The sequence below is a fragment of the Pseudomonas poae genome (assembly GCF_001439785.1).
Lineage (GTDB): Bacteria > Pseudomonadota > Gammaproteobacteria > Pseudomonadales > Pseudomonadaceae > Aquipseudomonas > Aquipseudomonas poae.
In genome coordinates this window covers 1-53,581 of the sequence record NZ_JYLI01000005.1, presented here as the reverse complement: position 1 = coordinate 53,581, position 53,581 = coordinate 1, and the positions used below count along the sequence as shown (strand labels likewise).

Sequence of the window (53,581 nt, the reverse complement as noted above, 5' to 3'; positions counted from 1 at the left end):
AGCAGGTGTTGCGCGGGATTTCGCGGCGGCTCACGCAACCCCAGGCACTAGGGTTTGCGATGCAGGAATTGCGTGAATTGTATGAGCCGTTGAGTGAAGACTTCCGGATCTTCTACCCCGAACTGCAAGCCTTCGCGCACAACCACCTGACAATACAAAGCTAAAGGTGAGAGGGGCAAGCCCTAACAGGCCGTTCAGTTAAACGCAGATTCCCTGTGGCGAGCAGGCTTGTCCTGCGTTGGGCTGCGCAGCAGCCCCAAAGCCAGGCGCTGAGCCGTATCAGGTACACCGCGTTTTGCTGGATTGGGGGCGCTTCGCACCCCAACGCGGGGCAAGCCCGCTCGCCACAATAAGCCCACAAACTTTCCTTAACTGAACGGCATTAGGGCAAGCCCCCTCCCACATTTGCACTGTGTTCACATCTCAGGCTGCAAAAGCCGGCCGAACCGACACATGCTCCGACTCCGGCAACGGCCCGAACAATGCCTTCTCCACCGCCTGCTGCGCCTGGAAGGCGAGTGCCGCGCGTTCCTGCCCGGCGCAGGCAATCGGTTTGAGTACATGAATCTCGACATCGCCCTGGTCATTGGCAAACAGGCGCATCAGGTGCGACAGCAAATCATCATCGCCAATAAACGGCGCCAGCGGGTCGACCTGACCGTCGCGCAGGTAACGAATGGCCACCGGTTGCAGCGACACGTCAGCATCAATCGCACTGGCCAGCAAACGCCCGTGGAACGTGCGCAGGCTGCGCCCGTCGGTGGTGGTGCCTTCGGGGAACATCAGCAGCGGGTGCTGTTGCTCAAGATGACGAGTCATCTGCTTGCGAATCAACTGACTGTCGCCCGAGCCCCGGCGAATGAACAGACTGCCGGCCTTGGCTGCCAGCCAGCCGGCCACCGGCCAGGTACGCACTTCGGCCTTGGACAAAAACGACAGGGGCGTGACCATGCCCAGCAGCGGAATATCGGTCCAGGACACATGATTGCTCACCCACAGCATCGGCGTACGCGGCAGCTCGCCGTGCACCGTCACGCGAAAGGGCAGGGCGTTGCTCAAACGCGCCATGAAGAACCGCGACCAACGCTGGCGCCGCACCATCGAGTTGGCCACGCCCAGGCGCTCGAACAGGCCGAACACACTGGCCATGCTCAAACCCAGCGCCACCACCAGCAGCACCCGGGCAATGCGCCCGTACACCCGCAGGCGGCCCATTACACAGCCGCCTTGAAGTGGCGCGCGTAACGCGGGCAGAGATTGTCGCGCTTGAGCAGGATGAACACATCGGCCACCTGGAAGTCTTCATCCCAGCACGGTTCGCCGCAGATCTTCGCGCCCAGGCGCATGTAGGCCTTGAGCAGCGGCGGCATTTCGGCGATGACGTTGGACGGCAGGTCCAGCGCTGGCAGCGGTTTTTTCGGTTCGGCGCGCAGGTGTTCGTTGCACAGGTAGCGTTCGCGCAGGCGCTGCATGATGGCGTGTGCCTGGATGCCGCCGTCGTGCATCGGAATGCTCGCGCAGCCCATCAGGTAGCTGTAGCCGCCCTGGTTGAGCACTTCGGCCAACTCGCCCCAGAGCACCGCGATGGTGCCGCCGTTGCGGTAGGCCGGGTCGACGCAGGTGCGACCGATTTCCAGGATCGGGCCCTGCAGGTGCAGCAGGCCATGCAGGCTGAACTCTTCTTCACTGTAGAACCGGCCCAGTGTGCTGGCGGCCTGGTGATCGAGCAGGCGGGTGGTGGCGACCAGTCGACCACTGTTCAAATCCCGCACGCCGATGTGGCTGCAGTGAACATCATAGTCATCCATGTCCAGGCCCAGTTCCGCGCCTTTCAGCTTGGCGTTGAATTCGCCGCTGAACACGTTGAACCGCAGGGCCTGTGCTTCCTGCAGAGCCTGTGCGCCAACGAGGCGTTCGGCTTGCAGACGGCGTTCATTGCCGGTGTCGCTGATGCGGGCGATCTGAGTCATGGCGAATCTCCGAGTGCCAGCCACGTTTCGGCCGGTCGACTTGTTTGTCCAAACTCAGGCTAGGTAGGCTCGGTGTCATCTCCATGAAGCTACGGTGACGGTTGGGTGACACGCCCTGTGTCGCCAAACTGTCATGGGCCTAGGCTAGGCTCGCGGGCTTGAATGCCCCCCTTGAGTCTGCGTCCATGGTCAGAGGCCTGTTGTGTATTGCCCTGTTGTTAGTCACCGCCGCCGCCCACGCTGAAACCTGGCCCGGCAAGGAATGGGCCGAGGGCGCGCCGTTGGCCGGCCCTGCCGTCGAGGCGCTGGATGCCTACGCGTTTCCCGCGCGCGACGACGCCACCCGCCAGGGCATTCGCACCGACGCGCTGCTGGTGATCCGCGACGGCCAGATCGTCTATGAACGCTACGCCGCGCCTACCAGCGCCAGCACGCCGCACCTGACCTGGTCCATCAGCAAAAGCCTGATGGCCACGGTGCTCGGCGTGGCCTACGGGCAAAATCGCTTCAAACTGAGCGACCCCGCCGCACGTTTTTACCCGCCGATGAAACAGCACCCCAAGGTGACCATGGCCGATTTGCTGCACTGGGCCTCGGGTCTGGATTGGCAGGAAGACTACGAATACGCCCCGCTGAAGTCCTCGGTGGTGGCGATGCTCTATACCCGTGGCCATGGCGACATGGCCGAGTTCGCCGCCGACACCGATGCCGCCGTGGCGCCCGGCAAGGCCTTTCGGTACTCCAGCGGCGACAGCAATATCCTGTCCGCCGCGCTCAGAGGCATGCTCGGCCACAAGGCGTACGTCAGTTACCCGTGGGATGCGTTGTTCGAGCCACTGGGCATCCGCTCGGCCACCTGGGAAACCGACGCCGATGAAACTTTCGTTGCCTCGTCCTATGCCTACCTCACCGCTCGGGATCTGGCGCGGGTTGGCCTGCTGATGGCGCGCGAGGGGCGTTGGGGCGATGAACAACTGCTGCCCAAGGACTGGGTGGCGTTCAACCGAAAACCGTTCGACGGCTATAAAGCCGGCCAGGATGAAGCCGTACCGGGCGGTCAGTGGTGGCTCAATCAGGGCGCGCCGCGCCCCTGGCCTGATGCCCCTGCCGATACCTTTGCCGCACTGGGCCATTGGGGCCAGGCACTGTTCGTGCTGCCCGACGAACACCTGGTGATCGTGCGCTACGGCGACGACCGCGACGGCACGTACAACCACAACGAACTGCTCAAGCGCGTGCTCGCGGCGGTGCAGCCATGATCCGTCGTCATCCGATTCTGAGCCTCTTTGCCGTGCTGCTGCTCGCCCTGCTTGGCTGGGTATGGCACGAACGCGTCAATCTGCAGGCCTTCCCCGACATCATCGCGGCGTACACGGCCAAGGAATATTGCTCGTGCCGCTATGTGGCGAATAACCCCGCAGAGTATTGCCGGGGCTACGTGAAACAATACGTGCCCACCAGCGCGTTCAGGGATAACCCGGAGCGCAGTGAGGTGACGGCGACTGGTTTGGGGCGCACGCACAGCGCACGCTGGATGGGCGAACGCCAGGGCTGTCGCTTGACTCCCTGAGACAATGGATTTGCGCAGGTTGTGAGATTGCGCTTAAGGTTCGCGCAGGTTTCCTGCCCCATGAGTCCCTATGTTCTCTGTCAAACCCCTGGCCCTCGCCCTGCTGGCCTGTGCCGCTTTGCCCGCGCACGCCGCCTGGTATCTGGATAACGAATCCTCACGCCTGTCTTTCGTCACCACCAAAAACACCGAGATCGCCGAAGTGCAGCGCTTTCTGGTGCTGCACGGCAAGGTCGACGGCAAGGGCGCGGCGCAGTTGCAGGTGGAGCTGGAGTCGGTCAACAGTGCCGTCCCGCTGCGTGATGAGCGTATGCGCAACGAGCTGTTCCAGATCAAGACATTCCCCGAGGCGCTGATCAGTGCGCAGATCAATCTGCAGCCGATCAACGACCTGGCGCCAGGCGCGCAAATCGAGCTGCGTCTGCCGATAAGCGTCACCCTGCATGGCAAGACCCAGACCTACAGCGCCGAGCTGCTGGCCACGCGCCTGGATGATCGGCGCTTCCAGGTGGTGACCCTGGAACCGGTGGTGTTGCATGCCGAGGATTTCGACCTGATGCCGGGCGTCGCGGCTTTGCGCAAGGCGGCCGGGCTTGCGTCGATCAGTTTGTCGGTGCCGGTGGGTGCCGTGCTGATTTTTACGGCGCGCTGACGTGAGTGGCGCGGTGTTCCCGTGGCGCAGCGCCAACCGTTTCGAGTTGTTGATCGACGGACCGCGTTTTTTTCCGCAGATGCTGGTGGGTATGGCCCGCGCCGAGCATCAGGTTGACCTGGAGCTGTATCTGGTGGAGGCGGGGGCGTGTGCCGAAGCGATGGTGCAGGCGCTGGTGCATGCCGCCGAACGTGGCGTGCGGGTGCGCTGCCTGTTCGATGATTACGGCAGCCTGGCGTTCACCCTCGCGCTGCGCAAGCGCCTGACCGACGCGGGTGTGCAGCTGCGGTTCTACAATCGCCTGAGCTGGCGCCGCTGGGTGCGCAACCTGTACCGCGACCACCGCAAGTTGCTGCTGATCGACCAGGCAACCGCTGTGGTCGGCGGCACGGGCGTCACCGATGAATTCTGGACGCCGGGGCAGGACACGGCGGACTGGCATGAAGTGATGGTGCAGATCAACGGCCCGTTGGTGCTGGATTGGCAGGCGCTGTTCGACCGCCAATGGCATGCCAATGCGGCGCGCCGCGCGTGGAAGCCGGCTACCCATTTCGGTTTGCCGCGCCTGCCTAAAGTGCCAGCGACCGGACCCGGGCTGGGCCGGGTCGCGTATGCCGACGCCCGTCAGCATCGCGACATTTTGCAGTCGCTGATTCGCGCTTTAAACAGCAGCCGGCAGCGCATCTGGCTGGCCACGCCGTACTTTCTGCCCACCTGGAGCGTGCGCCGCGCGTTGCGTCGGGCGGCGGGGCGAGGCGTGGATGTGCGTCTGTTGCTAACCGGCCCGCGCACCGATCACCCGTCGGTGCGATACGCCGGGCACCGTTATTACCCGCGTCTGTTGCGCGCGGGCGTGCAGATTTTTGAATACCAGCCGTGTTTCCTGCACTTGAAAATGGTGCTGGTGGACGATTGGGTAAGCATTGGTTCATGCAATTTCGATCACTGGAATTTGCGCTTCAATCTGGAGGCTAACCTCGAAGCGCTGGACCCGGACCTGGCACTGGCCGTGGCCGGCAGTTTCGAACGCGATTTTGCCCTGAGTCAGGCAGTGAGTCTGCAGGCGTGGAAAGCGCGGCCGCTATGGCGGCGTGTGAAGCAGCGGGTATGGGGGTGGGTTGATCGGCTGGTGGTCAATCTGCTGGACCGACGCAACTAGCCGGTTCACTGTAATCAAATGTGGGAGGGGGCAAGCCCCCTCCCACATTGTTTTGCATCGTACGCGCGGTATCAGAGCAGCTCGAAACTCTGCTGCTGCACATCCTGGGAATCCAGCCCGATCTGCACGTTGAACTCACCCGGTTCCGCCGCGAACTTGAGCTGGGTGTTGTAGAACTTCAAGTCTTCCTCGGTGATGGTGAAGTGCAAGGTGCGCTCTTCGCCGGCCTTGAGCATGATTTTCTGGAAGTTTTTCAGCTCCTTGACCGGGCGGATCATCGAGCCGGCCACGTCCTGGATATACAGCTGCACCACTGTTTCGCCATCCACCTTGCCGGTGTTTTTCACCGTGACGCTGGCGTCGAGCTTGCCGGTCTTGTTCAGGGTGGTGGAGGACAGCGCCATGTCCGACAGGCTGAATCGTGTGTAGCTCAAGCCATAGCCGAATGGAAACAAGGGGCCGGTGGTGTCATCGAAATACTGCGAGGTGTAGTTGCCCGGCTTGCCCGGGGTGAACGGCCGGCCAACACTCAGGTGGTTGTAGTAGGTGGGAATCTGCCCCACCGAACGCGGGAACGTGATCGGCAGCTTGCCCGACGGGTTGTAGTCACCGAACAGCACGTCGGCAATTGCATGACCGCCTTCGGTGCCGGCGAACCAGGTTTCCAGAATCGCGTCGGCTTGCTTGTTCTCGTCGACGATCGACAGCGGACGGCCGTTCATCAGCACCAGCACCAGCGGCTTGCCGGTGGCCTTGAGGGCCTTGATCAGGTCGCGCTGGCTTTGCGGGATGTTCAGGTCGGTGCGGCTGGACGACTCGTGGGACATGCCACGGGACTCGCCCACGGCGGCGACCACGACATCGGCGTCTTTGGCGGCCTTGACCGCTTCGTCGATCATTTCCTGGGCAGGGCGGGCGTCATCCACCACTTCCGGGGCATCGAAGTTGAGGAAGTTGAGGTAGTCGACCACGGCCTTGTCGTTGGTGATGTTGGCGCCACGGGCGTAGATGATCTTGCCTTTTTCGCCGATCACCGCATTCATGCCGTCGAGCAGGGTCACCGATTGCTCGGGTTTGCCGGCGGCGGCCCAACTGCCCATCATGTCGATCGGCGCTTTGGCCAGCGGGCCCACCAGGGCGATGGTGGCGGATTTTTTCAGCGGCAGGGTGTCGTTCTGGTTTTTCAGCAGCACCAGGCTGCGGCGCGCGATATCTCGCGCGTCGCTGCGGTGCAGGCGGCTTTCGGCGTAGGTGTCGACCGGGTCGTCCTCGGCCTTGCCGATGCGCAGGTACGGGTCCTTGAACAGGCCCATGTCGTATTTGGCAGCGAGCACTTCGCGCACGGCATTGTCGATGTCGCTCTGTTCGATCTCGCCGGACTTGAGCAGTCCCGGCAATTCCTTGGCGTAGAGCGAGTCGTTCATGCTCATGTCGATGCCGGCCTTGATCGCAAGTTTGGCGGCTTCACGCCCGTCCTTGGCCACGCCGTGCTTGATCAGTTCGAAGATCGCGCCGTGGTCGCTTACGGCCAGGCCCTTGAAGCCCCAGTCCTTGCGCAGCAGGTCGTTCATCAGCCAGGTATTGGCGGTGGCGGGCACGCCGTTGATCGAGTTGAGCGCCACCATCACGCTGCCGGCGCCGGCCTTGATCGCCGCGTGGTAAGGCGGCAGGTAGTCCTGGTACATCTTGACCGGGCTCATGTCGACCACGTTGTAGTCGCGCCCGCCTTCCACCGCACCGTACAGGGCGAAGTGCTTGACGCTGGCCATGAGGCTGTCGGCATTGGCCGGGCTTGTGCCCTGGAACGCCTTGACCATCACGCCGGCAATGCGCGAGGTCAGGTAGGTGTCTTCACCGAAGCCTTCGGAAGTGCGGCCCCAGCGCGGGTCGCGGGAGATATCGACCATCGGCGCAAAGGTGATGTCGAGGCTGTCGGCGGCGGCTTCCTGGGCGGCGATGCGCCCGGAGCGGCCGATGGCGTCCATGTCCCAGCTGGAGGCCAGTGCCAGGCTGATCGGGAAAATGGTGCGGTGGCCGTGGATCACGTCGTAGGCGAAGAACATCGGGATCTTCAGGCGGCTTTGCATGGCCGCGTCCTGCATCGGACGGTTTTCCGGGCGGGTGATGGAGTTGAACGTGCCGCCGATACGGCCGGCGGCGATTTCCTTGCGGATCAGCTCGCGGGGCATTTCCGGGCCGATGCTGATCAGGCGCAACTGGCCGATCTTTTCGTCCAGGGTCATCTGCCTGAGCAGGTCGCTGACGAAGGCGTCCTTGTCCTTGAGCGCAGCAGGCTTTGTTTCTGCCCATACGGGATGACTGGCCAGAGTGGCAACAAGGCCGAGCAAACACAGCTTCTTCATGAATATCCTTTTTCGGCTACTGCGCGGCATTGAAAGAGCATGCCGTCGGCCAAAATGTGGGGAATGTCTATTGTTGTTCGGGTGTTGTTCAGATAAATGCAGCACACTCTGAACTCTTTTTCGCGCTGGGCATCTTTGTAGCTGATTGGCTCGATGCATGCCAGTGGTGGCGGATTATGCCCCAAGCGTGTTGCTTGTGGGATGAGTCGTCACATTCCATCAAGGTTCGTCAGGAGAAACACCATGCAAGCAGCACATCCTTATCGCTGGGGCTTGAAGGCCGCAGCATTGCTATTGATCAGCACGCTGCTCAGCGGTTGCGGCATCAACACCATTCCCACGCTGGACGAGCAGGCCAAGGCCGCCTGGGGCCAGGTGCAGAACCAGTACCAGCGCCGCGCCGACCTGATCCCCAACCTGGTGGAGGTGGTCAAGGGCTACGCTGCCCATGAGCAGGACACCCTCACTGCCGTGATTGAAGCGCGGGCCAAGGCCACCTCGATCCAGGTGGATGCCAGCACCCTCGACAACCCGGAAAAACTCAAGCAGTTCCAGCAAGCCCAGGATGGCCTCAGCGGTGCACTCAGCCGTTTGATGGTGGTGTCCGAGCGCTACCCGGACTTGAAGGCCAACCAGAACTTTCTGGCCCTGCAATCGCAACTCGAAGGCACCGAAAACCGTATCGCCGTGGCGCGTCGCGATTTCATCCAGGCCGTGCAGGCCTACAACACCGAAATCCGTACCTTCCCCGGCCGTCTGTGGCACAGCGTGATGTACAGCGATCTGCCGGTACGCGCCTCGTTTGAAGCCACCAGTGCCGATGCCGATAAAGCGCCGCAAGTGAAGTTCAAGTAAGACTTTCCTGAGGTGGCGATGCGTTTATTACGGATAGGTCTGGCGCTGTGGCTGTTGGCCTGCGTGGGCGCAGCCCAAGCGGCGCTGAACTTCCCGGCACTGACCGGGCGGGTGGTGGATAACGCCCAGATGATCGACCCGGCGGTGCGCGAGCAGTTGACCCGGCAGTTGCAGGCGCTGGAGCAAACCTCGGGCGACCAGATCGTGGTGGTCACCGTGCCGGACCTGCAGGGCGTGCCCATTGAAGACTTCGGTTATCAATTGGGCCGCGCCTGGGGCATCGGGCAGAAGGGCAAGGACAACGGCGCGCTGTTGATCGTCGCCCGCGATGAGCGCAAATTGCGCATCGAAGTCGGCTATGGCCTGGAAGGTGTGCTGACCGATGCGCAGTCCTGGGTGATCATCAATCAGGTGATCGCGCCCAAGTTCAAGGCCGGCCATTTCAGCCAGGGCATCAGCGACGGCGTGGCGGCGATGATCCAGGTGGTGGGCGGTGAGCCGTTGGCCGTGCCGGCCCATGTGGCGGATGCGAATTTCGCTGTGGATAACCCCGGGTTTTCCATCGGCCTGTTTGTGCTGCTGATCGGCGTGCTGTGGCTGTGCAATCGCATGGGCCTGCCGGTGGGTGCAATCCTGCTGGCGATCCTCAGCAGCAGCGGTCGCGGCGGCGGGGGAGGCGGTGGCGGTGGTGGATTCCGGGGCGGCGGCGGTGGGTTTGGCGGCGGCGGTGCTTCAGGTGGCTGGTGATGACAACAACTAAAAATGGGCATGTACAACCATGGCATTACTGACTGAACACGAACAACGCCAGGTCGCCGAAGCGATTGCGCGGGTCGAGCAACAGACCGACGCGGAGCTGGTGACCGTGCTGGCGGCGCGTGCCGACGACTACGCCTACATCCCGCTGTTGTGGGCCAGCCTGATCGCGTTGGTGGTGCCGGGTATCGTGCATTACCTGTCGGGCTACATGACCATGTACACGTTGCTGCTGGCGCAATGGGCGACGTTCATCGTGCTGTGCCTGCTGTTTCGTCTGCCTTGGGTCACCACCCGCCTGATCCCGCGTTCGGTGCGTCATTGGCGCGCGTCCAATTTGGCGCGGCGCCAGTTCCTGGAGCAGAACCTGCACCACACGCTGGGCAGCACCGGGGTGCTGATTTTTGTCAGCGAGGCGGAGCGTTATGTGGAGATCCTTGTCGACGACGGCATTTCCACACGCCTGGATGACAGCAGTTGGGACGCCATCGTCAAGGCATTTACCCAGCAAGTGAAACAGGGGCAGACGCTCGCCGGGTTTATTGCGTGCATCGAGGCGTGCGGCGAGTTGCTCAAGGTGCATGTGCCGGTGACGCAGACGCGCAATGAGCTGCCTAACCGACTGGTCGTGCTCGAATAGTCCGGGCAACCGCATGCCAACTGTGGGAGGGGGCTTGCTCCCACAGTGGTATGTTGTGGTGACCGTTGATCAAATAACTCCGTGCCCCCAACCGCCATCCCCCCTAAAATGCCCGACATTCCCTGCCCGAGGCGTTTTTGTTCATGTCCGTCACCGCTAAACCCGCAAGCCCCGCGCCGGATCATCATGCCCAGTTCATTGAGCTGCTGAACGCAAGCCTTGCGCAGAACGCTTTTATCAAGCTGGTGCTGGCCAAGTACGTCGGTGAGGAAGCCGACCTGCAGCGCCTGATCATCAAGCCGGTCACCGTCAAGGACCAGCCGTGCCTGTCCTTCGTCTATCGCTACAAGACCCGCGATATCACCAGGAATTTCCCCTTGGCCGAGGGCGTGGCGGCGATTGCCGAGCTGTTGCCTGCGTCATTCAAGAACGCGCACTTGCTGTCGCTGACCGATGAAGTCCAGCTGGAGTACAGCAAGAAGAACAAAAGTTCGCTGTTCAAAAGCAAACCGCAACAACTGCGCGAAGCACCGTCTGCCGAGCATAACCGTGAGAAGAACCGCTACCTCGACCTGAGCCGACCGTTCCTCGCCGACCTGGGCGTGACCGACGCCAGGCAGGCGCTGATCCCGTCGATGTCGCGCAAGTGGAAGCAGATCAACAAGTTCATCGAAGTGTTCAGCCATGCACTGACCTCGTCGCCCCTCAAACTCGACCAACCAGTGCGTGTTGCCGATTTCGGCTCGGGCAAGGGTTACCTCACGTTTGCGATTCACGATTACCTGCGCAACACCCTCAAGGCCGAAGGCGAGGTCACTGGCGTAGAGCTGCGCGAAGACATGGTGAGCCTGTGCAACGCCGCCGCCGCTCGTCTGGAACACCCTGGGCTGGTGTTCAAATGCGGGGACGTGCGCAGCGTGGCGCCGAGCGAACTGGACGTGATGATCGCCCTGCATGCCTGCGATGTCGCCACCGACTACGCGATCCACACCGGCATCCGCTCCGGCGCATCGATCATCATGTGCTCGCCGTGCTGCCACAAACAGATTCGGCTGCAGATCCAGAGTCCGGCGTTGCTCAAGCCGATGCTGCAATACGGTCTGCACCTGGGCCAACAGGCGGAAATGGTCACGGACAGTCTGCGGGCGCTGTTCCTTGAGGCTTGTGGCTATGAGACCAAGGTGTTCGAGTTCATTTCGTTGGAACACACCAACAAGAACAAGATGATCCTCGCGGTGAAGCGCTCGCAGCCGTTGGACAATGCGCAGTTGCTGGCGAAAATCCAGGCGCTGAAGGCGTTCTATCACATCACTGAGCACTGCCTGGAAACCCTGCTGCGCGCGGATGGTTTCTTGAGCTGAACGCGGTCCAATTGTCGCCGCTCAGCGCCGGAAAATATTTTCATGCGTGGAGCTATTGGCTTGGTTCGATCCGCAGGACACCGTCCGCCGAGGCTACGGTTTTCACCGGCAGCAGCGCGGGCAGGGCATTGAGCAGGGCGTCGGGGTCATTCACATCCAGGTTGCCCGACACCTTGAGCGCTGCAACTGCCTTGTTGACCTGCAGCGGCGCCTGAGGGCGATACAGGCTCAGCTCGTCGATCAGGCTGGCCAGTTCCTGATTGCGAAACGACAAGTGGCCGCTGCGCCAGTCGGCCACCTCTTCGGCGGTGAGGGATTGCTGTTGCAACGCGCCTTGGGCGTAGCTGTAAATCGCGCGTTGCCGGGCGCCAAGCAGAGCGACGGGTGTGTTCGCGTCCGGCTCGAACGCCACCTGGCCATGGGCGACGCTGACCACCAGTTGCTGCTGGCTGCGGCGCACATCGAAACCCGTGCCCACCGCCCGCACAGTCGCGGTGCCGGCCTGCACGTACAGGGGGCGTTCCTTGTCGGCGGCGACGTCGATGTACAGTTGGCCCTGGTCCAGGTGAAGAATGCGTTGATGCGCGGTGAAGTCCACACGGATGTGGGTGTTGGCGTTTACATACAGGGTGCTGCCATCGGGCAGGTCGAGGTCGCGCATGCCCTTGGCGTGGGCCGCCAACTGGCCCTGATAAGGCTCGCGGGGCGCGCCCAGGTGCGTGGCCAGCACGGCGCAGAGCACGCCGGCCGCCACGGCCAGGGCCGAGCGCCAGAGGGACGCTTTGCGTGCTATCAACGCCACGGGTTTGTTCAGTTGTTGGAGTTGGGCGAGGTCGGCCCACAGCTGTTCGAATTCGGCGTAGGCCTGCGCATGCGCAGGCACCGACTGCCAGGCGGCAAAGGCTTTGCGCTCGGTGCGGCTCAGGTGGTTGCGGTTGCGTGCAAACCAGCTGGCGGCCTGGGCATCGATGGCGTCGCGTGCTTCGTTGTCGAGGGCGTCGGTGTCGCTCAGGCGGTTCATTCTGGCTGCTCCGTGCCGGGGGCGGATTGAAGATGCCTTTTGCAATGCAGCAGGGCGAGCTGCGCCCAGGCCTTCGAAGCGGTGCAGCATAAGGGCTTCTTGCCTGCGGGGCGAGGGTTCGGCGAGGACTTCTTTCAAGTGTTCCAGGCGTTGCAGGCGCGGCGCGGCGGCTATTGACCCTGGCGTAATGACTGTGGCAACCACCTCCCTATGGCGAGCGGGCCTTTTGTGGCAAGCGGGCTTGCCCCGCGTTGGGGGGCGAAGCGCCCACAATTTAAGGAAAGCGCGGTGTACCTGATACGGCTTAGCGCCTGGTATTGGGGCTGCTGCGCAGCCCAACGCAGGACAAGCCTGCTCGCCACATGGCTACTGCAAGACCTGGCGCAGCCTCCCACCGTTTGATCAACGCTCAACCGGGACGGACAGTGCCGGGTTGCCCAGTGGATGGGTACGTGCGGCAAAGAACCTCAGTGCCACGCCCGTGCCGTCAAACAACTGCGAATAGCGCCTTTTCTGCTGGCGGATAAACCCCTCACTGCGCCCCGACACCGCGATCGCCAGGTTGCTCACATCCGCTTGGCGAATGGCATCCACCAGGTGTTGATCCTGGGGCCCCAGGTCATGCCCGAAGATGCACAGCGCGCCCTCGTGGCTGAGCAACTGTTCATAGCAGAACGACAGGTAATCCGAGCTGCGGATGGTCTTGAGCTTCTCTTGCACCGTGCCTTCGCTGACGAACAGCGGCACGTCGTCGAGGGTCTTGATCGTATTGTTGATCGCAAAACTGCTGAGCAGGGTGCTGTCGGTGGACGCCAGTTTGCGCGCGGTGCCGTCGAGGTTACGCACCAGGTGCAGGCCGCCGTGCAGGTACAGAATGCGCGTGGCGTCGGTGCGGGTGTCGCGCAGGTCGAAGTGGGCGTCGGCGCTGCGGAACAGGTCGTCGATGCCTGGCGTGTGCAGGATCGCCCAGTAATTGAGCAAGTCGTAGTTGCTGGTGAACACCGTCGCGTAACGCTGCAATTCATGGTTGATCGTCGCCAGTGTCGACGGCTGCACCAGTCGCCACGGGATATGCACGGCGTGGATGGTGTTGATCAGCGCTTCCTTGATCGCGTAATAGCGGTTGCGCGGCGCCGCCGAGCTGACCGCCAGTGCCTTGTTGACCCGGCTGGTGGTTTTCAGTGCGCCCAGGGCCTGCTCGAAACTGCGGGTTTGCAGGGCGTCGAATACGCTGAGTTCGGATGCGCCCAAGGGCTTTTCTTCGACGGTGCGCGCGTTTTCAAACAGCGAGTCGTAGGCAAAGTCTTCCCAAATCGTGCGGCTGGCGCCATTGCCGATCAGAATCCCACTGAAGTCGAGGGCAGCACGCAGCGCGGTCCAGTCTTCAAGGTGGGCGTCAATATCCTGGAAATCCTTCATTGCGGTGGGTCTACTCAAAATCGGCTGGACGGTGACTTTATCACGAGCGGGCATTGATCCTGATCAACATGCGCCGTGCGGCAAGGGTTGATCCTGTCGGCCTAACGCCTCCGAGGATTGACCATGAGCAGCACCTTCTTCATTCCCGCCGTCAACATCATGGGCGCCGACTGCCTGGACGACGCCATGCTCGCCATTCGCAACTACGCTTTTCGCAAGGCGCTGATCGTGACCGACGCGGGCCTGGCCAAGGCGGGCGTGGCCGGCATGATTGCCGAGAAGCTGGCGCTGCAGGACATCGACTCGGTGATCTACGACGGTGCCAGGCCCAACCCCAACGTGGACAACGTCGAGAAAGGCCTGGCGCTGTTGCAGCAGAGCGCCTGTGATTTCGTGGTGTCCCTGGGCGGCGGCTCGCCCCATGACTGCGCCAAGGGCATCGCGTTGTGCGCCACCAATGGCGGGCGTATCGGCGACTACGAAGGCGTCGACCGGTCGAGCAAGCCGCAACTGCCGCTGGTGGCCATCAATACCACCGCCGGCACCGCCAGCGAGATGACCCGCTTCTGCATCATCACTGACGAAACCCGCCACGTGAAAATGGCCATCGTGGACCGCAACGTCACGCCGTTGTTGTCGGTCAACGATCCTGCGCTGATGGTCGGCATGCCCAAGGGCCTCACCGCCGCCACCGGCATGGACGCCCTGACCCATGCCATCGAAGCCTACGTGTCCACCGCCGCCACGCCGATTACCGATGCCTGCGCGATCAAGGCCATTGAGCTGATCAGCGCCAACCTGCGCCTGGCGGTGCACGACGGCAGCGACAAAGGCGCCCGGGAGAACATGGCGTATGCGCAGTTCCTCGCCGGGATGGCCTTCAACAATGCGTCACTGGGTTTCGTGCATGCCATGGCGCACCAGTTGGGCGGCTTTTATGACTTGCCCCACGGCGTGTGCAACGCGGTCTTGCTGCCCCACGTGCAAAGCTTCAACGCCAGTGTCTGCGCCAGGCGCCTGAGTGACGTGGCGCGCGCATTGGGGGCCGATATCACCGGCATTACTGCCGAAGAGGGCGCCCAGGCCGCCATCGCCGCGATCCGCAAACTGTCCCACGACGTGGAAATCCCCGCTGGCCTGCGCGAACTCGGCGCCAAGTTGCAGGACATTCCACTGCTGGCCAGCAATGCGTTGAAGGACGCATGCGGGCTGACCAACCCTCGTCGGGCAGATCAACGGCAGATTGAGGAGGTTTTTCGCAGTGCGTTTTAGATCGCCCGGCAGCGAGCCACACAGGCGCAGGCAGTACTCGCCAGCACTACGCACAGCAGCGTAAAGGGCCATGCCTGCTCACTCACCAGCAGGCTCGCCACGCCGCCGATCAGCGCCGCGATCAATTGATGAATGAACCCGCTCAAGGCCATGGCGTAAGCGCCACTGACCGGAGACTGATCATTGGCCATGGATAAGCTGATGGGATAGCTCATCGACTGCCCCACCAATGCCAGGCAATAGGGCATCCACAGCAGCACCGCCAGTGCGCCGGCAAATACACTGCCTAACAGCATGATCGCCGTGCCCAGCAACACCAGCGCACTGCCGACGCTCATCATGGTCAACCGCCCCACGCGCGCGACGACGCGATTGACCAGCAACGCCCCTGTCAGATATGCGCCGCTGATCGGCCAGCCCAGCCAGCCATATTGCGCCGCGCTCCACCCAAAGCGGCCTTGCAGAATCAGCGGTGCACATGTGTTGAACACGATGATCACGCCATAGCCCAGCCCGCCGGCGAGTGCCGCGTACAAGAAAGGTGGATGTCGTACGATCTGTGTGTAGACACGCAATGCGCAGAGCAAACGGGCGGCCTTCATACGCGTCGTAACTATCATGCGTTGCACCACCACCATCAGCACGCTGGCCCCCAGCGCCAAGGTATAAAAGATCGCTTCCCAGCCGAATGCCATCTGCAGCAGCGAGCCTGCGAACTGGCTCAGGCCCAAGGCAATCACGAAGGTCATCCCCAACCATGACAACCCCTTGGCCAGCAATGCACCGCTGAAATTGTCGCGGACCAGCACGCGCGCCATCACCGAAACGCCACCCGCGCCAAGGCCCTGAATCAGCCGCATTGCCAGGAAGAGTTCGACATTGCCCGCCAACGCAATTGCCGCACTCGCCAGTGCGTACAACGCCAGCGCTGCAAGCAATACCGGCTTTCTGCCAAATCGCTCGCCCAGGCTGCCCCATAGCAACATCGGCAGTGCCATGCCCACCAGATACACCGCAATGGCCATTGCCACCAGCTCTTCTGCGGCTGTCAGGGAGTGGGCGATGGCCGGGACTGCCGGCAAGTAGCTGCTGATGCCGGCTTGAGCGAGGAAAGCGGCGCTGCAGGCGAGGATGAGTGCGGTGGTGTTTTTCAAGGGCTGGCTTATCCTTTTTTTTTGGAGGGTAAGCTACAAGCTGATAGTGCGTTTGTCTGTATTGTGCAGTACTGGTTTTGTAACCACGCAGTCGATCTTTTGAGCGTGCTGTTATTTGGCGCCACCGCCGCTGATCAACCCGCCGCCCCCAGCGCCCGTGCAGGTGTGCTGCTGAATTGGATCATTACCACGCCGCCCATCAACAACAGCGCGCCGATCACTCGGGGCGTATTCAGTTGGCGTTCGGCCAGGCCGAACAGGCCGAAGTGGTCGAGCAGCAGCGATGCGAGAATCTGCCCGGCCATGGCCAGGGCGATAAACCCCGAGGCACCGAGTTTGGGCAGCAGCATCAGCGCCAGCGAAATAAAGCACACGCCGAACGCGCCACCGGCCCACATCCACAGCGGGGCCTGGGTGATAAATGCCAGGCTTGGCAACGGCAGGCGCAGGGCAAGGATTACCGGCAGCAGCACGATGATGCTCACCAGCAATGACGCCAGCGTGGCCCAGAGCGGGTGGCCGAGCCCGCGCCCGAGGCTGGCGTTGATCGCACTTTGAAACGGCACCACCGCCCCGGCGATTACGGCCAAGAGCAATAACCCGGCCCATTGCAACGTCGTCATGTCGAATCTCCCAGAGGTTTTGCTGGACTCTAGGGTATTCGTCGCGCAAATTTAAATTCCAATTACGTATGGATGGCATGCAGCTGATGAATGATCTGCGACGCATCGACCTCAACCTGTTGGTCATTCTCGACGCCTTGCTCAGTGAGCAACACGTCACCCGTGCCGCCGAGCGCCTGCACCTGAGCCAGCCGGCGGTGAGCCATGCACTGGCACGCCTGCGCGACCTGCTCGGCGACCCATTGCTGGTGCGGCAGGGCGGTGCGCTGGTTGCTACTGCCCGCGCGCTGGAGCTGACCACTCCCTTGGCCGAAGCCCTGGCCCAGGTGCAGGCATTGCTGGCGCCGAACCGGTTTGATCCGGCGACCGCCAAGCGTCGGTTCCGCGTGGCGATGTCGGACTACGGCGCGGCGATTTTTTTGCCGCAGCTGGTGCGCGCGTTGCGCCGGGAGGCACCGGGTATCGACTTGCAGATCGTCCAGACCAGCCGGGAAGGCATGATCGACGGTGTGCTCAATGGTGATCTGGACCTGGCCGCCGGCGTCTTCCCGGACACGCCGGCCGAACTGCGCACTACACCGCTGTTCGAAGAGCACTACACCTGTCTGGTGGACCGCAACAGCCTGCCGGACAGCGGCGTGCTCGACTTGCCGACTTACCTGTCGCGGCCTCATATACTGCTGGAGATGCGCGGCAGCGGCACCCCGGAAATCGAACGCGCCTTGAAAGCGATTCGGGAGCGGCGGCATGTGGCGATCAGCCTGCCCCACTGGGGCGTCGCGCCGCGGTTGATTGAGGGCACGGATCTGATCCTCACAGTGTCATCGCGGGGAGTCCTGGCCATTGATCAAGAGCAACTGCTGGCCGTGCCACCGCCGTTTCATATCCCCACGTTTGCTTTTGAATTGGCGTGGCATGCGCGGCGGGGTGGAGATGCAGGGTTGCAGTGGTTGAGTGGGCAGGTGCGGGGTGTATTGTGCGAAGGCCGTTGATAACAGGAAAACGACAGTATGCTTTCGGGACTCAATCACCTCACGCTGGCCGTCGTCGATGTGCAACGCAGCCTGCGCTTCTACCACGAGCTGTTGCGCTTGCAGCTCGATGCAACCTGGGACAACGGCGCTTACCTCTCGCTGCCTGGGTTGTGGCTCTGTTTGTCCCTCGACCCGCTGCGCGACCCGACGCTGGCGGTTGATTACACCCACTACGCATTCAGCACGCATCCGCGTGATTTTGATGCATTGGTAGAGCGCCTCAGGGCCGCGGGTGTGCAGGAATGGCGTGATAACCGCAGTGAGGGCGCTTCCTACTATTTTCTCGACCCTGATGGGCACAAGCTCGAGGTCCACGTTGGCGATCTGGCATCGCGTCTGCAAGCCTGTCGTGACAAACCTTACACAGGCATGAAGTTTTACCCATGACGCCGGAACGTGCAGAATCCGTACACCTCAACCATCCGTCAGAGTCACGCCCATGACCCCATCCCTGCTGCTCGCCGTCCTTGCTTCAGGCTTCATCTACGGTATTACGCCAGGTCCGGGCGTGCTGGCGGTGTTCGGCATTGGTGCTTCCCGTGGCCGCCGTGCCGGCGCGGGATTTTTGTGCGGGCATTTGCTGGGGGACGTGCTGTGGTGCAGCACCGCGCTGATTGCGATTGTGGGCGCGCGCGAGGTCGGCAGCACGGCATTCGACGTGCTCGGCGTGCTCAGCGGGCTGTATCTGTTCTGGCTCGGCTGGCGCGCGATTCGCACCCAGCGTCGCAACAGTGATGCACCTCAGGGCGCGGCGCGGCATCCGTTCTGGCACGGCATCCTGTTTGGCCTGACCAATCCCAAGGCGTACCCGGTGGCGGTTGCGACATTCACGGCATTACTTTCCAGCCGCGCCGAATTGCTGACCTGGGCGATGCTGCCGTCGCTGATTTTCCTGAGCTTTATAGGCGGCCTGCTGGCCTATACGATTCTGATCGGCGTGGTCGGCGCCCAGCGCGTGCGCATGGTGTATCAGCGCCACGAAATCCTGATCACCCGGCTGTGCGGCGTGATGTTCATCGGCTTCGCTATCAATGCCCTGGCCCACGCGTTGCCGGGCCTGTTCGGCAGCAAGCCTGCCTGAAGCAGCGGCGACCGTTCGTCGCACTGAAAAGTTTTTTCTAAACCTTTACCGCCCTGAAAATTCGAATTCAGGGCGAGGTGTATGTCCTCGCACCTATTTTTGCCCTGGAGGAACCCATCATGAGCCGCATGGCTATCCGGTTACGCACCGCCAGTTTCGCGATGCTGCTGGGCCTCGGCGCCAGCAATGCTTTCGCCCAGTCGCCTGCCGAATTCATTGAGCAGGCCTCGGCCAAAGGCATGGCCGATATCGAAACCAGTCGCATGGCCCATTCCAAGACCTCGTCCCAGGAAATCAAGGACTACACCATTGAGGTGATCAACGAGCGCACGCTGGCCAACCAGCACCTGGCGGCCATCGCCAAGAAGCTCGAGCTGCCCGTGGCGCCGCGCGAGAAAATTGTCGACAAGGCCGAAACCCTGATGCCCGAGCTCAAGGATGGCGACTCGTTCGACGCCGCCTATACGGCGCAGCAGGTCAAGGAAAACGAAGACGCCATCGCCCTGTTCAAGCGCGAGGGTGCGGCTTCCAGCGTGCCGGAAATAAAGGCCCTGGTGGATGAGACGCTGCCCAAGCTGGAGGAGCGTTTGCAAAAGGCCCGTGCGCTGGCGTCGACTTATGGCAAAGGCCATCAAGGCGACGGTTGAGAGGCTGGCCTGAAATGAAAAACGGCGGTTGGATCAGATCCAACCGCCGTTTTTTCATGCCTGGTTCAGGTCGGTCCTGACTTGTTCGGCATCGTCGGCAGCGATGCCGCAACTGCTGTTCAAACTGACGGTGCCGGTTTTGCCGATGCTGCGGTATTCCTGGCGTAGTTTTTCGAGTTCTTTACGGTCGAGCCCATCCAGACTCAGCACCGCATTCTGCGCATCCTTGGAGACGCGCAGCAGTTCATCGATCTTGATGTGCAGGATGTCATTGTCGCGGTTTTGCGTGTTCTGGATCAGGAACACCATCAGAAACGTGATGATGGTGGTCGAGGTATTGATGATCAATTGCCAGGTGTCGTTGTAGTGGAAGTACGGCCCGCTCAGGCTCCACAAGCAAATCAATGCGACGGCGGCATAGAACGTCCGGGCACTGCCTGCCCAGCGGGACAGGGATTGCGAGATGGCGGCGAATTTCATGACCTTTTTCCTTTGAAGTGGGTGATGACCATATCGACCGTGGCTGGCCTGTGAAATTTCTTTTTACAGTTAACTTCCCAAGCCAGGCGACGCTTTTTTGATCCTCTTTTAGGAGTCGGCCTACAGCACGTAGCTGCGTCACCTCCAAGACTGGGTTTTTGCCTGGATGTTGCCCATGCCCAATGACAGCGCCTGTGAGCTGAGTGCGCTCTATCAAAAAACCGACGAACATTTTTATTCCACGACCTGCTTGCCGTATCGCCGCTACGGTTCGTGCGTCAGCGCTTATGTCATTGATGAAGACGATGGTCCGCAGAACCTGCTCATCATTCGGCTGGGGTGCGTGCCGTCGGGCGATGAGCTGGCCGCTGCGCTGGATTTGATCCGCCGTACCGCGCTGCCTGTGCGCCTGGTCATTCACGAGCAAAAGGTTGAGGTGTTGCGTGAGCTGCTCACGAACCTCGATTTTCAGGCGGCCGAAATGACCACCGCAATGGCCCTTCGATGGGTGTCGTTCACGCCATCGCCCAGTGCGGCGGCTGCGCAGATCAGCCTGACCCGCGACCTCACACAGTGGGCCGTCCCGCTTGCCAGTGCGTTCTCGTCGGCTCCCGCAGAGGTCGCGCATTATCAGCTGCGGCATGAGCGGGCTCTTGAGGCGGGTGAGGCGTTGTACCACTTCGTTTTGTCTGTCGAGGGCCAGGTGGCTTCTTCGTTGACGTTGTCGATGTGTGACGGGGCGGCGCGCATCAACGATTTTGGTACCGTCGCGGGTCTTCGCGGTAAGGGCTATGGCACTCGATTGATCCAGACAGTGCTGCTTCATGCCTGGCGCCTGGGCGGGCGGCTCTGTTTTCTTGAGGCGACTACGGGGGCTACGTCGCTCTATCAAAGCCTGGGTTTCGAGCGCTTGTTCGATTATCAGACCTTTGTGCGGGGCCCGGTTGCACAGGTGTAATCAGAACACCAGGTTGGCTTGGTTGCGGTTTTCCAGCGTCAACAGGTACTGCTTGGCCTCAAGCCCCCCGGCAAACCCGGTCAAGGTGCCCGATGCGCCAATGACGCGATGACACGGCGCAATGATCGAGATGGGGTTGCGACCGTTGGCGGCGCCCACTGCGCGAACGGCGGTGGGGTTGCCGATCTGCGAGGCAATCTGGCTGTAGCTGCGGGTTTCGCCGAAGGGAATGGTCAACAGCGCTTGCCAGACCTGCTTCTGAAAGTCGGTGCCGACAAAATCCAGCTCCAGCTCGAAATGGTTGCGCGTTCCGGCGAAATATTCGGTCAACTGGCGTTCGGTTTCCAGCAGCACCGGGTTATCGCCGGTCTCGATCAAATCACCCAGGCGAACACGGTTGGCGCGCTCCGTTTCCCACAGGATGGCCGCGAGCTTGCCGGCGCGCGCCACCAGGGTGAGCTGGCCGACGGGGGAGGGCATGAGGGTGTATTCGTGGGGCATGAGCGCGCTCCTGGGTCAGTGGCCGTTCTGTAGTACCTTGAGTGCTGCCGATGCCAGAAAACCTGAACGGCTTTTTTCTTCCGGGTGGTGTAGCACATAGTCATCAATGCGATTAAGCAGATAGCCAGGCAAGGTGATGTTGAGTTTTTGCGCCTTGCCCAGATAGCGGGTGACATCGATGTCCACCACTGCCCAGATACAGCCGGCGTATTGGGGGTTGGCGGCATGCACCGTGACTTTTTGCGCGCCGGGAATCGGCGAGCCGTCTTCGGCAAGGATTTCGAAGTGTCCTTCGATGGCTTCGCGGGCCATGGCCATGGCGTCGTCCAGGTCGTCGCCGGCCGAATGGCAGCCAGGAATATCCGGGACTTCCACGCCCCAGGCGTGGTCTTTGTCACCGGTTGAAATTGCGATGGGGTACAGCATGGGTTTGTCCTCCACAGACGTTCAACTCAGCAGAGCCTGTTTCAAAATGCTTTTGGCAGTCTTGTCCAACAGATCCTTTTTTGGATGAGGAATCGTCACCAGTCCCGGCTTGGTCGGGTGTTTGTAGTGGTGATGACTGCCTCTGATACGCACCAGGTACTAGCCATCCGCAACGATATGACCTATCAAGTATCGACTATCCACAACACCTCCTTGTGGTGGGTGTTGGTGGCGACTATAACCACAGAAAATAAAATATCAACACTCTACCCACCGGTAATTGATGAGCGGTATTTCGGTGAGTGGTCACTGCAGTGTATGAGCGCCTCGGAACGGCGCCGGAGAGAGGTATTGCGAGGTTTTGCGACGCAGGCGAAGCGCCTAGTGCGTCGCCGCGAGCGAAAACGGAATGCGCAAGGCACCGATAGGTCCTGCACGCGTGCCGCACATTTCGTCATGCACGCACTGCTGCACCAGCACACAGGGAAATGGCGGAACGCGTTGCAACAGGTCGCGCAGATGGGTAGTGGAACGCAGGCGCAGGGTCTTGCCATGTTCGTCCAGCAAGGTCAGTTCGCCGTCGTCGAGTTTCACGCGAGCAATGTAAAAGCCGCCCTCCAGCGACAGTAGCTCCAGCTCACGTATTGCGCCTTTTTCGGCCAGTTCGGTCAACATTTGCACATTCATGATTCACCCTCGCGTTCAGGTTTATTGGCGACGAAAGAACAACGTGACCTGGCCCCACTCAACGCCGAACTTGGACATGCTCGAACGGTTGATCAGCGTGTCTTCATCCATCAGGTACATCCAGTCGTCAAAACTGACTTCGTACACAGAACCATCCACCGGCAGGTTGAGCCGGTAGCGCCAGCGCAGCGCATTGCCGGCCACTTCGCCGATGGCCTCGCCCACGACATCACCGGCGCGCCCACGCCAGCGCCCGGGGCCATCGGGGGTGAGCGTCCACACCCGCTGCTGGCGCGTGCCATCGCTGTATAGAAATCGCTCATCGAGAATCAGCGCATTGCCCTCACGCCGGCTGGTGATGTCCACCTCGAAACGCTTGGCCACTTCGCCCGAGCGTTTTTCGAATATCCCCCAGGCCTTGACGGGCTTGCTGAAGAAACGCTGCAGATCCAATTGCGGTTGCTGATTGGCATAGTGCTCGACGCCCACATGGGCGCAGCCACCCAGGCTGAGTATCAGCAACAGTGAAACCAGAAGGCGCGGCATGGCCTGGCTCCTTGATCGCGCGCAGCGTCTTGCCGGCGCTCAAGGGTAGATAGTTGTACAGAATTATTGGTTTGTACAGGTCTTGAGTGGATTGTCTGATGCCTGACTCAAATGGCAGCCATAAAAAAACCGGCCATTCGGACCGGTTTTTCATGCATCTTCCGTCAAAAAAACTGCGACGTCGGACCCAAAAAGAGTGGAGCGGGTAGAGGGAATCGAACCCTCAACTAAAGCTTGGGAAGCTTTCGTTTTGCCACTAAACTATACCCGCTCAAAGCGGCTGACTTTGTACCAGATGTTCGCCGCAATTTGAAGTTTTTCTTCAAAAATCTATGAGTTTGCTGTCGCTTCCGCAGCGATGGCATTTCAGAGTGCGAATGCCTGCTGCGTCCGTCCCTGCTGACATCTCAACCGGCTCAACGGCCGTTGCCCCTTCAAGAATCCCACCACCGCCTCCCGGCTGTCGCGGCAGGCTGCCTTGTGTTCCATGTCGAGGAAATGCCCGGTTGCCTGAATGGTGCTGAAGCTGCTGTGCGCCACATGCTGCCCGAACAACCGGGCATCCTGGGGGCAGGTGTATTCGTCCCATTCGCCGTTGATGAACAGCACCGGTACGTCGATGGCCTTGGCTGCCTTGAGGTAATACTGTCGATCACCGTCCAGCATCTGGCTGATGTGAAAATGCATCTGCCCGTATTCGTGCTCGGCCAGGCCGCTGACGTGTTTGTAGTTGAAGCGCTTGAACAACGACGGCAGGTGCTTGCCGAGGGTGCTGTTAACCAGATGGCCGACGCGGTGGCGGTCGCGGTTGCCGAGGTAATCGGCGCCCCGTTCAAGATAGTCACGCATGGGCGCATTGATCACCGGGGAGAACGAGCTGATCACCGCCTTTTCCACGCGCCGGGGCTGCTGGGACAAGGCCACCAGCGCCGCCGTGCCGCCCCAGGAGAAGGACAGCACATGCTCGGCGGCGAAGTGGTCGATGAGGTCCAGCAGGAGCTGGCCTTCGACCTCCTTGGTGAGCATGTGCTCATGGCGGTTGTGGATTCTGGAACGGCCGGCGTAGGGCTGGTCGTACAGAACCACATTGAATTGCGGGTGCAGGCTTTTCACGGTCTGGGCGAAGGAAGCCGTGGTGGCCATCGAGCCGTTGACCAGGACGATGGTCTTTTCAGCCGCGTCCGCGCGGTATAACTCCGTGTAAACCCGGTACTGACCCTGCATATCCAACACAGCGATTTCTGGCGTCATGTCGTAAGACTCCTGGCAAGCGGGTAGAGCGCGCAAACCACTCTGCACTCGCTTTATGACAGGCAGGCAATGCCGATGGGCCTCAGACTTGCTGGATCTCTTGCGGGCGCAACGCGCGATACTCGCCGGGCGCCAGCCCGCTATCCAACTCAAGCGGCCCCATGCGCTCGCGGTGCAAGGCCAGCACCTTGTTGTCGAAATGCCCGAACATGCGTTTTACCTGGTGATAACGGCCTTCGATGATGCTCAGTCGCGCGGTTCTCGGGCCCAGCAATTGAAGCTCGGCCGGTTGGGTGGTGAGGTCTTCGAAGGCAAAGTACAGGCCCGCCTTGAATGTCGCCGCGTACTCGTTGCCGATATCCTGCTCGGTTTCAACCCGGTAGACCTTGGGCAGCTTGGTCGTTGGTTGCGTCAGGCGCCGTGACCACTGGCCGTCGTTGGTGATCAGCAGCAGGCCGGTGGTGTTGAAGTCCAGGCGACCGGCGATATGCAACTCGTGCTTGTCCGGTTCATCCAGCAGGTCCAGGACTGTGGGGTGTTGCGGGTCCGCTGTGGCGCTCACGCAGCCCCGGGGTTTGTGCAGCATGAAATAGCGCGCCGGTTTACCGGCTTGCACCACCTCATCGTCCACGCATACCCGGCTGAATTCGCGCACGTCATGATGCGGATCGCTGACCGCCACCCCATCGACGCTCACTCGCCGTTCCACCAATAACACGCGTACCTGCTTGCGATTGAAGCGCGGCAGGTTGCTGAGCAAGCGATCAACGCGCATCTGGGTTGCGCAAGTGTTCGTCCACCTGGGCGCAACGGGGGCACAGGCAGGCCTTGTTGCGTAGCTCATCGGGAAGGGCCTGGAGCAGCGCCGGGTCGATGCTGACGCTGAAGCACCAGCAGGCCATGCCTGCAGTGCGCGGGTCGGCGAGGGTGCAATCATTGGGGGCGCCGCAGGCGGGGCAAAGGGTGGGCGTGGTCATGGGGCTGGCGGTATCGAGCAAGGTTGCCTTGCACGATACAGCGCGCACCCACGCCAGGCTACTTACAGCTTGAACTTGCTGACCAGCACATTGAACGAGGTCGCCAGACGCGACAGGTCCTGACTGGAGGCGTTGGTCTGGTTGGCAGCGGCGGCTGTCTGGGTCGACAGGTCCTGGATGTTCAGCAGGTTGCGGTCGACTTCGCGGGCCACTTGAGCCTGTTCTTCGGACGCGGAGGCGATCACCAGGTTGCGTTCGTTGATCTTCGCCACGCTGCTGGTAATCCGCTGCAGGGCATGCCCGGCGTTCTGTGCCAGGGTCTGGGTGTTATTGGCCCAGGTGAGGCTCTTGTTCATCGCGGCCACGGCATCGTCGGCACCGGCCTGGACTTCGCCGATCATTTTTTCAATGTCCACGGTGGAGGTCTGGGTGCGATGGGCCAATGCGCGCACCTCGTCGGCGACTACCGCAAAACCGCGGCCTTGCTCGCCCGCGCGGGCCGCTTCGATGGCCGCATTGAGCGCCAGCAGGTTGGTCTGGTCGGCGATGCCGCGAATCACATCGATCACCTTGCCGATTTCGCGAACCTGATTGGCGAGGTCGGCGACCGATTGCGTCGAGTCGTTGATTTCCACCACCATCGAGCTCATGCCGGAAACGGCCTGTTCCACTTGCTGCTGGCCTTCTTCGGCTTCCGTGGTGGCCTGGTTCGAGGCCTCGGAGGTTGACACGGCGTTGCCGGCCACTTCGTCGACGGCTGCGGTCATCTGGTTGACGGCGGTGGCGGCTTGCTGGATTTCGTCGTTCTGGCGGGTGAGGCTGCGTGTGCTCTCGTCGGTCACCGCACTCAGTTCTTCAGCAGCGGACGCCAGTTGGTCCGAAGCGTTGGCGATTTCCAGCAGTGTGGTTTTCAGACCGCCCTGCATATCCGAAATCGCCATCAGCAGTTGCCCGGCTTCATCGGTGCGATCGGTGAGAATCGCGTGAGTCAGGTCGCCCTGGGCAATCCGTTGGGCGCTTGCCACGGCCTGGGCGATGGGGCGCGTGATCAGGCGGGTGATCAGCAGGCCGACCGTGATAGCGATGATGAAGGCCAGCACGATGCCGCCAATCATCCAGTTCATGGCGCTGCTGCGCAGCTCATCGGCCTCGATCGAGCCTTCTTTGATCTGCCGGCTGTTGGAATCGATGATCGCGCGGATCAGTTCGCGGGCCTGCCTGAACATTTCGTTGTTGGTGGTGTTGAGTTGCACTCTTGCCTGTTCTGTCTGCCCTGCATCGAGCAGTGCAATGATGCCTTCGGAACTGCTGATGTAGCCGGGCATTAATTGATCAAACTTGTCCCCTGCAGCGCGTTCGTCATCTTCGAGGGGGGTGGTGCGATAGGTGGCGTAAGCGCTCAGGCCGGCCTTGAGTTGGGCGGCAATGTCCTGGCGCACGCGTTCACGGTCTTGCTGGGCCACATCGCCATGACTGGCATCCAGCAACCGGTACAAGCCGCGGTTGTGGGCAACCAGGCCATTGAGGGTCGCCGCCGTGTTGCTGACCGAGACCAGATTGTTGGAAAACGTTAAATCGAGGGCCGAAGCCAGACGGATCACGCCTTTGATGCCCAGTGCGCCGACGCCCAGGGTAATGAACGCGCACAGTACGAAGGAGAGCAGCAGCTTGGTTGAAATCTTCATGGCGGAAATCCGGGATATAAGGGTAGGGTGCTCGCGCTAGAGCCTCCGTGCCGTTGTGCGATGGCATAGTGACATGATCGATTTGTTTAAAGTTTCATCGTGTGCAGAAATGGTCCGTGAATTCACGGGTTGGCTCGACCGACGGTAAAGCAATAGTCAGGCCAGACATGCATTCGGGGAGCTTGTATCAAGTTATTACCAAAACGCACCGTATTCAGTTTTTGTTGTCAGATATTTCGTCATTTAGCGAAGGCTGAATGCCGCTCTCCAGCGTCGCTGGAGGTGCTCTTCCGCGGTCCAGGAGGCCGCCATGTATCGACGACTGCTGCTTGCTGCATTGCTCGGCCTGACTCTTTCCGGCTGCGTGCCCTACTACGAGGGCACCACCACTTACTATCGCTCCGAGGTCTACACCGAACCCGCACCGGTGTATTACTACGGCGGCGGCCCGACGTATCAGTACCGGCGCGATTACTATCCGGCCCCTCGCTATTACACGCCGGCGCCGCGTTACTACCCGGCGCCGCGTTATTACCAACCGGCTCCGCGCTATTACGGGCCACGCGCCGGGTACCGACCTTATCCGAACCAGGGATGGGGTGACCGTTGGCATAACGGTGGACGCGGGCGTGGTGGTGACCACGGGGGAGGCCGCGGCGGCCATCGTTAAATGTTGAACAATAAAAACGGCGCACAATGCGCCGTTTTTTTGTGGGTACCGTTCGTCGGTACTGTCAGAATTAACAGGTATCTTATCGGGTTCAAATGTATTTCACTGACGTCGGCCGTTGTGCCCTCGAAGTAATCAGGGAATAGATGGAACTCTGGAAATGATCAAAAAGTTGGTTTGTCTGTATTTCTTGATGGCTGGCAGCTTGGCCCAAGCCCATGACGCGTTTGGCTGTCCCTATCCGTCGACGATCAGATACGTTGATGGCTTCTTTCTGACGTCTGACATACGGTTCCCTTGGCTCAGTTCAAAGGTTGATCATCGTGATTTCGTTGACCGGTTCATTGGCGCGATTTTCATACCGGAGAAGGATCAGGAGCGCGAAAACGGTCGCTTGGATAAATGCGTTTACCGTACCGGCAGCGGCCAGCGCGTCGCCTTGCGCCCAGGAAAACCGGGCGTCGCTGAAGCTATTTCGCTGACGAGCACCTTGCATTGGCAGATCGCCAAGGATCCGCTTGAGCAAGAGGTGTATATCTGCCAAGACAGTCAACCCGACAATTGCTCGTTCACGCTCGCCAAACCGCGACTATGACTGTCAGAAGTAGGAAAAATCCGCCAGCGGATGCCGTCCCTCCCACGCCTTATGGAAATGCGCCTGCACCACGGCTTCAGGCACTGTATTGATATCGGGCCAGTGCCAACGCGGTTTCTGATCCTTGTCGATCAATCGCGCGCGAACCCCCTCACTGAATTCCGGATGACGGCAGCAGTTGAGCGTCATGGTGTATTCCATCTGGAACACCTCGGCCAGCGACAGATGGCGCGCGCGCTGGAACTGTTCCCACACCAGGTGCGCGGTCAGCGGACAGCCTTCGCTGAGGGTCTGGCCGGCGCGGCTCAGCAGCGGGTCGGCGTGATCATCTAACTGGCTCAAGGCGCGCCACGCACAGCGCACATCGCCCACGTCCAGCCACTCGTCGATTTGCGCACGGCGTGGCAGCCATTGCGCTTCGGGCTGCTGGTCGACGGCCTCTCGGGCCAGGGCCTTGAGCAGGCTGTTGAGTTGCATCGCGCTCTGTTCCTGCCAATTGAGTTGCAGCAGGCCTTCGAGCAGTTCGTCTTGCTGGTCGTCGCGCAGGAAACGGTCGGCCAGGCCCAGGTCCAGGGCGTCGCGGCCATTGATATGCGCGCCGGTCAGGCCCAGGAACAAGCCGAGTTTGCCGGGCAGGCGCGACAGGAAGCTGCTGGCGCCCACATCCGGGTACAGGCCGATGCTGATCTCCGGCATGGCCAGGCGGCTGCCGGGCGTGACGATGCGCACTGAGGCACTTTGCAGCAGGCCCATGCCGCCGCCCAACACGTAGCCGTGGCCCCAGCAAATCACCGGCTTGGGGTAAGTGTGCAGACGGTAGTCAAGGCGGTACTCGGCGGCGAAAAACTGTGCGGCCAGGGCCGGTACCTCGCCGGGTTGCTCAAGGCACGCCTGGGCCAGGCTGCGCACTTCGCCACCGGCGCAAAAGGCCTTGGGCCCGCTGCCGCGCAGCAGCACGCAAACGATATTCGGGTCTTTGGCCCAGGCTTCCAGGCGTTCGCCGAGGCCCAGGATCATGGGCAGGGAAAGGGCGTTGAGGGATTTTTCAGCGTCCAGGCTGGCGATGCCGATACGGGCGCCGCCGCTGCCGGTCAGCTCTTCGAAGTGCAGATTCATCGTGACCTCAAATCGAGAAGGTGAAGGATCAGTATGATCGCTCCTTGGGAAAGTGCCGGTGGTGTGTCAGATCAATTGACAAGCGGGGGCACGTTTCCTAGGGTTCGCCCATTCTTTTTCTGCACGATGAACCCACCATGACCGACGGCGACCGTATCAAACTCGAACCCAGCTGGAAGCACGCCCTGCGAGAGGAATTCGACAAGCCCTACATGGCGCAGTTGCGCGAGTTTCTGCGACAGGAGCATGCCGCTGGCAAGGAAATCTATCCACCGGGCCCGCTGATTTTCAACGCGCTCAACTCCACGCCGCTGGACAAGGTCAAGGTCGTGATTCTCGGCCAGGACCCTTATCACGGTCCCGGCCAGGCCCACGGCCTGTGCTTTTCGGTGCAGCCGGGCGTGCCGGCGCCGCCGTCGCTGGTCAACATCTACAAAGAACTCAAGCGCGACCTGAACATCGACATTCCCAATCACGGCTACCTGCAAAGCTGGGCTGACCAGGGCGTGCTGATGCTCAATACCACCATGACGGTGGAGCGTGCCAACGCCAATGCCCATGCGGGCAAGGGCTGGCAGTTCTTCACCGATCGGATTATCGAAGTGGTCAGTGAGCATCAGCCGCATCTGGTGTTTCTGCTGTGGGGCGCCCATGCGCAGGGCAAGCAGAAGCTGATCGATGCCACCAAGCACCTTGTGCTGACCTCGGTGCACCCGTCGCCCTTGTCGGCGTATCGCGGGTTTCTGGGCTGCGGGCACTTCAGCCGCACCAACAAGTTTCTTGAGCAGAATGGCGAGGCGCCGATTGACTGGCGGTTGCCGCCGATCTGAAGCCGGCGGCAGGAAAAGGTGGGTGGTTTCAGGTTTTGTCGGGCTGGCGGTCCCAGCGACGAAACAAGGGTTCGGCTAAAAACAGCACGAACAACAAGCGCATTACCTGCATCGCCGTTACCAGCGGCACCGACAGTTGCAAGGTCTCTGCCGTGAGGCTCATTTCCGCAATGCCGCCGGGCATCATGCCCAGGGTCAGTGAGCGCAGGTCCAGTTGGGTCAAGGCGCTCAGCGCTACCGCCGCCAGTGTCGCCAGCGCCATGGTCAAGGCCGTGCCGAGCAGGGTGCGAGCCATGAAGGAGGGCGCGCGGCGGAAAAACTGACGGTTGAAGTGGCAGCCCAAACCGCTGCCGATGAGCCACTGGCCAATCTGACTGCCGCCGTCGGGCAGGCCGATGTGCAGGTCCCAGGTCACGCTGGCGATAGCGCTTACCAGCAGCGGTCCGAACAGCCAGGGGTTCGGCTGACGCAAGCGCTGCCAGCCCCAGGCGACCAGCGCGCCCAGTGGAAACAACAGGGCCAGCCAGGTCCAGTCGACGGGCGCCGGATGAAACTGCGGCGCACCGCCGCCCAGTAAGTACTTGAAGATCGCCGGGATGCACAGCACCACCACCAGCACGCGCAGACTTTGCCCGGCGGCCACCCGGCTGAGCACGGCGCCATTGCGCGCGCCGAGGTTGACCATCTCACCGGAACCGCCCGGCATGCTGGAGAAAAACGCGGTGGCGCGGTCTTCACCGCTGCGCCGCATCAACCACACCCCGACCACGCTCGACAGGCTGGTGATCAAGGCACCGAAGAAGATCAGCCCGAAGTGGCTCATCACCTGCTCGATTACCAGCGGGGTGAAGTGCAGGCCGATGCCGATGCCCACCACCCATTGGCCGCATTTGCGCCCGCCGGGAATCTCCCCCAACTGCCAGGGCGTGAGGCAGCGCACCAGGATGATCGCCAGCAGCGAGCCGACCATGTACGGCAAAGGCCAGCCGACGAGGCTGGCCAGGTAACCGCCGGCCAGGCCGACCAGCGGTGTTGCCCACCATTGCTTGAAGGTGACGTCAGACATCGGTCAAGGCGCGACGCTGCAGGGCACGTTTACGGTAGATGCGGATCAGCGGGAATATCAGCATGAACACGGTCAGTACCCATACACCCAAGGTGATCGGGCTCGACCAGAGGATCTCCAGCGCACCGTTGGAGATCGACAGCGCACGACGCAGGTTCTGCTCCATCAAACCGCCAAGGATGAAGCCCAGCAGCACGGGCGACAACGGGAAGTCCAGCTTGCGCAGGATGTAGCCGAAGATACCGATGCCCACCATCAGGAACAGGTCGAAGGTGGTGGCGTGAACCGCGTACACGCCGATCGCGGTGATGATGGCGATCACCGGCACCAGCGCCCAGTTCGGCACGGCGAGGATGCGTGTGAAGATACGGATCATCGGGATGTTGAGGATCACCAGCATGATGTTGGCGATGAACAGCGAAGCGATCAGGCCCCAGACGATATCCGGTTGCTGTTGGAACAGCAGCGGGCCAGGGGTGATGTTGTACAGCGACAGGGCGCCGATCATCACCGCCGTGGTGCCCGAACCGGGTACGCCAAGGGTCAGCATCGGCACCAGGGCGCCGCAGGCGGAGGCGCCGATGGCGGTTTCCGGTGCTGCCAGGCCGCGCATGTCACCCTGGCCGAATTTGCCGCTGGCACCCGCGATACGTTTCTCGGTCATGTAGGCAACCGCCGAGGCCAGGGTGGCGCCCGCACCCGGCAACACGCCCATGATGAAGCCCAGCAGGCCGCAACGGATGTTGACGACGAAGACCGCACCGGCTTCCTTCAGGTTGAACATCATGCGTCCGGTCGCCTTCACCGCTTCCTGGCCACGGTGGGTTTTTTCCAGCAGCAACAGGATCTCACTGATCGAGAACAGGCCCAGCACCAGCACGACAAACTGGATACCGTCGGTGAGGTGGATGTTGTCGCCGGTAAACCGGTACACGCCACTGTTGGCGTCGATACCCACCGCCGACAGGAACAGACCGATCAACGCCGCCACGAAGGTCTTCAGCGGTTTGTCGCCGGCCATGCCGCCCAGGCAGACAATCGCGAACACCATCAGGACGAAATATTCCGCGGGGCCGAAGGCAATCGCCCATTTGGCCAGCAGCGGCGCAAACAGCACCATGCCGCAGGTGGCGATGAACGCGCCGATGAACGAACTCCATGCCGACAACGACAGGGCTACGCCGGCCAAGCCTTTACGGGCCATCGGGTAACCGTCGAGGGTGGTCATCACGGTGGAGGCTTCGCCCGGGATGTTCAGCAGGATCGAACTGATACGGCCGCCGTATTCGCAACCCAGGTACACCGCAGCCAGCAGGATCAACGCCGACTCCGGCGGCAGGCCCAGGGCGAAGGCGATGGGGATCAGCAGTGCCACGCCGTTGATCGGCCCCAGGCCCGGCAACAGGCCGACCACGGTGCCGATCAAGGTGCCGCACAGCGCGGTGACCAGGTTGTAGGGGCTCAGCGCGACGCCGAAACCCTGGCCCAAATAGCCAAAAGTATCCATATCAGTTCTCCAGAACGTCGAGCAGGCCGAGGGGCAGCGGCACATCCATGGCTTTATCGAACAACAGGTAAAGGCCGATAGCCATCAAGGTCACGATCACCACGCTGGGCAGCCAGCGACCGCCGTACAGGCGCGCCATCGGGATGCCGATCAGCATGCTGCTGAGGATAAAGCCCAGGGGTTCGAACGTGGTCGCGAACACGATCAACAGTGCGACGCAGATAGCGATCTTGATCAGGGTTTCGCGGTCCAGCGCCGGTTCTTCCTCTGTGTGCTTGGTGGGCTGCGGGCGAAACAGCATGTAGATCAGCGCCAGGCTCATCAGCCCGAGCATCAGCAGCGGGAAAGCGCGAGGCCCTACCGGTTCGTAGGAAAACGCGGCCTGGTAAGGCCAGGCCATCAGCGCCAAACCGGCGCAGGCCAGCAGCAGCACGGCGGCAAATATGCGTTGTAAGAGCATGTAGAACTCCTGGGCCACGCCTTTTTTCAACAGGCGTGGCCGCGCGACAGGGGGGCGTTTACTGAATCAGGCCGAACTCTTTGGCCAGCACTTTGTAGTCAGCCACCTGTTTCTTCACGTAGGTGTCCAGCTCCGGGCCGGTCATGGCAAACGGGAACAGCTCGCGCTGGTCGCGCAGTTTGGCGAACTCCTCGGAGGCCAGCAGTTTGTCGAAGGCTTCTTTCCACCAGGCGTAGTCGGCGTCGCTGACTTTTGGCCCGAGATAGAAGCCGCGCACCACTGGCCAGACGATGTCGTAGCCTTGCTCTTTGGCGGTAGGAATATTCTTCATTTCCGGCTCATCCAAGCGTTGCTCGGAGAACACCGCCAGCAGGCGCATGTCGCCGCTGAGGATGTGCGGCATGGAGTCGGAGATGTCGGTACTGCCCACCTGGATGTGACCGCCGAGCAGGGCGGTGGCGATTTCACCGCCGCCTTCGAGGGCCACGTAGCGCAACTCGCGCGGGTTGATCCCGGCGGCCTTGGCGATCAGTGCGGTTTGCATCCAGTCCTGGCTGCCCACCGTGCCGCCGGAACCGATCACCACGCTGCCCGGATCTTTCTTCAGGGCTTTTACGAGATCATCGAGGTTCTTGTAGGGCGAATCTGCTTTTACCGCGATGGCCCCGTAGCTGGTGCCTACCGCCGCCAGCCAGCGCACGGCGCTTTCATCGAAGCGACCGAACTTGCCCTGGGCCAGGTTCAACAGCGAACCGCTGGACCAGGCAACCAGCGTGCCCGCATCCCCTGGGCGCTGGGCGACCACGGCGTTGTAGGCTACCGCGCCGACACCGCCGGGCATGTAGGTCACGCGCATCGGCTTACTCAGCAACTTCTGGTTGACCAGCGCGCTTTGCGCCAGCTTGCAGGTCAGGTCAAAACCACCACCGGGGGAGGCCGGGGCGATGCACTCCGGGCGCTTGGGCTCGTCGGCGGCCAGCAGTTGGCCGGCGAACAGCATGCAGCCGGCGGCGAGGGCCAGTTTACGCAGGGAAAGGGTCATGGGTTTCTCCGTCATTGTTGTTATGAGTGGCTTACCAGAGTGCGACGCTGTAGCTCACCAGCACGCGCATTTCATCCGCATCACGGGCTGAATAGTTGGAGCGATAGGTGGCGTTGCGCAGGCGCACCGCCACATCCTTGAACGTGCCGCTTTGCACCACGTACTTGATCTCGCTGTTGCGTTCCCATTCCTTGCCCGTCTCGCCGTTCCTGAGTCGGATATTGTCACCCGACAGGTAACGGCTCATGAAGCTCAGGCCGGGAATGCCGAGTTTGGCGAAGTCGTAATCGTAACGGGCCTGCCAGGAGCGTTCTTCGGCGCCGGCAAAGTCGTTGATCTGCACGAAGTTGACCAGGTACGGGTCGCTGCCATCCACATAGGGAAACGCGCTGTCGCCGGACATGTGCTGGTAACCGGCGCTGAGCTTGTGGCCGTTGAGGGCGTAGCTGAACAGGCCGCTGAGGGAGGTGTTGTCGATCTTGCCACCACGGGCGGCGCCGGTGTCGTCGCTGATTGCCAGCCGCAGGTCGGCGCCGAAAGTGCCGGGGCCCATGGGACGGGCGGCCACCAGGCCGAGAAAGTGCTGGCGGTACACATCGTCGAGCTGGGCGAAGTGGTAGCTGCCGGTGATCTTGTCGGCGAATTTATAGTCCACGCCACCGAAGTTGAAGTGCTTGCCGGTGGCGCCGCTGAGGAAGCGGCTGTTCTTGTTGTTGAGGGCGATGTCCTCATAGTTGCTGTCGTCGCGGTCCTTGGCCTTGTCCAGGCGGCCACCGGTGAAGGTCAGGTTCTTGAATTCTCTGGAAGTGATCAATCCGCCGTTGAAGGTCTGCGGCAGGATGCGCCCGTCGTTGGGCTTGAGGATCGGCAGTTCGGGGATCAGCGCACCGATTTTGAGCTCGGTGGCGGACACCTTGACCTTGCCGGTCAGGCCCAGTTTGGAATATTCGTTGGCAGCGCGGCCATCATCGTGGGTAGGCAAGAGGCCGGTGCCGGTGCGGTCGGGGCTTGAGTCGAGCTTGACCCCAAGCATGCCCAGCGCATCCACGCCAAAGCCGATGGTGCCGTCGGTGTGGCCCGACTGCAGGTTGAGCATGAAACCCTGGGCCCATTCGTCGCGCTTGGATTGCTGGGCGCTGGTGCCGTCGCGAAAGTCGCGGTTGAAGTACATGTTGCGGGTTTCCAGGGTCGCGCTGCTGTCTTCGAAGAAGGCAGCCTGGCCGAGCGGTGAAAAACCGGTAAGGGCAGCGGCACTGGCAAGGGCAGTGTGGGTCATGCGGGGAAAACGAACAGGCGGGCGAGCCTGGGGCTGTGTCGACAGCATCATTGTGCACTCCGTTATTGTTCTTATTTTTGGCGAAAACGCTTCGAGGCGTTTTTCGTGCGCGACGGTCAGGTCGCTCGGCGGGCTTGAACCACCGTGTTTGGATCCTAAAGGGCGAAGCTTTCACTAACCTTTCAGTCTCCTTTCAATGTTTTCGGGCTTCACAGGCCAGGCGGCGCCTGTAAACTGCCCGGCGAAGCGTGGCATCGACCACTCCTGAATGAGGTAGAAATCCATGCGTGTCCTCTTGGTTGAAGACCATTTGCAGCTCGCCGAAAGTGTCGCCCAGGCGCTCAAGAGCACGGGATTGACCGTCGACGTGCTGCACGATGGGGTGGCCGCCGACCTGGCCTTGAACAGCGAGGATTACGCGGTGGCGATCCTCGACGTGGGGCTGCCGCGCATGGATGGTTTTGAGGTATTGGCACGTTTGCGCGCCCGTGGAAAAAATCTGCCGGTGCTGATGCTGACCGCACGCAGTGATGTGAAAGACCGTGTGCATGGCCTGAACCTGGGCGCCGACGACTATCTCGCCAAACCATTCGAGCTGACGGAGCTCGAGGCGCGGGTCAAGGCGCTACTGCGGCGCAGCGTGCTCGGCGGCGAGCGCCAGCAGGCCTGCGGTGCGCTGGTCTACGACCTCGACACGCGGCGCTTTACCGTCGGCGGTGAGCTGATGACCCTCACGTCCCGCGAGCAGGCCGTGCTCGAAGCACTGATCGCACGGCCTGGTCGGGTGATGAGCAAGGAGCAGCTCGCCTCCCAGGTCTTCGGACTGGATGAGGAAGCCAGCCCCGATGCCATCGAAATCTATGTGCACCGCCTGCGCAAGAAGCTCGACGGCCAGCCGATTGCCATCGTGACCTTCCGTGGCCTGGGCTACCTGCTGGAAGCCCGCGATGCATAAGCCCAGCAGCCTGCGCTGGCGCCTGCTGTGGAACCTCGCGCTGTTGCTGGTGGTGTTGATGATCGCCAGCGGTCTGAGTGCTTACTGGAATGGTCGTGAGGCAGCCGACACGGCGTATGACCGCACCCTGCTGGCCTCGGCGCGCACCATCGCTGCCGGCCTGACTCAGGTCGATGGCACCCTCAGCGCCAATGTGCCGTACGTGGCACTGGACACCTTCGCCTACGACAGCGCCGGGCGCATTTATTACCAGGTCAACGATATTGATCAGAAACTTATCTCCGGCTACGAGCACCTTCCCGGCCCGCCGCCGGGCACGCCGCGAACCGACGACTATCCGGCCTTGGCGCGTTTCTACAACGCGGTGTATCAAGGGCAGGAAGTGCGGGTGGTCAGCCTGCTCAAGGCCGTCTCCGAGCCGAACATGAACGGCATGGCGGAAATTCGCGTGGCCGAGACCGATGAAGCGCGCGTCAGCATGGCCCGCAGCCTGGCGGCCGACACCTTGTTGCGCCTGGGCATGCTGGGCGTCGGTGCGCTGCTGCTGGTGTGGTTTGCTGTGAGCGCGGCGCTGCGCCCGCTGGAGCGCCTGCGCACGGCCGTGGAAGAGCGCCAGCCCGACGACCTGCGTCCGCTGCCGCTGGTGGAAGTGCAGCATGAGTTCGGCCCGCTGGTGCGGTCCCTCAACCATTTCACTGAGCGTCTGCGCGGCCAGTTCGAGCGGCAGGCGCAGTTCATTGCCGACGCCGCCCACGAATTGCGCACACCGCTGGCGGCGCTCAAGGCCCGGCTCGAACTGGGCCTGCGTAGCGAGGCGCCCGCCACGTGGCGCAGCACCCTCGAGACCGCCGCCCAAGGCACCGACCGCCTGACCCATCTGGCCAATCAGCTTTTGTCCCTGGCGCGCATCGAGAACGGCGCTCGCGCGATTGCCGAAGGCGGCGCGCAGTTGCTTGATCTGAGCCAGTTGGCCCGTGAGCTGGGCATGGCCATGGCGCCGCTGGCCCACGCGCGCGGCGTAGCCCTGGCGCTGGAGGCCGATGAGCCGGTGTGGCTGCGCGGCGAACCGACGCTGCTGAACGAGCTTTTGAGCAACCTGGTGGATAACGCCCTGGCGCATACACCGCCGGGCGGCAATGTGATCCTGCGGGTCATGGCGCCGGCGATGCTTGAAGTCGAGGACGATGGCCCCGGGATCCCGCTGGACGAGCGCGACCGGGTGTTCGAGCGCTTCTATCGGCGCAGTCAGCAGGGTCTGGGGGCTGGCCTGGGGCTGGCGATTGTCGGTGAAATCTGTCGCGCGCATCTGGCGCAGATCAGCCTGCACGATGGCGAGTTGGCGGGATTGAAGGTGCGGGTAAGTTTTATCGCCGGTTGATCAATAGAACATGGAGCGCGCTTCATCCAGCTGCGCGCGCAGGGCCTCGCTGTCGGGGTCAATGCGCAGCTTGATGATCGACGGCACATCGGCCACGGGCACGTTGGCCAGCGGATGATCGGTGCCGTGATGGCAATACAGCACCGCTGCCTGGACGATATCGATGTAGTCGAGCCTGGCGGAATCGCGCTCCAGGTTCAGGTATTGGCCGGGCAGCTTGGCGAGCATTTCCGGAAAGTCCCAGACGCTCAGCAGTTTGTCGCCCAGTATGGGATGGATGCTGTCGATTACGTGGTTGAGGCTGACCGGATCAGACAGCAACTGGTAGTGGTCTTCAGCGTAGGTGAGGATCGGCAGCACGCCGATCTGATGCACCAGCCCGCCCAGCGCGGCCTGGTCCGGCTTGAGCTGTGAGTGGCTGCGGCACAGGGCATAACTGACGCCCGCCACTTCCAGGCTGCGGCGCCACACATCCCGCATCTTCTGTTCAACCACTTCAGAGCGGGCGTGGAAGATCTGCTCCATCACCAGGCCGATGGCCAGGTTGCTGCTGTAGTTGGTGCCCAGTCGGGTAATGGCGGTGTGCAGGTTGGTGACTTCCTGGGTAGCGCGCAGCAACGGGCTGTTCACCACTTTGATCAGGCGTGCGGACAGCGCGGTGTCGCGACCGATCACTTTGCTCAAGTGGCTGATGCTGATATCCGGGTTTTCGGCGGCCTGACGAATGTTCAGGGCCACCTCCGGCAATGTCGGCAGAACCAGGTCATCGTTGTCGATGGCCTTTACCAAAGCCTGTTGGACTTTATCCGCCAGTTTGTTCATTCATGCTCTCAAGGTGCTGCAAAAAAGTACGGTGATCAGCGTTGAATCTCTCGATCTCGATCAAGTTGATAGGGCAGGTCGAGCAGTTGCAAGGCGGGCCCTTCCAGCGAGCCTAGATGCACGTCGCCATTATCGGCAGCTTCGGCTTGCAACACGGCCAGAAGTTCAATCGACAGGTCAGCTTTTGCTGCAATCACCACCTCGCCAATCGAGCTGCCGTGGCTGGGGGAGAACAGCGCAGTGCCAGGCTCCGGCAGGTGGGCGGCATCAAGACTCAGGCGATACAGCCGACGCTTGAGTTTGCCCAGGTATTGCATGCGCGCGACGATCTCCTGGCCGGTGTAGCAGCCCTTTTTGAAGCTGACACCGCCCACGGCCTGCAGGTTGAGCATCTGCGGAATGAACAGTTCGCGGGTCTGTGGCATCACCTGGCCGATCCCGGCGCGGATCTGGCCCAGCATCCATTCGTTCAAGCCCGCTTCGTCAAGCTGCGCGGCCAACTGGCCGCGTACGACTTCGGCGGGTTCGGCAGGTGCCCAGAGCTCGGCGCGGTCAGGGGAGACGCGAATGGCGATCAGCGCATCGGTGCGCGCGACGCTGTCGGTGTCGGCCGGCAGTTCGAGGCCCAGGCTGCTCAGCGCCTTATCAGCATTGGAAAGACCGAAACGTACCCAGGCGGCGCTTTCGTCGGTGAGCCTGGATTTGGAAAACACTGCGTATTTCTTCAGGTCCGCCAGTTGCGGCTCCAGTAGCTCGGTGGCCATGGCCATGAGCACGCCGTCACCGTGCAACACAATGCGAAAGCTCGATTGCATGCGGCCTTTTTGCGTGCAGCGCGCGCCAAGGCTGGCCTGGGTGTCACTCAGGTAGTTAAGGTTGCAGGTAAGTTGGCCCTGCAGAAATTTGGCGGCATCGGTGCCACGGACGGCGAGAACGCCTTCGTGGGGCAGGGGGCAGAAGAAAGCAGAGTCGGCCATGGGTCATCGCAGGTCAAAAAGTCATGCGTGCATCATAGAGGGGCGCCCGGCAAATGGATAGTTTCCTCGGGACGCGACCAACGCTGGCTGTTCGGGTGCCGCCGGGCCTGTATACTTGCGCGCTATTTGAGGAGCGTTCCATGGTCGAAGACGTAGAAATCAATCGCCTCTACTGGCACAGCCGCCGCGGCATGCTTGAGCTGGATGTGTTGCTCGTGCCGTTCACCAAAGAGGTGTATGCGACGCTCGATAAGGTAGACCGTGACCTGTACGTGCGGTTGCTGGAATGCGAGGACCAGGACATGTTCGGCTGGTTCATGGAGCGCGCCGAATCGGAGGACTCGGAGCTGCAGCGCATGGTTCGGATGATCCTGGACCGTGTCCAGCCCAAGTAATCGCTTTGAATGTCGCTGGCAGGCCTCGCGGCTGTTGCTGGCGGCCTATGCTCTTGCCCAGCTGTTCGCGCTGGGCGCCTTGCTGGTGCTCGACGTGCCTTTTGCCGCCTTTGGCATGCTTGCGTGCGTGGCCCATGCCGGCTGGGTGCTGCCGCGCCAGATTCTGCTGACTCACCGTTCGTCGATTGTTGGCTTGCGCCGTGATGAAGACGGCTGGCAATTATTCAGCGCCGAGCGCGGTTGGCACAGTGTGCAGCTGCGTCCCGATAGCCTGGCGTTGCCGTTGATCGTGGTGCTGCGCTATCGATTGCCGGGGCAATGGCGGGTGCGTTCGATCTGCGTGCCCAGGGATTCGCAGGTCGCCGATGTGCACCGGCGTCTGCGCACTCGCCTGAAATTCAGTCGCCGTAGGTGGTTGGCACCAGAATAGTGTTGCGGGCCTCGGGCAGCATCTGCGGATAGTCGAGGGTGTAATGCAGGCCGCGGCTTTCCTTGCGTTCCATGGCTGAACGGATCATCAGCTCGGCTACCTGGGCGAGGTTGCGCAATTCGATCAGGTCGCGGCTGACTTTGTAATTACTGTAGAACTCGTCGATCTCGTCCAGCAGCAGGCGCACACGGTGTTGGGCCCGTTGCAGGCGCTTGTTGGTGCGCACGATCCCCACGTAGTCCCACATGAAGCGGCGCAGCTCGTCCCAGTTGTGGGCGATGATCACGTCTTCGTCCGAGTCCGTGACTTGGCTTGCGTCCCAGCGGGGCAGAGCGGCGGGTATCGCGATGTTTGGCAATTGCTCGAGAATGTCCGCCGCCGCTGAACGCGCATAGACGAAGCATTCGAGCAGCGAATTGCTGGCCATGCGGTTGGCGCCGTGCAGGCCGGTGAAGCTGGTTTCGCCAATCGCGTACAGGCCGGGTACATCGGTGCGACCATGCTGATCGACCATCACGCCGCCGCAGGTGTAGTGCGCGGCCGGCACGACGGGGATCGGGCCTTGGGTAATGTCGATATTGAAGGCCAGGCAGCGCTCGTAGACGGTGGGGAAATGGGTCTTGATGAAGTCTGCGGGTTTGTGGCTGATGTCCAGGTAAACGCAGTCGATGCCCAGGCGCTTCATTTCATGGTCGATGGCGCGGGCGACGATATCTCGCGGTGCCAGCTCGGCGCGCGGGTCGAAGCGTTGCATGAAGCGTTCGCCATTGGGCAGTTTCAGGTGCGCGCCTTCACCGCGCAGGGCTTCGGTGATCAGGAAGCTTTTGGCCTGCGGGTGATACAGGCAGGTGGGGTGGAACTGGTTGAATTCCAGGTTGGCCACCCGGCAGCCCGAGCGCCAGGCCATGGCGATGCCATCGCCGCAGGCGCCGTCCGGATTGCTGGTATAGAGGTAGACCTTGGCTGCGCCGCCCGAGGCGAGAATGGTGAAGCGCGCGCCGTAGGTGTCGACTTCGCCGCTGACGCGGTTGAGCACGTAGGCGCCCAGGCACCGTGCGCCGTCCAGACCCAGACGTTTTTCGGTGATCAGATCGACGGCGACGCGTTGCTCCAGCAACTCGATGTTGGGACGCTGGCGCGCCTGCTCGAGCAGGGTCTTGAAGATGGCGGCGCCGGTGGCATCGGCCGCGTGGATGATGCGCCGTTGGCTGTGGCCGCCTTCACGGGTGAGGTGGAACTCGAACCCTCCATCGTCGCTGCCCGTGTGCTCGTCACGGGTGAAGGGTACGCCTTGATCGATGAGCCATTGAATGGCTTCGCGACTGTGCTCCACGGTGAAGCGTACCGCGTCTTCGTCGCACAGACCGCCGCCGGCGTTGAGGGTGTCTTCGACGTGGGATTGCACCGTGTCGTGTTCGTCCAGCACAGCCGCAACGCCGCCTTGAGCCCAGAATGTCGAGCCGTTGGCCAGGTCTCCCTTGCTCAGCACCGCGATGCGCAAGTGGCCGGGGAGGGTCAGTGCGAGGCTCAAGCCGGCCGCGCCGCTGCCGATCACCAGGACATCGTGTTGAAACTGTTGGCTCATTATAGGATTCCGCAAAAAGCGATCCACAGGGCTGGCGCAAGCAGGAACGCCTGGATCGGCGAATCAAAGGGGTACACGGGCCACTAGTATATAGAGGGGGCGCGCGGCACAATAGCCGGGCGTTTGTGGCAATGTGAGATTACGGAGCGCGGTTCCGACCTCACTTGGCCGGTTATTCAAGGCGGGAACTTTTTGCATGAGTCCCGACTCAATAGCCGGTTGCCCAAAACCTGGAAAAAGTTGAGTTTATTGGCCCGTCGGGAGCATTGGACGCGTCATCAAACCGGCGACAAGATTATTCGCGCAGTCGGCTTGGACCGTGCTGCGTTTTTCGTGTGTGCCAAATCAGTGCATGCCGGAAACTTGCTTGAAAGGGGGAGAACTTTTGCGAAAAGACCGAGTCTATGTTTGCAAGCCTGATCGTTTAGTTATGCAAGCCTCCTTCAAGCACAACGAGGAGTGTTCATGCTAACCCAGGAAGAGGATCAGCAGCTTGTCGAGCGCGTTCAACGCGGCGATAAGCGAGCATTTGATCTGCTAGTGCTGAAATACCAGCACAAAATTCTCGGGTTGATCGTGCGGTTTGTGCACGACACCCATGAAGCGCAGGACGTTGCACAGGAAGCCTTTATCAAGGCATATCGTGCACTGGGCAATTTTCGCGGTGACAGTGCGTTTTATACGTGGTTGTACCGCATCGCCATTAACACGGCGAAGAACTATCTGGTGTCTCGCGGACGCCGCCCACCGGATAGTGATGTCAGTTCAGAAGATGCTGAATTTTACGATGGTGATCATGGTCTCAAGGATCTCGAGTCTCCGGAGCGTGCATTGCTGCGCGACGAGATTGAAGGCACCGTCCATCGCACTATTCAGCAACTGCCAGAAGATTTACGTACGGCGTTAACTTTACGTGAATTCGATGGTCTGAGTTACGAAGACATTGCGAGCGTCATGCAGTGTCCGGTGGGGACTGTAAGGTCACGGATTTTCCGGGCCCGGGAAGCCATCGACAAAGCCTTGCAACCTTTGTTGCAGGAAAACTAAAGACAGCGGCGACAGCCAAGAGAGGAACCGCCATGAGTCGTGATGCCCTGCAGGAATCGCTGTCCGCAGTGATGGATAACGAAGCGGATGAACTGGAACTTCGTCGAGTGCTCAATGCATTTGATGATGCCGAAACCCGTGATACCTGGTCTCGTTACCAAGTCGCTCGGGCGGTGATGCACAAGGATCTTCTAATCCCTCGTCTGGATATTGCTGCGGCCGTTTCTGCTGCGCTGGCTGACGAAGCCGTTCCGGCAAAAGCTGTACGTGGCCCATGGCGTAGCCTGGGGCGTCTGGCAGTAGCTGCCTCGGTGACTGTTGCCGTTCTGGCCGGTGTTCGCCTGTACAACCAGGACGAAATCGCCGGTGCCGAACTGGCCCAACAGACCCAGCAACCGGTCATGGCCGGTCCACAGGTCAAGGGCCCAGCAGTGCTGGCCGGCTACAAGGAAAGCTCTGATGCCACAGGCCCTATGGCCAACGGTGTGCTTCAAGGCCAATCCGGCTGGCAGGATCAGCGTCTACCAGGCTACCTGCGCCAACACGCACAGGAATCTGCCTTGAAAGGCACTGAAAGCGCTCTGCCATACGCTCGTGCTGCAAGCCTGGAAAACCGCTGAACCTTTAAGGAGCTCTATGCGCGCCATATCGCTCCTTACGCTTTTGCTCAGTGGTTGGTCTGCACTCCCCGCCCATGCCGATGAAGCTCAAAACTGGCTGACTCGACTTGGGCGTGCAGAGCAACAGCAAAGTTTTCAGGGTACGTTCGTATACGAGCGTAACGGTAGTTTCTCTACCCACGACATCTGGCATCGAGTCCAGAAAGGCCATGTCCGCGAGCGGCTATTGCAGCTTGATGGATCTGCTCAGGAAGTCGTGCGTGTAGATGGACGTACTCAATGCGTCAGCGGCGTCCTTGTCGCAGGCCTTGGCAATTCGCGTGAATCCCCATCACGTGCACTCGACCCAAAGAAACTTACTCAATTCTATGAGCTGGCAGTTATCGGTAAATCCCGTGTTGCCGGTCGTAATGCAGTGATCGTCTCAATTACGCCCCGTGATCAATACCGCTTCGGGTTTGAACTGCACCTGGATCGCGAAACCGCATTGCCGCTCAAGTCCCTGCTTTTAAATGATCAAGGGCAACTGCTGGAGCGCTTTCAATTCACGCAGCTGGACACGTCTTCCATCCCAAATGATCGCGACTTGCAACCGTCGGGTGAGTGCAAACCTCTCGCTGGTGTTGAGGGGCAGGCGCCAGAGGTCGAGCCCTCTGAGGTATGGCATCTTGAATGGGTGCCACCGGGCTTTCAGTTGATCAATAGCAGTGCGCGCAAAGATATGCAGACCAAAGTAACGGTCGAAAGCCTGATGTATGAAGACGGGCTTGCGCGGTTCTCGGTGTTTCTCGAGCCCATCAGCGAGGTCAGCGCGCCGCAAACCCGCACGCAAATTGGTCCTACGGTTGCGGTTTCTCGGCGCTTGAATACCGTGGACGGCGAAAGGATGGTGACCGTTGTCGGCGAAATCCCCATTGGCACTGCCGAGCGCATCGCTCTGTCCGTACGCAGTGAGAAAACGGCTACTACTCAGCCGTGATCCGTTAATCCTATGTTCATCCTGACCTTTCAGTCTGAAGCCCATGCCAGGTTGGCTGCCGGAACCATGAAATGTCTGGATCAGCATTTTCACTTGCAAAAAATCTCCATGTTTTTTATAGGTCAGGGCTTGTCAGCGCTGACCTTGATTTGTTCGCGGAACAAAGACGTCGGTCGCAACTTCCGGCGTTTATTGAACCCTGTCGCTCAACCCTGCTCGTCGTAACGGGAGCTGTATGTCGATACCACGTTTGAAGTCTTACCTATCCATAGTCGCCACGGTATTGGTGCTGGGCCAGGCCTTGCCTGCGCAAGCCGCCGAGCTGCCTGATTTCACCCAGTTGGTCGAGCAGGCCTCGCCTGCCGTGGTGAACATCAGCACCACGCAAAAGCTGCCGGATCGCAAAGTTTCGAACCAGCAAATGCCCGATCTGGAAGGCCTACCGCCTATGCTGCGCGAGTTTTTCGAACGCGGTATGCCCCAGCCGCGCGCTCCCCGTGGCGGCGGTGGTGGTCAGCGTGAGGCGCAGTCTCTGGGTTCTGGATTCATCATTTCGCCGGATGGCTACATTCTCACCAATAACCATGTCATTGCCGATGCCGACGAAATCCTCGTCCGCCTCGCCGACCGCAGCGAACTCAAAGCCAAGCTGGTGGGCACTGATCCACGCTCCGACGTTGCGTTGCTGAAGATCGAAGGCAAGGACCTGCCCGTGCTCAAGCTGGGCAAGTCCCAGGACCTCAAGGCCGGCCAGTGGGTGGTTGCTATCGGTTCGCCGTTTGGCTTTGATCATACGGTTACGCAAGGCATCGTGAGCGCCATTGGCCGTAGCCTGCCGAACGAAAACTATGTGCCGTTCATCCAGACCGACGTGCCGATCAACCCGGGCAACTCCGGTGGTCCGCTGTTCAACCTGGCCGGTGAAGTGGTGGGGATCAACTCGCAGATCTACACCCGTTCCGGTGGTTTCATGGGCGTGTCCTTTGCGATCCCGATCGATGTGGCCATGGATGTTTCCAATCAGTTGAAGAGCGGCGGCAAGGTCAGTCGCGGCTGGTTGGGCGTGGTCATCCAGGAAGTGAACAAGGACCTGGCTGAGTCCTTCGGCCTCGACAAGCCGGCCGGCGCGCTGGTGGCGCAGATCCAGGACGGCGGTCCGGCTGCCAAAGGCGGCCTGCAGGTTGGCGACGTGATCCTGAGCATGAACGGCCAGCCGATCGTCATGTCGGCAGACTTGCCACACCTGGTGGGTGCACTCAAGGCCGGCAGCAAGGCCAAGCTGGAAGTGATTCGTGAAGGCAAGCGCCAGAACGTGGAGCTGACCGTAGGCGCCATACCGGAAGAGGGCGCGGCCTTGGATGCGCTGGGCAACGCCAAACCCGGTGCCGAGCGCAGCAGCAATCGCCTGGGCATTGCCGTGGCCGAGCTGACCGAAGAGCAGAAGAAAACCTTCGACCTCAAGAGCGGCGTCGTGATCAAGGAAGTTCAGGATGGCCCTGCCTCCCTGATCGGCTTGCAGCCAGGCGACGTGATTACCCACCTGAACAATCAGGCGATCAACAATACCAAGGAGTTCACCGACATTGCCAAGGCACTGCCGAAGAATCGCACGGTGTCGATGCGCGTCCTGCGTCAGGGCCGAGCCAGTTTTATCACCTTCAAGCTGGCCGAGTAATCCGCTAGCCCAATAAAAAGCCCCGCCGTCGGTTTACGATGGCGGGGCTTTTTTGTGGGCGATGGGTTTAGCTCATCATCCCTTTCACCAAGCGTTCCTGTTCGATCAATTCACGCTGACGCGCGTCGATGCGCGACGAAAGCGGAAAATTGCTGCCGGCCCGACGTTTGGCGAAGTCCAGTTGCTGGATGGCTTGCTGGAAGTCGCCCACCAGTGCGAAGTACTCGGCGCGCGCTTGATGCAGGCCGATGATATTGCCCGACAGTCCGCGTGTCTCTGCAACCTGATACCAGACATCCGGATCGTCCGGACGAGACTTGAGCAAGCCATCCAGGGCTTTCTCCGCGTCGGCGGTGCGGTTCTGTTTAAGCAGCAGATCCACCCGAACCTGGTTCAGCGGGTAATTGCTGGGGTACTGGCTCAGCATGCGGTCGGTGCGCTGTTGGGCGTCCGGCATGCGATTGTTGATGATGTCCAGCTCGATCTGCGCCAGGTTGTAAGTGATGTCATTTGGGGCTTTGGCCAGCAATGGCGCCAGGTTTTCCCGAGCTTCCTTGAGCTGGGAGCCCTTTATCTGAGCGATCGCCAGGCCATAACGGGCGACATCGTTTTTCGGGTTCTCGTCCAGTTGCGCCTGGAATCGCTTGGCAGCGAGGCCTGGCGTGTCCTCATACTTCAACTGCACCCGCGCGCGGATCAACTGATACCGCAGGCTGTCTTCCTTGCCGCCCTGTTTGGATTGTTCGGCGCGGTTGCGGGTGTCGGCAATCCGGGATTCGGTCACCGGGTGTGTCAACAGAAACTCGGGGGGCTTGGCATCAAAACGGTATTGGCGCATCAGCCGCTCGAACATGGTCGGCATCGAGCGTGGGTCATAGCCGGCCTTCTCCAGATTGAGGATGCCGATGCGGTCAGCCTCCTGCTCGTTCTGGCGGGAGAAGCGTCGCTGCTCCTGGATCGCTGCGGCCTGGGTGCCCGCGATGGCGGCGATACCTGCGTCGCCTGCGCCCGCTGCAGCCGCAATGATGCCGCCGAGCAACGCAGCCATCATGGGTAATTGCATACGCTGTTGCGCTTCAACGCCTCGTGCGAAATGGCGTTGAGACAGGTGAGCCAATTCGTGGGCCATCACCGAGGCATACTCGCCTTCGGTCTGGGCGTTGAGAAACAGCCCGCCGTTCACGCCGACGATCCCGCCCGGTGCGGCAAAGGCATTGAGCTGCGGACTGTTGATCAGGATGAATTCCAGCCGCCGGTCGTTCACCTGGCTTGTCTCAACCAGCTTGTACACGCTGGTTTCCACATAATCCTTGAGTTGCGGATCATTCAGTTGCGAAACCTGCCCGCGCAGATACGCCAGCCATGCACGGCCCAGCTGGTATTCCTGTTGTGGAGAGACAATGGCAGAACTGGCGTCGCCAAGTGACGGCAGGTCGTCAGCGAAGCCTGGAGAGGCCAGCAGGCAGGCCAGCGTCAGCAGGGTGGGGCGCAAAAAAGTCATGCACAAAGCCTTTTGGGCAAAGAGCTTACTGTAGCCGGACACTGAGCTTCGGACCAGATATTCTAAGCACCCCAACGCTTGCCCGGAGTAAAACCATGACCGACGCTGTAGCTTTTGATGCCGAACTCGATGCCAGCGGCCTCAACTGCCCGTTGCCCTTGCTCAAGGCCAAGCTGGAACTCAATCGAATGGCCAGCGGCGCGGTGCTCAAGGTGACCGCGACGGATGCGGGCTCCCAGCGTGATTTCCGCACCTTCGCCAAGTTGGCCGGCCACACGCTGGAGCGCGAAGAGGATGAAGCAGGTGTTTACCGTTATTGGTTGCGCAAGGCCTGAGCCGCGCTCAAGCCTTGTTCAACGACTGCGCCGCCGCCAACACCGCATCCACATGGCCCGGTACTTTCACGCCACGCCATTCCTGACGCAGAACACCGTCCTTGTCGATCAGGAAAGTGCTGCGATCCACGCCCAGGTATTCCTTGCCGTATAGCTTTTTGAGCTTGATCACGTCAAACAGTTGGCAAACCGCTTCGTCCTTGTCGCTGATCAGCTCGAAGGGGAATGCCTGCTTGGCCTTGAAGTTCTCGTGGGATTTGAGGCTGTCGCGCGACACGCCAAACACCTCGGTGTTGGCTGCCTTGAACGCTTCATGCTGATCACGAAACCCCTGGCCCTGAGTGGTACAGCCCGGCGTGCTGTCCTTGGGGTAAAAGTAGATCACCACTTGCTTGCCCTTCAGGGCGGCAAGGCTGAAGGTCTGACCACTGGTGGCCGGGGCTTCGAAATCAGTGACCGCTGTATCGATGACTACCGCCATGAATAACTTCCTTACATTGGGTTCTGTGGGCGCCACGGCTCGATCAATGCGTCCAGGTTCAGCGCATCGGCGAAATCCAGGAACTGATCACGCAGCCAACTGATCTGCACGCCGGCTGGCAGGGTCACGGTGAACGTGGCGTTAAGCATGGTGCCGCCGGTTTGCGGCGCCTGGTAGGTATCGCAGGTAAGATTTTCCAGCTCGACGTTATGGTCGATAAAGAACTGGCACAGCTCGTTGACGATGTCCGAGCGGTACGCCGAGCTGACATACGCCACATAAGGCAAGGCCTGCGGACGGTTTTCCAGCGCGGCGCTGCGCACCACATTGACGGTGAAGTCATGCTTCTTGGCAAGGCCCGGCAGGCCGGTTTCCAGGCGCGCCAGGGCGTCCCAGGTGCCGGAGATCTGCAGCACCAGCGCGCTGCATTCGCCGTGACGGGTCAGGCGCGAGGTTACGACGGCGCAGCGGTTTTCATGGCTGGCGCGGCACAGGACGTTGGTCAGCTCCATGGGGTTGGCGCCGAGGGCACTGATAACAAGGAATTGTTCGCGAACTGTGGGGGTGGACATGCAGCCTTCCTAAAACGATGAGCGGTCGATACCGTGAGGGCTGTATCGATCAAAGGATCAAGGGTAGCGAAAAGCATCGCGAAGGGATAGGAGGTGGCGTTTTCATTGTGTGAATGGCCTGCTTGTAGCAGCGCTTTTGCCCAATGATGGCATTGCCCGTCGTTTAGTTGCGCCAGAACGCATCCTCACGCGGTACTTCGCTTGTACAAGCATCTTGGCGCCAGTACCATTACGGCTCTCTTTTTCCGGCAGGAGCGGTTGCATGATTGCGGGCAGTATGGTGGCACTGGTCACACCCATGGATGCACAAGGTCATCTCGACTGGGACAGCCTTGGCAAACTGGTGGACTTCCACCTGCAAGAAGGCACCAATGCCATCGTAGCGGTCGGCACCACCGGTGAGTCGGCCACCCTTGATGTGGAAGAGCACATCCAGGTCATAGAATTCGTGGTCAAGCGTGTGGCGGGCCGTATCGCGGTGATTGCCGGTACCGGTGCCAACTCCACGCGTGAAGCGATCGAACTGACCAAAAACGCCAAAAAATCCGGCGCCGATGCCTGCCTGCTGGTTACCCCGTACTACAACAAGCCGACCCAGGAAGGCCTGTACCAGCACTTCAAGGCGATCGCCGAAGCCGTCGACATCCCGCAGATCCTCTACAACGTTCCCGGCCGCACTGCCTGTGACATGAAAGCCGAGACGGTGATCCGTCTGTCCACCGTGCCGAATATCATCGGTATCAAGGAAGCCACCGGCGACCTGCAACGCGCCAGGGACATCCTGGCCGGCGTGAGCAGCGACTTTTTGCTGTATTCGGGTGACGACGCCACGGCGGTCGAACTGATGCTGCTGGGCGGCAAGGGCAACATCTCCGTGACCGCCAACGTTGCCCCGCGTGCCATGAGTGACCTCTGCGCCGCTGCCATTGCCGGCGATGCCGTAACAGCGCGTGCGATCCACGAAAAACTGATGCCGCTCAACAAGACACTGTTTGTCGAATCCAACCCTATCCCCGTGAAATGGGCGCTGGTCGAGATGGGCCTGATGCCGGACGGTATCCGTCTGCCGCTCACCCCGCTCAGCCAAGCCTTTCACGAACCGCTGCGACAGGCCCTGCGCCAGTCCGGCGTCCTGGTTTAATTGAGGAAGCACTACGCATGAAGCGATTGGCCGGACTTTCCGCACTTGCCTTGATTATCTCCAGCACCAGTGGCTGCGGTTGGATCTGGGGCCCGGAAGGCTACTTCCGTGACCGCGGCAGCGATTACCTGGAAGCACAAGCAACCAAACCGATGCAACTGCCACCGGACGTCAATGTCGCCAAGCGCCTTGACCCGTTGCTGCCGATTCCGCGCAACGTTGCCGACGACACCACCAAAGGTGAGTACGTTGTGCCACGCCCGCAGCCGATTGCAGCCGTGGCGGACGCCAGCGACTACAGCCTGCAGAAGAGCGGCGACTCGCGTTGGGTTGTGGCTCAGCGCCCACCTGCCGAAGTCTGGCCGGTGGCGGTGCAGTTCTTTCAAGACAATGGGTTCCGCATTGACGAGCAGCGGCCGCAGACCGGTGAATTCACCACTGCGTGGCAGCACGGCAGCGAACTGTCCGCCAGCATGGCCAAACGTCTGCAGTCGAGTGGCGTAGCCGCCGACGGCGAGACCCGTGTGCGCGTGCGCATCGAGCCGGGTGTGCAACGCAATACCAGTGAAGTCTACGTGGTCAGCGCCGAGCGTCCCGCCGGCAGCACTGCCAATGTCGAGTTCACCAATCGCTCGGTCAATACCAGCGTCGACGCTGCCTTGGTCGACGAGATGCTGGCCAGCATGAGTCGTATCTCCGAGAAGGGCGGTTCCGTTTCCCTGCTCGCCGCACGGGATTACGACACCCCGAGCCGCGTCAGCCTCACCGAAGACGGCAGCGGCAACGTGGTGCTGAACCTGGGTGAAGACCTGGATCGTGCCTGGGCCAGTGTCGGTCGTGCGTTGGAGCAAGGCCCTTGGCGCGTTGAAGACATCAACCGCAGCCTTGGCCTGTACTACATCAACGTGGCTGAAAAGGCCGTGAAGAAAGACGACGAGCCAGGGTTCTTCGGCAAACTGTTCGGCAGCACGCCGACCAAGGAAGAAGTCGAAACCCGTGCCGAGCGCTATCAGGTTCGTCTGAGCAAGGTAGGCGAGAGCGTGCAGGTCACCGTCGAGAAGAACATCAACACCGTGGCGCCCGCTGAAACAGCGCGCAAAGTGTTGGGCGTGATTCAGGACAACCTGGGCTGATCCGATGCGTTTTGCCGTTCTCGGCAGCGGTAGCCAAGGGAACGGCACGCTGGTCGCTCATGACGACACGTACGTACTGGTCGATTGCGGTTTCTCGCTGAGGGAAACCGAGCGGCGGCTGCTGCGCCTTGGGGTGCATCCCGCGCAGCTGAGTGCGATTCTGGTGACCCACGAACATGCCGATCATGTGCATGGCGTGGGTTTGCTGTCTCGTCGCTACAATCTTCCGGTGTACCTGAGTCGCGGCACCCTGCGCGGGATGCGCAAACCCATTGAGCCTGCAGGTTTCCTGGCCGGCGGCGAGCAACTGCAGGTCGGCGCCTTGAGCATCGATGTGATCGCAGTCGCCCACGACGCTCAGGAACCGACGCAGTATGTTTTCAGTGACGGCCAGCGGCGCTTCGGCGTACTGACCGACCTGGGTTCCTACTGCGCCAGGGTGCTGGACGGTTACCGCGATCTCGATGCCTTGATGATCGAGTCCAACCACTGTCGGGACCTGCTGGCGCGCGGTCATTACCCCTACTTTCTCAAGCAGCGGGTGGGCGGCGAACTCGGGCATTTGAACAACCATCAGGCGGCGTACCTGGTGTATGAGTTGGGCTGGCAAGACCTGCAGCACCTGGTCCTGGCCCACCTGAGCAGCAAGAACAACCTGCCGCAGCTTGCCCGGCAATGTTTCGTCGACACCCTTGGGTGCGACCCGGACTGGCTGCAAATGGCCGATCAAGATTCAGGGCTCGACTGGCGCCACATCGCCTAGCCCACCTCACTCAAAGCGGAGCCCATCATGGAAAAACGTGAAGAACTCTACCGCGGCAAAGCCAAGTCGGTGTACAAAACCGACGACGCCAACCGCCTGATCCTGCTGTTTCGCAACGACACCTCGGCGTTCGACGGCAAGCGCATCGAGCAACTTGATCGCAAGGGTATGGTGAACAACAAGTTCAACGCCTTCATCATGCAGAAGCTCGAAGCGGCCGGTATTCCGACTCAGTTCGATAAACTGCTGGGCGACAACGAGTGCCTGGTGAAGAAGCTCGACATGATCCCGGTGGAATGCGTCGTGCGTAACTACGCCGCCGGCAGCCTGGTCAAGCGTCTGGGCGTGGAGGAGGGCCTCAAGCTCAACCCTTACACCTTCGAACTGTTCCTCAAGGACGACGCAAAGGGCGACCCGTTCATCAACGAATCCCACGTAGTGGCATTCGGCTGGGGCACCGCTGAGCAACTGGCGCGCATGAAGGAACTGTCCCTCAAGGTCAACGACGTGCTGAGCAAGCTGTTCGACGATGCAGGCCTGCTGCTGGTGGACTTCAAGCTGGAGTTTGGCGTGTTCCACGATGGCTCCATCGTCCTGGGCGACGAGTTCAGCCCGGACGGCTGCCGCCTGTGGGACAAGGACACCCGCAAGAAGATGGACAAGGACCGCTTCCGCCAGGGCCTCGGTGACGTCATCGAAGCCTACGAAGAAGTCGCCAATCGCCTCGGCGTACCGCTGTAATCGACGCAAGCATCTGATAGCACGGAAAAAAATCGCCTCGGCGCTTTGCATCCACGAACCATGCTGTTATGATGCGCGCCGTTGGAGAGATGCCAGAGTGGCCGAATGGGACGGATTCGAAATCCGTTGTACCTTCACCGGTACCTAGGGTTCGAATCCCTATCTCTCCGCCATTTTATTGATGCTCTTGTAAATCAAGCACTTACGAGAGGTCACATAAAGCGTTTTGTACCAACGCTTTGTACCAAAATAAATAGCCCTGATCTTCGGATTGGGGCTTTTTTTTGGTTCTTCACGGATTACCGGGAAAGACGTTCTTGATCTTCATGAAAAAGAATTCGCTATCCCGGTAACCGTACGCCATCCGCTTGATGACCTTTATTCGATTGTTTATTCCTTCC

The 53,581-nt window shown here is 61.0% G+C and carries 61 protein-coding genes and 2 tRNA genes (1 of these 63 cut by a window edge); 32 read left to right on the top strand and 31 right to left on the bottom strand.

The window, feature by feature from the left end; translation table 11 throughout:
• Nucleotides 1-164: the 3' portion of an acyl carrier protein phosphodiesterase gene (locus TU75_RS07490; RefSeq protein ID WP_060548583.1), read on the top strand. It extends 421 nt beyond the left edge of the window; 164 of the gene's 585 nt are visible here — the last part of the coding sequence; the start codon falls outside the window, past its left edge; it ends in the stop codon at nt 162-164.
• Nucleotides 165-423: 259 nt separating this feature from the next.
• Here the strand turns inward: TU75_RS07490 and TU75_RS07485 are convergent, their stop codons facing one another.
• Complete coding sequence (locus tag TU75_RS07485; protein WP_060548582.1) at nt 424-1,215, bottom strand: lysophospholipid acyltransferase family protein; 792 nt, start codon at nt 1,213-1,215, stop codon at nt 424-426.
• Nucleotides 1,215-1,970 (bottom strand): L-ornithine N(alpha)-acyltransferase, encoded by a 756-nt coding sequence (gene olsB / locus TU75_RS07480; protein ID WP_003233840.1) that lies wholly within the window; start codon nt 1,968-1,970, stop codon nt 1,215-1,217. Before olsB ends, TU75_RS07485 begins: the two co-directional genes overlap by 1 nt.
• 185 nt (nt 1,971-2,155) lie before the next feature.
• Between olsB and TU75_RS07475 the strand changes: the two genes are divergently transcribed.
• The 4 genes from TU75_RS07475 (at nt 2,156) to TU75_RS07460 (ending at nt 5,351) form a co-directional block, all read left to right on the top strand.
• Nucleotides 2,156-3,229 carry a serine hydrolase domain-containing protein gene (locus tag TU75_RS07475; RefSeq protein WP_060548581.1) on the top strand — a complete coding sequence of 358 codons (1,074 nt, stop codon included), beginning with the start codon at nt 2,156-2,158 and terminating at the stop codon, nt 3,227-3,229.
• Nucleotides 3,226-3,540, top strand: a complete 315-nt coding sequence (locus tag TU75_RS07470) for a hypothetical protein (RefSeq protein ID WP_060548580.1) — start codon at nt 3,226-3,228, stop codon at nt 3,538-3,540. Before TU75_RS07475 ends, TU75_RS07470 begins: the two co-directional genes overlap by 4 nt.
• Before the next feature lie 70 nt (nt 3,541-3,610).
• A complete protein-coding gene (locus tag TU75_RS07465) occupies nt 3,611-4,192 on the top strand; it encodes a YceI family protein (RefSeq protein ID WP_060548579.1) in 582 nt (193 codons plus the stop codon).
• Between the two features lies 1 nt (nt 4,193).
• Complete coding sequence (locus tag TU75_RS07460; RefSeq protein WP_060548578.1) at nt 4,194-5,351, top strand: phospholipase D-like domain-containing protein; 1,158 nt, start codon at nt 4,194-4,196, stop codon at nt 5,349-5,351.
• A gap of 71 nt (nt 5,352-5,422) precedes the next feature.
• Here TU75_RS07460 and bglX read toward each other — a convergent pair whose 3' ends face one another.
• Entirely contained in the window at nt 5,423-7,714 is a 2,292-nt protein-coding gene (gene bglX / locus TU75_RS07455; RefSeq protein WP_015371465.1) for a beta-glucosidase BglX, read from the bottom strand.
• 243 nt (nt 7,715-7,957) lie between these two features.
• Here bglX and TU75_RS07450 point away from each other — a divergent pair, with 243 nt between their 5' ends.
• The 4 genes from TU75_RS07450 (at nt 7,958) to TU75_RS07435 (ending at nt 11,326) form a co-directional block, all read left to right on the top strand.
• The gene (locus tag TU75_RS07450; protein ID WP_003233851.1) at nt 7,958-8,569 is read left to right on the top strand and encodes a LemA family protein; all 612 of its coding nucleotides are present in this window, start codon (nt 7,958-7,960) and stop codon (nt 8,567-8,569) included.
• A gap of 18 nt (nt 8,570-8,587) precedes the next feature.
• A complete protein-coding gene (locus TU75_RS07445) occupies nt 8,588-9,316 on the top strand; it encodes a TPM domain-containing protein (RefSeq protein WP_003233852.1) in 729 nt (242 codons plus the stop codon).
• A gap of 31 nt (nt 9,317-9,347) precedes the next feature.
• Nucleotides 9,348-9,965: a TPM domain-containing protein gene (locus TU75_RS07440; protein ID WP_003233854.1), complete on the top strand. Its 618-nt coding sequence runs from the start codon at nt 9,348-9,350 to the stop codon at nt 9,963-9,965.
• 143 nt (nt 9,966-10,108) lie between these two features.
• Nucleotides 10,109-11,326 (top strand): class I SAM-dependent methyltransferase, encoded by a 1,218-nt coding sequence (locus TU75_RS07435; RefSeq protein WP_060548577.1) that lies wholly within the window; start codon nt 10,109-10,111, stop codon nt 11,324-11,326.
• Nucleotides 11,327-11,378: 52 nt separating this feature from the next.
• Here TU75_RS07435 and TU75_RS07430 read toward each other — a convergent pair whose 3' ends face one another.
• Together TU75_RS07430 and TU75_RS07425 are read right to left on the bottom strand one after the other, a co-directional pair.
• Entirely contained in the window at nt 11,379-12,347 is a 969-nt protein-coding gene (locus tag TU75_RS07430) for a FecR family protein (RefSeq protein WP_060548576.1), read from the bottom strand.
• A 402-nt stretch (nt 12,348-12,749) separates the two neighbouring features.
• A complete protein-coding gene (locus TU75_RS07425; protein WP_003233860.1) occupies nt 12,750-13,766 on the bottom strand; it encodes a DUF4917 family protein in 1,017 nt (338 codons plus the stop codon).
• Between the two features lie 123 nt (nt 13,767-13,889).
• Between TU75_RS07425 and yiaY the strand changes: the two genes are divergently transcribed.
• Entirely contained in the window at nt 13,890-15,038 is a 1,149-nt protein-coding gene (yiaY, locus tag TU75_RS07420; protein ID WP_060548575.1) for an L-threonine dehydrogenase, read from the top strand.
• Here the strand turns inward: yiaY and TU75_RS07415 are convergent.
• Nucleotides 15,035-16,192 carry an MFS transporter gene (locus tag TU75_RS07415; RefSeq protein ID WP_060548574.1) on the bottom strand — a complete coding sequence of 386 codons (1,158 nt, stop codon included), beginning with the start codon at nt 16,190-16,192 and terminating at the stop codon, nt 15,035-15,037. The genes yiaY and TU75_RS07415 overlap by 4 nt on opposite strands.
• A gap of 134 nt (nt 16,193-16,326) precedes the next feature.
• Entirely contained in the window at nt 16,327-16,815 is a 489-nt protein-coding gene (locus TU75_RS07410; protein ID WP_003233864.1) for a DMT family transporter, read from the bottom strand.
• A gap of 77 nt (nt 16,816-16,892) precedes the next feature.
• Between TU75_RS07410 and TU75_RS07405 the strand changes: the two genes are divergently transcribed.
• From TU75_RS07405 to TU75_RS07390, 4 genes are all read left to right on the top strand, one after another.
• On the top strand, nt 16,893-17,807 hold the full coding sequence (locus tag TU75_RS07405) for a LysR family transcriptional regulator (RefSeq protein ID WP_060548573.1): 915 nt from the start codon (nt 16,893-16,895) through the stop codon (nt 17,805-17,807).
• A gap of 18 nt (nt 17,808-17,825) precedes the next feature.
• On the top strand, nt 17,826-18,236 hold the full coding sequence (fos, locus tag TU75_RS07400; RefSeq protein WP_060548572.1) for a fosfomycin resistance glutathione transferase: 411 nt from the start codon (nt 17,826-17,828) through the stop codon (nt 18,234-18,236).
• Between the two features lie 52 nt (nt 18,237-18,288).
• Nucleotides 18,289-18,930: a LysE family translocator gene (locus tag TU75_RS07395; protein WP_003233870.1), complete on the top strand. Its 642-nt coding sequence runs from the start codon at nt 18,289-18,291 to the stop codon at nt 18,928-18,930.
• 119 nt (nt 18,931-19,049) lie between these two features.
• Complete coding sequence (locus TU75_RS07390; protein ID WP_015371472.1) at nt 19,050-19,577, top strand: DUF4142 domain-containing protein; 528 nt, start codon at nt 19,050-19,052, stop codon at nt 19,575-19,577.
• A 54-nt stretch (nt 19,578-19,631) separates the two neighbouring features.
• Here TU75_RS07390 and TU75_RS07385 read toward each other — a convergent pair whose 3' ends face one another.
• Nucleotides 19,632-20,057: a low affinity iron permease family protein gene (locus TU75_RS07385; protein ID WP_003233873.1), complete on the bottom strand. Its 426-nt coding sequence runs from the start codon at nt 20,055-20,057 to the stop codon at nt 19,632-19,634.
• Nucleotides 20,058-20,232: 175 nt separating this feature from the next.
• On the opposite strand from TU75_RS07385, the gene TU75_RS07380 reads away from it, so the two are divergent.
• Nucleotides 20,233-21,015: a GNAT family N-acetyltransferase gene (locus tag TU75_RS07380; protein ID WP_060548571.1), complete on the top strand. Its 783-nt coding sequence runs from the start codon at nt 20,233-20,235 to the stop codon at nt 21,013-21,015.
• On the opposite strand, the gene TU75_RS07375 is transcribed toward TU75_RS07380, so the two are convergent.
• The 10 genes from TU75_RS07375 to TU75_RS07335 all read right to left on the bottom strand — a co-directional run bounded on the left by TU75_RS07375 (nt 21,016) and on the right by TU75_RS07335 (nt 27,088).
• Nucleotides 21,016-21,516: a methylated-DNA--[protein]-cysteine S-methyltransferase gene (locus tag TU75_RS07375; RefSeq protein WP_060548570.1), complete on the bottom strand. Its 501-nt coding sequence runs from the start codon at nt 21,514-21,516 to the stop codon at nt 21,016-21,018. It lies immediately after the preceding gene.
• Between the two features lie 15 nt (nt 21,517-21,531).
• Nucleotides 21,532-21,942 carry a type II toxin-antitoxin system HicB family antitoxin gene (locus TU75_RS07370; RefSeq protein ID WP_060548569.1) on the bottom strand — a complete coding sequence of 137 codons (411 nt, stop codon included), beginning with the start codon at nt 21,940-21,942 and terminating at the stop codon, nt 21,532-21,534.
• A 21-nt stretch (nt 21,943-21,963) separates the two neighbouring features.
• Nucleotides 21,964-22,098 carry a type II toxin-antitoxin system HicA family toxin gene (locus tag TU75_RS26320; RefSeq protein WP_231982047.1) on the bottom strand — a complete coding sequence of 45 codons (135 nt, stop codon included), beginning with the start codon at nt 22,096-22,098 and terminating at the stop codon, nt 21,964-21,966.
• Between the two features lie 225 nt (nt 22,099-22,323).
• On the bottom strand, nt 22,324-22,629 hold the full coding sequence (locus TU75_RS07365; protein WP_060548568.1) for a DUF6482 family protein: 306 nt from the start codon (nt 22,627-22,629) through the stop codon (nt 22,324-22,326).
• Between the two features lie 21 nt (nt 22,630-22,650).
• Nucleotides 22,651-23,175, bottom strand: a complete 525-nt coding sequence (locus tag TU75_RS07360) for a DUF3833 domain-containing protein (protein WP_003233886.1) — start codon at nt 23,173-23,175, stop codon at nt 22,651-22,653.
• 197 nt (nt 23,176-23,372) lie between these two features.
• Nucleotides 23,373-23,446, bottom strand: a tRNA-Gly gene (locus TU75_RS07355).
• Between the two features lie 95 nt (nt 23,447-23,541).
• Complete coding sequence (locus tag TU75_RS07350) at nt 23,542-24,426, bottom strand: alpha/beta fold hydrolase (protein WP_060548567.1); 885 nt, start codon at nt 24,424-24,426, stop codon at nt 23,542-23,544.
• Nucleotides 24,427-24,508: 82 nt separating this feature from the next.
• Nucleotides 24,509-25,201 carry a pseudouridine synthase gene (locus TU75_RS07345; RefSeq protein ID WP_003233889.1) on the bottom strand — a complete coding sequence of 231 codons (693 nt, stop codon included), beginning with the start codon at nt 25,199-25,201 and terminating at the stop codon, nt 24,509-24,511.
• A complete protein-coding gene (locus TU75_RS07340) occupies nt 25,191-25,403 on the bottom strand; it encodes a cysteine-rich CWC family protein (RefSeq protein WP_032870483.1) in 213 nt (70 codons plus the stop codon). Before TU75_RS07340 ends, TU75_RS07345 begins: the two co-directional genes overlap by 11 nt.
• A 62-nt stretch (nt 25,404-25,465) precedes the next feature.
• Nucleotides 25,466-27,088: a methyl-accepting chemotaxis protein gene (locus tag TU75_RS07335; RefSeq protein ID WP_003233893.1), complete on the bottom strand. Its 1,623-nt coding sequence runs from the start codon at nt 27,086-27,088 to the stop codon at nt 25,466-25,468.
• A gap of 310 nt (nt 27,089-27,398) precedes the next feature.
• Here TU75_RS07335 and TU75_RS07330 point away from each other — a divergent pair, with 310 nt between their 5' ends.
• Nucleotides 27,399-27,758, top strand: coding sequence for a hypothetical protein (locus tag TU75_RS07330; RefSeq protein ID WP_003233895.1), 360 nt, complete (start codon nt 27,399-27,401; stop codon nt 27,756-27,758).
• A 160-nt stretch (nt 27,759-27,918) separates the two neighbouring features.
• On the top strand, nt 27,919-28,353 hold the full coding sequence (locus TU75_RS07325) for a DUF3757 domain-containing protein (RefSeq protein WP_060548566.1): 435 nt from the start codon (nt 27,919-27,921) through the stop codon (nt 28,351-28,353).
• A 3-nt stretch (nt 28,354-28,356) separates the two neighbouring features.
• On the opposite strand, the gene TU75_RS07320 is transcribed toward TU75_RS07325, so the two are convergent.
• Nucleotides 28,357-29,469: an enoyl-CoA hydratase/isomerase family protein gene (locus TU75_RS07320; protein WP_060548565.1), complete on the bottom strand. Its 1,113-nt coding sequence runs from the start codon at nt 29,467-29,469 to the stop codon at nt 28,357-28,359.
• Between the two features lie 137 nt (nt 29,470-29,606).
• Here TU75_RS07320 and ung point away from each other — a divergent pair, with 137 nt between their 5' ends.
• Complete coding sequence (ung, locus tag TU75_RS07315) at nt 29,607-30,299, top strand: uracil-DNA glycosylase (RefSeq protein ID WP_003233900.1); 693 nt, start codon at nt 29,607-29,609, stop codon at nt 30,297-30,299.
• 28 nt (nt 30,300-30,327) lie between these two features.
• Here ung and TU75_RS07310 read toward each other — a convergent pair whose 3' ends face one another.
• Genes TU75_RS07310 through TU75_RS07290 form a run of 5 tightly spaced genes read right to left on the bottom strand, consistent with a single transcriptional unit; the run spans nt 30,328 to nt 35,698 of the window.
• Entirely contained in the window at nt 30,328-31,365 is a 1,038-nt protein-coding gene (locus TU75_RS07310; RefSeq protein WP_060548564.1) for an AbrB family transcriptional regulator, read from the bottom strand.
• Nucleotides 31,358-32,872, bottom strand: a complete 1,515-nt coding sequence (locus tag TU75_RS07305) for a tripartite tricarboxylate transporter permease (RefSeq protein ID WP_015371483.1) — start codon at nt 32,870-32,872, stop codon at nt 31,358-31,360. The genes TU75_RS07310 and TU75_RS07305 overlap by 8 nt, the downstream gene beginning before the upstream one ends.
• Nucleotide 32,873: 1 nt before the next feature.
• The gene (locus TU75_RS07300) at nt 32,874-33,332 is read right to left on the bottom strand and encodes a tripartite tricarboxylate transporter TctB family protein (RefSeq protein ID WP_060548563.1); all 459 of its coding nucleotides are present in this window, start codon (nt 33,330-33,332) and stop codon (nt 32,874-32,876) included.
• A 58-nt stretch (nt 33,333-33,390) separates the two neighbouring features.
• Nucleotides 33,391-34,374 (bottom strand): Bug family tripartite tricarboxylate transporter substrate binding protein, encoded by a 984-nt coding sequence (locus TU75_RS07295; protein ID WP_003233906.1) that lies wholly within the window; start codon nt 34,372-34,374, stop codon nt 33,391-33,393.
• 31 nt (nt 34,375-34,405) lie between these two features.
• Nucleotides 34,406-35,698: an OprD family porin gene (locus TU75_RS07290; protein WP_060548722.1), complete on the bottom strand. Its 1,293-nt coding sequence runs from the start codon at nt 35,696-35,698 to the stop codon at nt 34,406-34,408.
• Nucleotides 35,699-35,933: 235 nt separating this feature from the next.
• Here TU75_RS07290 and TU75_RS07285 point away from each other — a divergent pair, with 235 nt between their 5' ends.
• The gene (locus tag TU75_RS07285) at nt 35,934-36,605 is read left to right on the top strand and encodes a response regulator (protein WP_003233910.1); all 672 of its coding nucleotides are present in this window, start codon (nt 35,934-35,936) and stop codon (nt 36,603-36,605) included.
• A complete protein-coding gene (locus TU75_RS07280; protein WP_003233912.1) occupies nt 36,598-37,983 on the top strand; it encodes a sensor histidine kinase in 1,386 nt (461 codons plus the stop codon). Before TU75_RS07285 ends, TU75_RS07280 begins: the two co-directional genes overlap by 8 nt.
• Here the strand turns inward: TU75_RS07280 and TU75_RS07275 are convergent, their stop codons facing one another.
• Complete coding sequence (locus TU75_RS07275) at nt 37,984-38,805, bottom strand: HDOD domain-containing protein (protein WP_060548562.1); 822 nt, start codon at nt 38,803-38,805, stop codon at nt 37,984-37,986.
• A 35-nt stretch (nt 38,806-38,840) separates the two neighbouring features.
• Entirely contained in the window at nt 38,841-39,782 is a 942-nt protein-coding gene (gene ygfZ / locus TU75_RS07270) for a CAF17-like 4Fe-4S cluster assembly/insertion protein YgfZ (RefSeq protein ID WP_060548561.1), read from the bottom strand.
• A 140-nt stretch (nt 39,783-39,922) separates the two neighbouring features.
• Between ygfZ and TU75_RS07265 the strand changes: the two genes are divergently transcribed.
• Both TU75_RS07265 and TU75_RS07260 read left to right on the top strand, forming a co-directional pair.
• Complete coding sequence (locus TU75_RS07265) at nt 39,923-40,177, top strand: FAD assembly factor SdhE (protein ID WP_060548560.1); 255 nt, start codon at nt 39,923-39,925, stop codon at nt 40,175-40,177.
• On the top strand, nt 40,161-40,607 hold the full coding sequence (locus TU75_RS07260) for a protein YgfX (RefSeq protein WP_015371487.1): 447 nt from the start codon (nt 40,161-40,163) through the stop codon (nt 40,605-40,607). Before TU75_RS07265 ends, TU75_RS07260 begins: the two co-directional genes overlap by 17 nt.
• Here the strand turns inward: TU75_RS07260 and nadB are convergent.
• Nucleotides 40,576-42,192 (bottom strand): L-aspartate oxidase, encoded by a 1,617-nt coding sequence (gene nadB / locus TU75_RS07255; protein ID WP_003233920.1) that lies wholly within the window; start codon nt 42,190-42,192, stop codon nt 40,576-40,578. The genes TU75_RS07260 and nadB overlap by 32 nt on opposite strands.
• Before the next feature lie 465 nt (nt 42,193-42,657).
• Between nadB and rpoE the strand changes: the two genes are divergently transcribed.
• The 4 genes from rpoE to TU75_RS07235 all read left to right on the top strand — a co-directional run bounded on the left by rpoE (nt 42,658) and on the right by TU75_RS07235 (nt 46,513).
• The gene (rpoE, locus tag TU75_RS07250) at nt 42,658-43,239 is read left to right on the top strand and encodes an RNA polymerase sigma factor RpoE/AlgU (protein WP_003172477.1); all 582 of its coding nucleotides are present in this window, start codon (nt 42,658-42,660) and stop codon (nt 43,237-43,239) included.
• A 32-nt stretch (nt 43,240-43,271) separates the two neighbouring features.
• Nucleotides 43,272-43,859, top strand: coding sequence for a sigma-E factor negative regulatory protein (locus TU75_RS07245; RefSeq protein ID WP_003233921.1), 588 nt, complete (start codon nt 43,272-43,274; stop codon nt 43,857-43,859).
• Nucleotides 43,860-43,875: 16 nt separating this feature from the next.
• On the top strand, nt 43,876-44,838 hold the full coding sequence (locus TU75_RS07240) for a MucB/RseB C-terminal domain-containing protein (RefSeq protein WP_060548559.1): 963 nt from the start codon (nt 43,876-43,878) through the stop codon (nt 44,836-44,838).
• Between the two features lie 235 nt (nt 44,839-45,073).
• Nucleotides 45,074-46,513, top strand: a complete 1,440-nt coding sequence (locus TU75_RS07235; protein WP_003233926.1) for a DegQ family serine endoprotease — start codon at nt 45,074-45,076, stop codon at nt 46,511-46,513.
• A gap of 67 nt (nt 46,514-46,580) precedes the next feature.
• Here TU75_RS07235 and TU75_RS07230 read toward each other — a convergent pair whose 3' ends face one another.
• Complete coding sequence (locus tag TU75_RS07230) at nt 46,581-48,014, bottom strand: M48 family metalloprotease (protein WP_060548558.1); 1,434 nt, start codon at nt 48,012-48,014, stop codon at nt 46,581-46,583.
• Between the two features lie 95 nt (nt 48,015-48,109).
• Between TU75_RS07230 and TU75_RS07225 the strand changes: the two genes are divergently transcribed.
• The gene (locus tag TU75_RS07225) at nt 48,110-48,349 is read left to right on the top strand and encodes a sulfurtransferase TusA family protein (protein ID WP_003233930.1); all 240 of its coding nucleotides are present in this window, start codon (nt 48,110-48,112) and stop codon (nt 48,347-48,349) included.
• Between the two features lie 7 nt (nt 48,350-48,356).
• Here TU75_RS07225 and TU75_RS07220 read toward each other — a convergent pair whose 3' ends face one another.
• The gene (locus TU75_RS07220) at nt 48,357-48,830 is read right to left on the bottom strand and encodes a peroxiredoxin (RefSeq protein WP_060548557.1); all 474 of its coding nucleotides are present in this window, start codon (nt 48,828-48,830) and stop codon (nt 48,357-48,359) included.
• An 11-nt stretch (nt 48,831-48,841) separates the two neighbouring features.
• Nucleotides 48,842-49,402: a glycine cleavage system transcriptional repressor gene (locus TU75_RS07215; protein WP_003172487.1), complete on the bottom strand. Its 561-nt coding sequence runs from the start codon at nt 49,400-49,402 to the stop codon at nt 48,842-48,844.
• 262 nt (nt 49,403-49,664) lie between these two features.
• Here TU75_RS07215 and dapA point away from each other — a divergent pair, with 262 nt between their 5' ends.
• From dapA to TU75_RS07190, 5 genes are all read left to right on the top strand, one after another.
• On the top strand, nt 49,665-50,543 hold the full coding sequence (gene dapA / locus TU75_RS07210; protein WP_003233934.1) for a 4-hydroxy-tetrahydrodipicolinate synthase: 879 nt from the start codon (nt 49,665-49,667) through the stop codon (nt 50,541-50,543).
• Between the two features lie 17 nt (nt 50,544-50,560).
• Nucleotides 50,561-51,676 (top strand): NlpB/DapX family lipoprotein, encoded by a 1,116-nt coding sequence (gene bamC, locus TU75_RS07205; protein ID WP_060548556.1) that lies wholly within the window; start codon nt 50,561-50,563, stop codon nt 51,674-51,676.
• A gap of 4 nt (nt 51,677-51,680) precedes the next feature.
• Nucleotides 51,681-52,439 carry an MBL fold metallo-hydrolase gene (locus TU75_RS07200; RefSeq protein WP_015371490.1) on the top strand — a complete coding sequence of 253 codons (759 nt, stop codon included), beginning with the start codon at nt 51,681-51,683 and terminating at the stop codon, nt 52,437-52,439.
• 27 nt (nt 52,440-52,466) lie between these two features.
• Nucleotides 52,467-53,180 carry a phosphoribosylaminoimidazolesuccinocarboxamide synthase gene (purC, locus tag TU75_RS07195; protein WP_003211975.1) on the top strand — a complete coding sequence of 238 codons (714 nt, stop codon included), beginning with the start codon at nt 52,467-52,469 and terminating at the stop codon, nt 53,178-53,180.
• A gap of 83 nt (nt 53,181-53,263) precedes the next feature.
• Nucleotides 53,264-53,353 (top strand) — tRNA-Ser (locus tag TU75_RS07190).
• 119 nt (nt 53,354-53,472) lie between these two features.
• On the opposite strand, the gene TU75_RS07185 is transcribed toward TU75_RS07190, so the two are convergent.
• The coding region (locus TU75_RS07185) for a transposase (protein ID WP_141719118.1) at nt 53,473-53,581 on the bottom strand (109 nt) is incomplete at its 5' end.

Excerpts from the sequence above, each read along its gene's own strand:
- TU75_RS07485 (WP_060548582.1), bottom strand. The coding sequence starts at position 1,215 with ATGGGCCGCCTGCGGGTGTACGGGCGCATTGCCCGGGTGCTGCTGGTG.
- olsB (WP_003233840.1), bottom strand. The coding sequence starts at position 1,970 with ATGACTCAGATCGCCCGCATCAGCGACACCGGCAATGAACGCCGTCTG.
- TU75_RS07475 (WP_060548581.1), top strand. The coding sequence starts at position 2,156 with ATGGTCAGAGGCCTGTTGTGTATTGCCCTGTTGTTAGTCACCGCCGCC.
- TU75_RS07470 (WP_060548580.1), top strand. The coding sequence starts at position 3,226 with ATGATCCGTCGTCATCCGATTCTGAGCCTCTTTGCCGTGCTGCTGCTC.
- TU75_RS07465 (WP_060548579.1), top strand. The coding sequence starts at position 3,611 with ATGTTCTCTGTCAAACCCCTGGCCCTCGCCCTGCTGGCCTGTGCCGCT.
- bglX (WP_015371465.1), bottom strand. The coding sequence starts at position 7,714 with ATGAAGAAGCTGTGTTTGCTCGGCCTTGTTGCCACTCTGGCCAGTCAT.
- TU75_RS07450 (WP_003233851.1), top strand. The coding sequence starts at position 7,958 with ATGCAAGCAGCACATCCTTATCGCTGGGGCTTGAAGGCCGCAGCATTG.
- TU75_RS07445 (WP_003233852.1), top strand. The coding sequence starts at position 8,588 with ATGCGTTTATTACGGATAGGTCTGGCGCTGTGGCTGTTGGCCTGCGTG.
- TU75_RS07440 (WP_003233854.1), top strand. The coding sequence starts at position 9,348 with ATGGCATTACTGACTGAACACGAACAACGCCAGGTCGCCGAAGCGATT.
- TU75_RS07435 (WP_060548577.1), top strand. The coding sequence starts at position 10,109 with ATGTCCGTCACCGCTAAACCCGCAAGCCCCGCGCCGGATCATCATGCC.
- TU75_RS07430 (WP_060548576.1), bottom strand. The coding sequence starts at position 12,347 with ATGAACCGCCTGAGCGACACCGACGCCCTCGACAACGAAGCACGCGAC.
- TU75_RS07425 (WP_003233860.1), bottom strand. The coding sequence starts at position 13,766 with ATGAAGGATTTCCAGGATATTGACGCCCACCTTGAAGACTGGACCGCG.
- yiaY (WP_060548575.1), top strand. The coding sequence starts at position 13,890 with ATGAGCAGCACCTTCTTCATTCCCGCCGTCAACATCATGGGCGCCGAC.
- TU75_RS07410 (WP_003233864.1), bottom strand. The coding sequence starts at position 16,815 with ATGACGACGTTGCAATGGGCCGGGTTATTGCTCTTGGCCGTAATCGCC.
- TU75_RS07405 (WP_060548573.1), top strand. The coding sequence starts at position 16,893 with ATGCAGCTGATGAATGATCTGCGACGCATCGACCTCAACCTGTTGGTC.
- fos (WP_060548572.1), top strand. The coding sequence starts at position 17,826 with ATGCTTTCGGGACTCAATCACCTCACGCTGGCCGTCGTCGATGTGCAA.
- TU75_RS07395 (WP_003233870.1), top strand. The coding sequence starts at position 18,289 with ATGACCCCATCCCTGCTGCTCGCCGTCCTTGCTTCAGGCTTCATCTAC.
- TU75_RS07390 (WP_015371472.1), top strand. The coding sequence starts at position 19,050 with ATGAGCCGCATGGCTATCCGGTTACGCACCGCCAGTTTCGCGATGCTG.
- TU75_RS07385 (WP_003233873.1), bottom strand. The coding sequence starts at position 20,057 with ATGAAATTCGCCGCCATCTCGCAATCCCTGTCCCGCTGGGCAGGCAGT.
- TU75_RS07380 (WP_060548571.1), top strand. The coding sequence starts at position 20,233 with ATGCCCAATGACAGCGCCTGTGAGCTGAGTGCGCTCTATCAAAAAACC.
- TU75_RS07375 (WP_060548570.1), bottom strand. The coding sequence starts at position 21,516 with ATGCCCCACGAATACACCCTCATGCCCTCCCCCGTCGGCCAGCTCACC.
- TU75_RS07370 (WP_060548569.1), bottom strand. The coding sequence starts at position 21,942 with ATGCTGTACCCCATCGCAATTTCAACCGGTGACAAAGACCACGCCTGG.
- TU75_RS07365 (WP_060548568.1), bottom strand. The coding sequence starts at position 22,629 with ATGAATGTGCAAATGTTGACCGAACTGGCCGAAAAAGGCGCAATACGT.
- TU75_RS07360 (WP_003233886.1), bottom strand. The coding sequence starts at position 23,175 with ATGCCGCGCCTTCTGGTTTCACTGTTGCTGATACTCAGCCTGGGTGGC.
- TU75_RS07350 (WP_060548567.1), bottom strand. The coding sequence starts at position 24,426 with ATGACGCCAGAAATCGCTGTGTTGGATATGCAGGGTCAGTACCGGGTT.
- TU75_RS07345 (WP_003233889.1), bottom strand. The coding sequence starts at position 25,201 with ATGCGCGTTGATCGCTTGCTCAGCAACCTGCCGCGCTTCAATCGCAAG.
- TU75_RS07340 (WP_032870483.1), bottom strand. The coding sequence starts at position 25,403 with ATGACCACGCCCACCCTTTGCCCCGCCTGCGGCGCCCCCAATGATTGC.
- TU75_RS07335 (WP_003233893.1), bottom strand. The coding sequence starts at position 27,088 with ATGAAGATTTCAACCAAGCTGCTGCTCTCCTTCGTACTGTGCGCGTTC.
- TU75_RS07330 (WP_003233895.1), top strand. The coding sequence starts at position 27,399 with ATGTATCGACGACTGCTGCTTGCTGCATTGCTCGGCCTGACTCTTTCC.
- TU75_RS07325 (WP_060548566.1), top strand. The coding sequence starts at position 27,919 with ATGATCAAAAAGTTGGTTTGTCTGTATTTCTTGATGGCTGGCAGCTTG.
- TU75_RS07320 (WP_060548565.1), bottom strand. The coding sequence starts at position 29,469 with ATGAATCTGCACTTCGAAGAGCTGACCGGCAGCGGCGGCGCCCGTATC.
- ung (WP_003233900.1), top strand. The coding sequence starts at position 29,607 with ATGACCGACGGCGACCGTATCAAACTCGAACCCAGCTGGAAGCACGCC.
- TU75_RS07310 (WP_060548564.1), bottom strand. The coding sequence starts at position 31,365 with ATGTCTGACGTCACCTTCAAGCAATGGTGGGCAACACCGCTGGTCGGC.
- TU75_RS07305 (WP_015371483.1), bottom strand. The coding sequence starts at position 32,872 with ATGGATACTTTTGGCTATTTGGGCCAGGGTTTCGGCGTCGCGCTGAGC.
- TU75_RS07300 (WP_060548563.1), bottom strand. The coding sequence starts at position 33,332 with ATGCTCTTACAACGCATATTTGCCGCCGTGCTGCTGCTGGCCTGCGCC.
- TU75_RS07295 (WP_003233906.1), bottom strand. The coding sequence starts at position 34,374 with ATGACCCTTTCCCTGCGTAAACTGGCCCTCGCCGCCGGCTGCATGCTG.
- TU75_RS07290 (WP_060548722.1), bottom strand. The coding sequence starts at position 35,698 with ATGCTGTCGACACAGCCCCAGGCTCGCCCGCCTGTTCGTTTTCCCCGC.
- TU75_RS07285 (WP_003233910.1), top strand. The coding sequence starts at position 35,934 with ATGCGTGTCCTCTTGGTTGAAGACCATTTGCAGCTCGCCGAAAGTGTC.
- TU75_RS07280 (WP_003233912.1), top strand. The coding sequence starts at position 36,598 with ATGCATAAGCCCAGCAGCCTGCGCTGGCGCCTGCTGTGGAACCTCGCG.
- TU75_RS07275 (WP_060548562.1), bottom strand. The coding sequence starts at position 38,805 with ATGAACAAACTGGCGGATAAAGTCCAACAGGCTTTGGTAAAGGCCATC.
- ygfZ (WP_060548561.1), bottom strand. The coding sequence starts at position 39,782 with ATGGCCGACTCTGCTTTCTTCTGCCCCCTGCCCCACGAAGGCGTTCTC.
- TU75_RS07265 (WP_060548560.1), top strand. The coding sequence starts at position 39,923 with ATGGTCGAAGACGTAGAAATCAATCGCCTCTACTGGCACAGCCGCCGC.
- nadB (WP_003233920.1), bottom strand. The coding sequence starts at position 42,192 with ATGAGCCAACAGTTTCAACACGATGTCCTGGTGATCGGCAGCGGCGCG.
- rpoE (WP_003172477.1), top strand. The coding sequence starts at position 42,658 with ATGCTAACCCAGGAAGAGGATCAGCAGCTTGTCGAGCGCGTTCAACGC.
- TU75_RS07245 (WP_003233921.1), top strand. The coding sequence starts at position 43,272 with ATGAGTCGTGATGCCCTGCAGGAATCGCTGTCCGCAGTGATGGATAAC.
- TU75_RS07240 (WP_060548559.1), top strand. The coding sequence starts at position 43,876 with ATGCGCGCCATATCGCTCCTTACGCTTTTGCTCAGTGGTTGGTCTGCA.
- TU75_RS07235 (WP_003233926.1), top strand. The coding sequence starts at position 45,074 with ATGTCGATACCACGTTTGAAGTCTTACCTATCCATAGTCGCCACGGTA.
- TU75_RS07230 (WP_060548558.1), bottom strand. The coding sequence starts at position 48,014 with ATGACTTTTTTGCGCCCCACCCTGCTGACGCTGGCCTGCCTGCTGGCC.
- TU75_RS07225 (WP_003233930.1), top strand. The coding sequence starts at position 48,110 with ATGACCGACGCTGTAGCTTTTGATGCCGAACTCGATGCCAGCGGCCTC.
- TU75_RS07220 (WP_060548557.1), bottom strand. The coding sequence starts at position 48,830 with ATGGCGGTAGTCATCGATACAGCGGTCACTGATTTCGAAGCCCCGGCC.
- TU75_RS07215 (WP_003172487.1), bottom strand. The coding sequence starts at position 49,402 with ATGTCCACCCCCACAGTTCGCGAACAATTCCTTGTTATCAGTGCCCTC.
- dapA (WP_003233934.1), top strand. The coding sequence starts at position 49,665 with ATGATTGCGGGCAGTATGGTGGCACTGGTCACACCCATGGATGCACAA.
- bamC (WP_060548556.1), top strand. The coding sequence starts at position 50,561 with ATGAAGCGATTGGCCGGACTTTCCGCACTTGCCTTGATTATCTCCAGC.
- TU75_RS07200 (WP_015371490.1), top strand. The coding sequence starts at position 51,681 with ATGCGTTTTGCCGTTCTCGGCAGCGGTAGCCAAGGGAACGGCACGCTG.
- purC (WP_003211975.1), top strand. The coding sequence starts at position 52,467 with ATGGAAAAACGTGAAGAACTCTACCGCGGCAAAGCCAAGTCGGTGTAC.